At 62.4% G+C, this 54588-nt stretch carries 62 protein-coding genes, 2 tRNA genes and 1 pseudogene (1 of these 65 cut by a window edge); 15 read left to right on the forward strand and 50 right to left on the reverse strand.

Annotated elements, in window-relative coordinates:
- The 6 genes from RUGAMON1_RS10635 to trhA all read right to left on the reverse strand — a co-directional run.
- On the reverse strand, positions 1–786 hold the 5' portion of the coding sequence (locus tag RUGAMON1_RS10635; RefSeq protein ID WP_445230482.1) for a sensor histidine kinase. It extends 294 nt beyond the left edge of the window; only the first 786 of its 1080 coding nucleotides appear in the window; its start codon is at positions 784–786; its stop codon lies off the left edge, out of view.
- 2 nt (positions 787–788) lie between these two features.
- Positions 789–1508 carry a LiaF transmembrane domain-containing protein gene (locus tag RUGAMON1_RS10640; RefSeq protein ID WP_445230483.1) on the reverse strand — a complete coding sequence of 240 codons (720 nt, stop codon included), beginning with the start codon at positions 1506–1508 and terminating at the stop codon, positions 789–791.
- A complete protein-coding gene (locus RUGAMON1_RS10645; protein ID WP_445230484.1) occupies positions 1505–1882 on the reverse strand; it encodes a LiaF transmembrane domain-containing protein in 378 nt (125 codons plus the stop codon). The genes RUGAMON1_RS10640 and RUGAMON1_RS10645 overlap by 4 nt, the downstream gene beginning before the upstream one ends.
- A 106-nt stretch (positions 1883–1988) precedes the next feature.
- Positions 1989–2147 carry a hypothetical protein gene (locus tag RUGAMON1_RS10650; RefSeq protein WP_445230485.1) on the reverse strand — a complete coding sequence of 53 codons (159 nt, stop codon included), beginning with the start codon at positions 2145–2147 and terminating at the stop codon, positions 1989–1991.
- A gap of 168 nt (positions 2148–2315) precedes the next feature.
- Positions 2316–3197, reverse strand: coding sequence for a LysR family transcriptional regulator (locus tag RUGAMON1_RS10655; RefSeq protein WP_116989818.1), 882 nt, complete (start codon positions 3195–3197; stop codon positions 2316–2318).
- 40 nt (positions 3198–3237) lie between these two features.
- Positions 3238–3855 (reverse strand): PAQR family membrane homeostasis protein TrhA, encoded by a 618-nt coding sequence (trhA, locus tag RUGAMON1_RS10660; RefSeq protein ID WP_445230486.1) that lies wholly within the window; start codon positions 3853–3855, stop codon positions 3238–3240.
- A gap of 277 nt (positions 3856–4132) precedes the next feature.
- Between trhA and RUGAMON1_RS10665 the strand changes: the two genes are divergently transcribed.
- From RUGAMON1_RS10665 to RUGAMON1_RS10685, 5 genes are all read left to right on the forward strand, one after another.
- The gene (locus RUGAMON1_RS10665) at positions 4133–4528 is read left to right on the forward strand and encodes a BlaI/MecI/CopY family transcriptional regulator (protein WP_445230487.1); all 396 of its coding nucleotides are present in this window, start codon (positions 4133–4135) and stop codon (positions 4526–4528) included.
- The gene (locus tag RUGAMON1_RS10670; protein ID WP_445230488.1) at positions 4525–6138 is read left to right on the forward strand and encodes a peptidoglycan DD-metalloendopeptidase family protein; all 1614 of its coding nucleotides are present in this window, start codon (positions 4525–4527) and stop codon (positions 6136–6138) included. The genes RUGAMON1_RS10665 and RUGAMON1_RS10670 overlap by 4 nt, the downstream gene beginning before the upstream one ends.
- Positions 6139–6224: 86 nt before the next feature.
- The gene (locus RUGAMON1_RS10675; protein ID WP_445230489.1) at positions 6225–8354 is read left to right on the forward strand and encodes a TonB-dependent receptor plug domain-containing protein; all 2130 of its coding nucleotides are present in this window, start codon (positions 6225–6227) and stop codon (positions 8352–8354) included.
- Between the two features lie 17 nt (positions 8355–8371).
- Positions 8372–9487, forward strand: a complete 1116-nt coding sequence (locus RUGAMON1_RS10680; protein ID WP_445230490.1) for an acyltransferase family protein — start codon at positions 8372–8374, stop codon at positions 9485–9487.
- 62 nt (positions 9488–9549) lie between these two features.
- Positions 9550–10671: a patatin-like phospholipase family protein gene (locus tag RUGAMON1_RS10685; RefSeq protein WP_445230491.1), complete on the forward strand. Its 1122-nt coding sequence runs from the start codon at positions 9550–9552 to the stop codon at positions 10669–10671.
- Here RUGAMON1_RS10685 and RUGAMON1_RS10690 read toward each other — a convergent pair whose 3' ends face one another.
- Positions 10672–12360, reverse strand: coding sequence for an FAD-dependent oxidoreductase (locus RUGAMON1_RS10690; protein ID WP_445230492.1), 1689 nt, complete (start codon positions 12358–12360; stop codon positions 10672–10674).
- Between the two features lie 76 nt (positions 12361–12436).
- Positions 12437–12784: a hypothetical protein gene (locus RUGAMON1_RS10695; protein WP_445230493.1), complete on the reverse strand. Its 348-nt coding sequence runs from the start codon at positions 12782–12784 to the stop codon at positions 12437–12439.
- 195 nt (positions 12785–12979) lie between these two features.
- On the opposite strand from RUGAMON1_RS10695, the gene RUGAMON1_RS10700 reads away from it, so the two are divergent.
- Positions 12980–14017 carry a type II asparaginase gene (locus RUGAMON1_RS10700; RefSeq protein ID WP_445230494.1) on the forward strand — a complete coding sequence of 346 codons (1038 nt, stop codon included), beginning with the start codon at positions 12980–12982 and terminating at the stop codon, positions 14015–14017.
- Here the strand turns inward: RUGAMON1_RS10700 and RUGAMON1_RS10705 are convergent.
- Positions 14011–14646: a flavin reductase family protein gene (locus RUGAMON1_RS10705; protein WP_445230495.1), complete on the reverse strand. Its 636-nt coding sequence runs from the start codon at positions 14644–14646 to the stop codon at positions 14011–14013. The two genes, RUGAMON1_RS10700 and RUGAMON1_RS10705, sit on opposite strands and share 7 nt — an antisense overlap.
- 86 nt (positions 14647–14732) lie before the next feature.
- On the opposite strand from RUGAMON1_RS10705, the gene RUGAMON1_RS10710 reads away from it, so the two are divergent.
- Together RUGAMON1_RS10710 and RUGAMON1_RS10715 are read left to right on the forward strand one after the other, a co-directional pair.
- Complete coding sequence (locus RUGAMON1_RS10710; RefSeq protein ID WP_445230496.1) at positions 14733–15461, forward strand: substrate-binding periplasmic protein; 729 nt, start codon at positions 14733–14735, stop codon at positions 15459–15461.
- Positions 15462–15542: 81 nt separating this feature from the next.
- The gene (locus tag RUGAMON1_RS10715; protein WP_445230497.1) at positions 15543–15980 is read left to right on the forward strand and encodes a GNAT family N-acetyltransferase; all 438 of its coding nucleotides are present in this window, start codon (positions 15543–15545) and stop codon (positions 15978–15980) included.
- Here RUGAMON1_RS10715 and RUGAMON1_RS10720 read toward each other — a convergent pair.
- Complete coding sequence (locus tag RUGAMON1_RS10720) at positions 15977–16468, reverse strand: septal ring lytic transglycosylase RlpA family protein (RefSeq protein ID WP_445230498.1); 492 nt, start codon at positions 16466–16468, stop codon at positions 15977–15979. The two genes, RUGAMON1_RS10715 and RUGAMON1_RS10720, sit on opposite strands and share 4 nt — an antisense overlap.
- A gap of 125 nt (positions 16469–16593) precedes the next feature.
- Between RUGAMON1_RS10720 and RUGAMON1_RS10725 the strand changes: the two genes are divergently transcribed.
- Positions 16594–18027, forward strand: a complete 1434-nt coding sequence (locus tag RUGAMON1_RS10725; RefSeq protein ID WP_445230499.1) for an aldehyde dehydrogenase family protein — start codon at positions 16594–16596, stop codon at positions 18025–18027.
- Between the two features lie 169 nt (positions 18028–18196).
- Positions 18197–20128, forward strand: coding sequence for a CocE/NonD family hydrolase (locus RUGAMON1_RS10730; RefSeq protein WP_445230500.1), 1932 nt, complete (start codon positions 18197–18199; stop codon positions 20126–20128).
- Positions 20129–20246: 118 nt separating this feature from the next.
- On the opposite strand, the pseudogene RUGAMON1_RS10735 reads toward RUGAMON1_RS10730, so the two are convergent.
- The 26 genes and pseudogenes from RUGAMON1_RS10735 to RUGAMON1_RS10860 all read right to left on the reverse strand — a co-directional run bounded on the left by RUGAMON1_RS10735 (position 20247) and on the right by RUGAMON1_RS10860 (position 39728).
- Positions 20247–20660: pseudogene (locus RUGAMON1_RS10735) on the reverse strand (DUF6691 family protein).
- Complete coding sequence (locus RUGAMON1_RS10740; protein ID WP_445230501.1) at positions 20657–21085, reverse strand: YeeE/YedE family protein; 429 nt, start codon at positions 21083–21085, stop codon at positions 20657–20659. Before RUGAMON1_RS10740 ends, RUGAMON1_RS10735 begins: the two are co-directional and overlap by 4 nt.
- Positions 21086–21146: 61 nt before the next feature.
- Positions 21147–21851, reverse strand: a complete 705-nt coding sequence (locus RUGAMON1_RS10745) for a hypothetical protein (RefSeq protein WP_445230502.1) — start codon at positions 21849–21851, stop codon at positions 21147–21149.
- Between the two features lie 52 nt (positions 21852–21903).
- On the reverse strand, positions 21904–22296 hold the full coding sequence (locus tag RUGAMON1_RS10750) for a DUF1353 domain-containing protein (protein WP_445230503.1): 393 nt from the start codon (positions 22294–22296) through the stop codon (positions 21904–21906).
- Positions 22293–22760, reverse strand: coding sequence for a glycoside hydrolase family 73 protein (locus RUGAMON1_RS10755; RefSeq protein WP_445230504.1), 468 nt, complete (start codon positions 22758–22760; stop codon positions 22293–22295). Before RUGAMON1_RS10755 ends, RUGAMON1_RS10750 begins: the two co-directional genes overlap by 4 nt.
- Positions 22757–22978 carry a hypothetical protein gene (locus RUGAMON1_RS10760; protein WP_445230505.1) on the reverse strand — a complete coding sequence of 74 codons (222 nt, stop codon included), beginning with the start codon at positions 22976–22978 and terminating at the stop codon, positions 22757–22759. Before RUGAMON1_RS10760 ends, RUGAMON1_RS10755 begins: the two co-directional genes overlap by 4 nt.
- Before the next feature lie 64 nt (positions 22979–23042).
- The gene (locus RUGAMON1_RS10765; protein WP_445230506.1) at positions 23043–23390 is read right to left on the reverse strand and encodes a hypothetical protein; all 348 of its coding nucleotides are present in this window, start codon (positions 23388–23390) and stop codon (positions 23043–23045) included.
- A gap of 108 nt (positions 23391–23498) precedes the next feature.
- On the reverse strand, positions 23499–23753 hold the full coding sequence (locus tag RUGAMON1_RS10770) for a hypothetical protein (protein WP_445230507.1): 255 nt from the start codon (positions 23751–23753) through the stop codon (positions 23499–23501).
- Between the two features lie 14 nt (positions 23754–23767).
- Positions 23768–25483, reverse strand: a complete 1716-nt coding sequence (locus RUGAMON1_RS10775) for a hypothetical protein (RefSeq protein ID WP_445230508.1) — start codon at positions 25481–25483, stop codon at positions 23768–23770.
- Positions 25484–25491: 8 nt separating this feature from the next.
- Positions 25492–25806, reverse strand: coding sequence for a hypothetical protein (locus tag RUGAMON1_RS10780; protein WP_445230509.1), 315 nt, complete (start codon positions 25804–25806; stop codon positions 25492–25494).
- A 9-nt stretch (positions 25807–25815) separates the two neighbouring features.
- Positions 25816–26655: a hypothetical protein gene (locus RUGAMON1_RS10785; RefSeq protein ID WP_445230510.1), complete on the reverse strand. Its 840-nt coding sequence runs from the start codon at positions 26653–26655 to the stop codon at positions 25816–25818.
- A gap of 64 nt (positions 26656–26719) precedes the next feature.
- Positions 26720–27298 carry a UCP028438 family phage-derived protein gene (locus RUGAMON1_RS10790; protein WP_445230511.1) on the reverse strand — a complete coding sequence of 193 codons (579 nt, stop codon included), beginning with the start codon at positions 27296–27298 and terminating at the stop codon, positions 26720–26722.
- The gene (locus tag RUGAMON1_RS10795) at positions 27298–28416 is read right to left on the reverse strand and encodes a baseplate J/gp47 family protein (RefSeq protein WP_445230512.1); all 1119 of its coding nucleotides are present in this window, start codon (positions 28414–28416) and stop codon (positions 27298–27300) included. The genes RUGAMON1_RS10790 and RUGAMON1_RS10795 overlap by 1 nt, the downstream gene beginning before the upstream one ends.
- A gap of 3 nt (positions 28417–28419) precedes the next feature.
- Positions 28420–28785, reverse strand: a complete 366-nt coding sequence (locus RUGAMON1_RS10800; RefSeq protein WP_445230513.1) for a phage tail protein — start codon at positions 28783–28785, stop codon at positions 28420–28422.
- The gene (locus tag RUGAMON1_RS10805; protein WP_445230514.1) at positions 28782–29456 is read right to left on the reverse strand and encodes a phage baseplate assembly protein V; all 675 of its coding nucleotides are present in this window, start codon (positions 29454–29456) and stop codon (positions 28782–28784) included. Before RUGAMON1_RS10805 ends, RUGAMON1_RS10800 begins: the two co-directional genes overlap by 4 nt.
- 14 nt (positions 29457–29470) lie before the next feature.
- Positions 29471–30577 (reverse strand): phage late control D family protein, encoded by a 1107-nt coding sequence (locus RUGAMON1_RS10810; RefSeq protein WP_445230515.1) that lies wholly within the window; start codon positions 30575–30577, stop codon positions 29471–29473.
- Positions 30574–31545 carry a LysM peptidoglycan-binding domain-containing protein gene (locus tag RUGAMON1_RS10815; protein WP_445230516.1) on the reverse strand — a complete coding sequence of 324 codons (972 nt, stop codon included), beginning with the start codon at positions 31543–31545 and terminating at the stop codon, positions 30574–30576. Before RUGAMON1_RS10815 ends, RUGAMON1_RS10810 begins: the two co-directional genes overlap by 4 nt.
- A gap of 5 nt (positions 31546–31550) precedes the next feature.
- Positions 31551–33515, reverse strand: coding sequence for a phage tail tape measure protein (locus RUGAMON1_RS10820; RefSeq protein ID WP_445230517.1), 1965 nt, complete (start codon positions 33513–33515; stop codon positions 31551–31553).
- 22 nt (positions 33516–33537) lie between these two features.
- On the reverse strand, positions 33538–33672 hold the full coding sequence (locus tag RUGAMON1_RS10825) for a hypothetical protein (RefSeq protein WP_268878369.1): 135 nt from the start codon (positions 33670–33672) through the stop codon (positions 33538–33540).
- A 35-nt stretch (positions 33673–33707) separates the two neighbouring features.
- Complete coding sequence (locus RUGAMON1_RS10830) at positions 33708–34067, reverse strand: hypothetical protein (RefSeq protein ID WP_445230518.1); 360 nt, start codon at positions 34065–34067, stop codon at positions 33708–33710.
- 116 nt (positions 34068–34183) lie between these two features.
- Positions 34184–34621, reverse strand: coding sequence for a hypothetical protein (locus RUGAMON1_RS10835; protein WP_008447387.1), 438 nt, complete (start codon positions 34619–34621; stop codon positions 34184–34186).
- Positions 34622–34679: 58 nt separating this feature from the next.
- The gene (locus tag RUGAMON1_RS10840; protein ID WP_445230519.1) at positions 34680–36548 is read right to left on the reverse strand and encodes a phage tail sheath C-terminal domain-containing protein; all 1869 of its coding nucleotides are present in this window, start codon (positions 36546–36548) and stop codon (positions 34680–34682) included.
- Positions 36549–36619: 71 nt separating this feature from the next.
- Positions 36620–37459 carry a hypothetical protein gene (locus tag RUGAMON1_RS10845; protein ID WP_445230520.1) on the reverse strand — a complete coding sequence of 280 codons (840 nt, stop codon included), beginning with the start codon at positions 37457–37459 and terminating at the stop codon, positions 36620–36622.
- A 155-nt stretch (positions 37460–37614) separates the two neighbouring features.
- Positions 37615–38217: a DNA-binding protein gene (locus RUGAMON1_RS10850; RefSeq protein ID WP_445230521.1), complete on the reverse strand. Its 603-nt coding sequence runs from the start codon at positions 38215–38217 to the stop codon at positions 37615–37617.
- A gap of 13 nt (positions 38218–38230) precedes the next feature.
- Positions 38231–38854, reverse strand: coding sequence for a hypothetical protein (locus RUGAMON1_RS10855; RefSeq protein WP_445230522.1), 624 nt, complete (start codon positions 38852–38854; stop codon positions 38231–38233).
- Entirely contained in the window at positions 38778–39728 is a 951-nt protein-coding gene (locus RUGAMON1_RS10860; protein WP_445230523.1) for a DUF1376 domain-containing protein, read from the reverse strand. The genes RUGAMON1_RS10855 and RUGAMON1_RS10860 overlap by 77 nt, the downstream gene beginning before the upstream one ends.
- Before the next feature lie 89 nt (positions 39729–39817).
- On the opposite strand from RUGAMON1_RS10860, the gene RUGAMON1_RS10865 reads away from it, so the two are divergent.
- Positions 39818–40516 (forward strand): XRE family transcriptional regulator, encoded by a 699-nt coding sequence (locus tag RUGAMON1_RS10865; protein WP_445230524.1) that lies wholly within the window; start codon positions 39818–39820, stop codon positions 40514–40516.
- Between the two features lie 85 nt (positions 40517–40601).
- Here the strand turns inward: RUGAMON1_RS10865 and RUGAMON1_RS10870 are convergent, their stop codons facing one another.
- From RUGAMON1_RS10870 to RUGAMON1_RS10880, 3 genes are all read right to left on the reverse strand, one after another.
- A complete protein-coding gene (locus tag RUGAMON1_RS10870) occupies positions 40602–41351 on the reverse strand; it encodes a hypothetical protein (RefSeq protein WP_445230525.1) in 750 nt (249 codons plus the stop codon).
- Positions 41352–41465: 114 nt separating this feature from the next.
- Positions 41466–41747 carry a hypothetical protein gene (locus RUGAMON1_RS10875; RefSeq protein ID WP_445230526.1) on the reverse strand — a complete coding sequence of 94 codons (282 nt, stop codon included), beginning with the start codon at positions 41745–41747 and terminating at the stop codon, positions 41466–41468.
- 96 nt (positions 41748–41843) lie between these two features.
- Positions 41844–42086, reverse strand: coding sequence for a hypothetical protein (locus RUGAMON1_RS10880; protein WP_445230527.1), 243 nt, complete (start codon positions 42084–42086; stop codon positions 41844–41846).
- Between the two features lie 249 nt (positions 42087–42335).
- On the opposite strand from RUGAMON1_RS10880, the gene RUGAMON1_RS10885 reads away from it, so the two are divergent.
- Entirely contained in the window at positions 42336–43379 is a 1044-nt protein-coding gene (locus RUGAMON1_RS10885; RefSeq protein ID WP_445230528.1) for a hypothetical protein, read from the forward strand.
- Positions 43380–43381: 2 nt separating this feature from the next.
- On the forward strand, positions 43382–43891 hold the full coding sequence (locus RUGAMON1_RS10890) for a hypothetical protein (RefSeq protein WP_445230529.1): 510 nt from the start codon (positions 43382–43384) through the stop codon (positions 43889–43891).
- Between the two features lie 131 nt (positions 43892–44022).
- Here the strand turns inward: RUGAMON1_RS10890 and RUGAMON1_RS10895 are convergent, their stop codons facing one another.
- The 3 genes from RUGAMON1_RS10895 to RUGAMON1_RS10905 form a co-directional block, all read right to left on the reverse strand.
- Positions 44023–44979 carry a hypothetical protein gene (locus RUGAMON1_RS10895; RefSeq protein WP_445230530.1) on the reverse strand — a complete coding sequence of 319 codons (957 nt, stop codon included), beginning with the start codon at positions 44977–44979 and terminating at the stop codon, positions 44023–44025.
- Between the two features lie 76 nt (positions 44980–45055).
- Positions 45056–45658, reverse strand: coding sequence for a hypothetical protein (locus RUGAMON1_RS10900; RefSeq protein ID WP_445230531.1), 603 nt, complete (start codon positions 45656–45658; stop codon positions 45056–45058).
- The gene (locus tag RUGAMON1_RS10905; protein ID WP_445230532.1) at positions 45658–46728 is read right to left on the reverse strand and encodes a ParA family protein; all 1071 of its coding nucleotides are present in this window, start codon (positions 46726–46728) and stop codon (positions 45658–45660) included. Before RUGAMON1_RS10905 ends, RUGAMON1_RS10900 begins: the two co-directional genes overlap by 1 nt.
- Before the next feature lie 300 nt (positions 46729–47028).
- Here RUGAMON1_RS10905 and RUGAMON1_RS10910 point away from each other — a divergent pair, with 300 nt between their 5' ends.
- The gene (locus RUGAMON1_RS10910) at positions 47029–47580 is read left to right on the forward strand and encodes a tyrosine-type recombinase/integrase (protein WP_445230533.1); all 552 of its coding nucleotides are present in this window, start codon (positions 47029–47031) and stop codon (positions 47578–47580) included.
- An 81-nt stretch (positions 47581–47661) separates the two neighbouring features.
- On the opposite strand, the gene RUGAMON1_RS10915 is transcribed toward RUGAMON1_RS10910, so the two are convergent.
- The 6 genes from RUGAMON1_RS10915 to RUGAMON1_RS10940 all read right to left on the reverse strand — a co-directional run bounded on the left by RUGAMON1_RS10915 (position 47662) and on the right by RUGAMON1_RS10940 (position 53033).
- Positions 47662–47738 (reverse strand) — tRNA-Arg (locus tag RUGAMON1_RS10915).
- Between the two features lie 72 nt (positions 47739–47810).
- A tRNA-Pro gene (locus tag RUGAMON1_RS10920) sits at positions 47811–47887 on the reverse strand.
- A 71-nt stretch (positions 47888–47958) separates the two neighbouring features.
- On the reverse strand, positions 47959–49308 hold the full coding sequence (gene glmM, locus RUGAMON1_RS10925) for a phosphoglucosamine mutase (protein ID WP_445230534.1): 1350 nt from the start codon (positions 49306–49308) through the stop codon (positions 47959–47961).
- A 12-nt stretch (positions 49309–49320) separates the two neighbouring features.
- The gene (gene folP / locus RUGAMON1_RS10930) at positions 49321–50172 is read right to left on the reverse strand and encodes a dihydropteroate synthase (RefSeq protein WP_445230535.1); all 852 of its coding nucleotides are present in this window, start codon (positions 50170–50172) and stop codon (positions 49321–49323) included.
- A 73-nt stretch (positions 50173–50245) separates the two neighbouring features.
- Positions 50246–52129, reverse strand: a complete 1884-nt coding sequence (gene ftsH / locus RUGAMON1_RS10935) for an ATP-dependent zinc metalloprotease FtsH (protein ID WP_217943709.1) — start codon at positions 52127–52129, stop codon at positions 50246–50248.
- Between the two features lie 202 nt (positions 52130–52331).
- On the reverse strand, positions 52332–53033 hold the full coding sequence (locus RUGAMON1_RS10940) for an RlmE family RNA methyltransferase (RefSeq protein WP_445230536.1): 702 nt from the start codon (positions 53031–53033) through the stop codon (positions 52332–52334).
- Between the two features lie 43 nt (positions 53034–53076).
- Between RUGAMON1_RS10940 and RUGAMON1_RS10945 the strand changes: the two genes are divergently transcribed.
- Positions 53077–53547, forward strand: a complete 471-nt coding sequence (locus RUGAMON1_RS10945) for a YhbY family RNA-binding protein (protein WP_116989794.1) — start codon at positions 53077–53079, stop codon at positions 53545–53547.
- A gap of 79 nt (positions 53548–53626) precedes the next feature.
- On the opposite strand, the gene RUGAMON1_RS10950 is transcribed toward RUGAMON1_RS10945, so the two are convergent.
- Together RUGAMON1_RS10950 and greA are read right to left on the reverse strand one after the other, a co-directional pair.
- Positions 53627–54109, reverse strand: a complete 483-nt coding sequence (locus tag RUGAMON1_RS10950; RefSeq protein ID WP_445230537.1) for a DUF4149 domain-containing protein — start codon at positions 54107–54109, stop codon at positions 53627–53629.
- A complete protein-coding gene (gene greA, locus RUGAMON1_RS10955) occupies positions 54109–54585 on the reverse strand; it encodes a transcription elongation factor GreA (protein WP_445230538.1) in 477 nt (158 codons plus the stop codon). Before greA ends, RUGAMON1_RS10950 begins: the two co-directional genes overlap by 1 nt.
- Between the last annotated feature and the right edge of the window lie 3 nt (positions 54586–54588).

A 54588-nucleotide genomic window follows, 5' to 3' on the forward strand; every position in this document is an offset into this window, starting at 1 on the left:
GATGATCATCGGCGGCACCAGGCAGGCGGCCGCTTCGTCTTCGACCAGCTCCTCCACCCGCAGGCGGTCGCCGAAGCGCACCTGCTCGATCGCCAGGAAGTGGCGTATCAGCCGCATCTCCTCGCCCAGCGCGACTTTTTTATGCGCCTCCATGCCCAGGCTCTGGCGAAAGAAGCTGGCCAGTTCCAGCGTCATGCGGCGCGCCGCCTTCGGGTCCTGCGAAGTCAGCGCGCTGATCGAATTGAGGCTGTTGAACAGGAAGTGCGGATCGATCTGCGTGCGCAGCATGCGCAGCTCGGCCTCCTGCGCCATCAGCAGCGATTCCAGCTCGCGCTGCTCGGCGCTCTTGGCGCGCACGAATTCGATCACCAGGTAGTGCAGCGCCGCCGCGAAGCCGTACAGCAGGATGCCCAGGCCGACGATCAGCGCCGACAGCTGCGGGCTGAAGGCGATGCCGGCCCACGAGACATCGAGCATCAGGCAGGCGCCGTTCCAGGCCCGGCCCACCGTCAGCCACAGGAAGCCCGACACCACCGCCGCCACCGTCAGCACCAGCGCGGTGGCGGCGGGCCTGCTGCCGCCCAGCGGATAGGCGCGGCACAGGTAGTAGGACGAATAACCCGCCGCGAACGCGTACAACAGGTTCAGCGGAATCGCGAACATCATGGCGTTGGCGGCCGGCGCGTCGTTCGCCAGCGAGATCACGCCGCCCAGCGCGATCCCCAGGAACAGCCACACCAGCAGGTAGATGGTGATGCCGCGCCGGCTGGAGGAAATCTCCTGCATGCCTAGTTACGCACTTCCAGGCCGCCCATGATGGCGTAGCCGCGGATGATCAAACGCTTGTCCGGCGTGGCGGGAGGCACGGTCTTTTCTTCGAAGCCGCCCATGATGGGCGTGCCTTGCAGGACCACGGTCCAGTCGATCGGCACCTTGATGGTGATCCCGCCGAACATCGCGAACACATTCAGCACCGCCTCGCCGTTGATCGAGCTTTGGCGCAAGTCCAGGTCGCAGCCGCCCATCACCGTGGTGATCTCGCCGCCGCGGAAATCCGGCGACGTAATGCGGCGCTTGAAGCCGCCCATGACGGCCGTGATGTTGATGACGGCGTCGTTGCTGCTCGTGTCCTGCAGGTCGCCGCGCTGCTCGAACAGCCAGCGCTTGTTGGGAGAGCGGAACACCACCGACAGGCCGGCGGCGATCAGCAGCACCGGCCACAGCGAGCGCCAGCTGATCGAAATGAAGCCGGTTTCCTTCAGCAGGATCATGCCGCCGACCAGTATCAGCGCGCCGCCGACGACGGCGCCGGACGGCGACCGGGTTTGCAGCACCTTGAGGATGCCGAAGAAAATCAGCGCGGTGGGCCACAGGTGCAGCGTGAATTCCAGGTCCAGCCAGCCGAGGTTATCGAGCAGGAAGATCATGCCGACCGCCACCACGAACAGGCCGACGACCATCTGCGAGGCCGGATTCCTTTGACGTTTTTCGTTGAACTTGTCTCTCATTTCGGCTCCTTGGTCGCTGCGAAGATATTGTCCAGCAAAGGCCGCAACAACATGCCGACGCCGGTGGCCACCACCAGCGCGGGCCAGGTTTCGCCGAAGCCCAGGCCCCAGATGTGGTTGAACGATACGTACCACCATCCGGCGAAGAAGATCTCCCACAGGCCGCTGAGCAAATAGCGCGGCGTGGTCGGCGGGATGATTTTGGTGAGGCCGGAAACGACCAGCAGCCAGGGCCACCAGCGCCAGAAGTTCATCGGGTTGAAATCCAGTTCGATAATATCGGCGCGGTCCAGCAGCAGCACGCAGCCGAAGATGATCAAGCCGGTACCCCAGACGATTTGCTGGCGCCAGCGGTAAGCGGTGTGAATACTCATGTCAGTCCCCCAAGTCGGTATGGATATAACAATACCGGGGAACGGCTGGCGGGGAAACCGCTATTCGGCGAATGGCGGAAAAGGGACGGTGAACGGCGAAAAGGGATCAGGAGCGGCCGTTGCCGACCTTGGCTTCGAACATCAGCATGCCCCAGCCCAGTTGGCGCCGGATCTCTTCCGGCGTAGGCGGCGGCTTGACTTCATGCGAACGGCGCTCCAGGTAGGCGCGCACCAGAAACTTCGATGGATGAGTAGTCTGCGACATGATGGCCTCCCGGCAGCGACGCATTATTGTTGGTGCCGGTACTCGAGGCTACCGGCTCACCTGCTGCCCGATTCCTCACCGGGTTGGATCCGGGAGTTGCATCAAGCACGCAGGACCAGTGTAGCGCCGCACCGGAGGGCTATCTGTACGGCGCCGCACACTGGCTACTCAGAGCTTCTGCTGCAAGAACTCGAGGAAGCAGCTGATGCGCTGGGCCAGCTGCGTGTTGCGATAGTAGACCGCATGGATCTGCTGGCAGTAGCCGGTGTTGGCGTCGACCAGGATGGGCACCAGGCGGCCCGCTTCGATGTCGGCGCGGGTCATGAAGTCGGCCAGGCAGACCACGCCCTGTCCGGTCAGCGCCAGCTGGCGCAGCGTCTCGCCGCTGGAGGCGGCGATCGACGGCGTGATCGGCAGGCTGTTGCCGGCCGCATGGCGCAGCGGCCAGTTGTTGCCCTGCTCGTACTGGGCGAAGCCGATCAGCGAATGGCGCGCCAGGTCCTGCGGCGTTTCCGGCGTGCCGTGGCGGCGCAGGTAGTCCGGGCTGGCCAGCACGTGCAGCGGGCTCGATGTGAGCGCGCGCGCGTGCAAGGTCGAATCGGTCAGCGTGCCGATGCGGATGGCGATGTCGGTGCGGTGTTCGATCAGATCGGTGATCTGGTCGTTGCTGCTCAATTCCAGCTTGATCTCCGGGTACATGGCGCGGAACTCGGCCATGTGCGGCACCACGCAATGCAGCATGAACGGCGACGCGGCGTCCACGCACAGGCGCCCGGCCGGCTTCTGGCGGCGGATGCGGATCGACTCCTCGGCTTCTTCCATGGCGCCGAGGATGGCGCGCGCGCGTTCGAGGAACAGGTGTCCCTCTTCGGTCAGTTCCATGCGGCGCGTGGTGCGCGTCAGCAGCGACGTCGCCAGCTTGTCCTCCAGCCGCGACAGCGCGCGGCTGACGCCGGACGTGGTCTGGCCGAGGTGGACCGAGGCGGCACTGAGGGTGCCGCTGTCGATCACGGTGATAAACGTTTTCAGGTCGTCGGAATTAATATCCACTGGTGCTCTACTCTCGAAATCCAACAGTTGTACAGGTGCTTCACGCTACATACAGCAAGACCGCGCCGAAATGGCAGGCGCTGCCGCCCAGCACAAACAAGTGCCAGACGCCGTGGCCATAGCGCCATTTGTGGTCGGTGACAAAGAAGGCGATGCCCACCGTGTACACCACGCCACCGGCCGCCAGCCAGGCGAAGCCGCTCCAGCCCAGCGCGTCGATCAGCGGGCTGGCGCCGATCACGCCCACCCACCCCATCGCCACGTAAATGAGCAGCGACAGGACGCGCGCGCCCTTGGCAAACCAGATTTCCTGCAAAATGCCGATCAGTGCCAGGCCCCAGACCACGCCGAACAGCGACCAGCCCCACGCTCCCCGCAGGCTGACCAGCGTGAACGGCGTGTAGCTGCCGGCGATGAGCAGGTAGATGGCGCAGTAGTCCATCTGCCGCAGCACATCTTTGGCGCGGCCGCGCAGGCTGTGATACAGCGTCGACGTCAGGTACAAGCCCAGCAAGGTGACGGCATAAATGCTGAAGCTGACCACCTTCCAGACGTCGCCGGTGCGCGCCGCCAGCACAATCAGCAAGGTGCCGCCGATTGCCGCGAGCGCGGCGCCCACGGTGTGAGTGATGCTGTTGAAGCGCTCTCCGTAATACATATGTGTTTCCAATACAGTGAGGCAGCGGCGGAAGGCTGCGGCCCCAAGCATTGTATAGCGCATTGCATAACGGTGTTGCCGGCTTCAAGCGAAGACCCACGCCACGCTACCTTGCGGACTGTCCGGCACGACCGTACAGAATTAGCAATTAGCAAAAACTTAATCGTAACATATAGAGAATTAATATAAAGCAATGTTACAAATTTTTAGACAACAGATTGACTGGCTTGCGACATGTGTCGCATAATGATCCTATCTGTCGCAAAGAGGCCTCACCATGTCCACGTCCCTCCCTATCCCGTCCGTCAGCGAGCTGACCTTGCTCAAGGCACTATGGAAACAGCAACCGCTGAGCGCGCGCGAACTGCATGACGCCGTCGCCGAAGAGCTCGGCTGGTCGTTCTCATCCACCCGCAAGACGCTGGACCGCATGCTCGACAAGCAGATGCTGGCCCAGCACGCGGCGCACGGCGTCAACGTCTACAGCGCGCGGCTGGAAAAAGTCGGCACGCTGGCCGCCTTCGCCCGCGATTTCGGCACCCGTGTGATGGAAATGGCGGCGCCGCTGCCGGTCACCATGTTCACCGGCAGCAAGCTGGTGGACCAGGCCGAACTGGCGCAGCTGGAGCAGATGCTCCAGGACTGGCCGTCCGACGAGGCCGGCAAGCCATGATGCTGGCCTATGTGATGCTGTTCAAATGGATGCTCGCCAGCGTCAGCTGCCTGCTGGCCGGCGCGCTGGTGTGGGCGCTGCTGGCGCTCGCGCTGCGCCGCTGGCCGGCCTTGCTGCCGCGGCGAGCGCTGTGGCTGGCGGCGCAAGCGGTGACGGCCGGCGCCGCGCTGCTGGCGTTGGTGCCGCACAGCCCGCAGCACAGCCTGGCGCCGACGGTGACGCTGAGCGCGGCCGAATCGTCGGCCATCCGCGCCGGCTTGCCGGCGCTGACGGGCGCCGTGCAGGATCGCGCATCCGCCGCCGATTCGACCGAACCGGACGCCGCCGGCGGCGATCTCGACCTGCCGCCGCTCACCCTGCTCCTGCCCGCCCTGTGGACCTTGGCGTACGCGGCCGGCCTGGCGTGGATGCTGGCCCGCCGGCTGCGCGCGCGTCGCGTCTGGCGCGGCTTGCTGGCCAGCGCCCAGCGCCTGTCGCCGCAGGACCTGCTGGCGCACGGCGCCTTCGACGGCGCCCAGTTGGCGGACATCGCCCGCCATCGCCTGACCGTGATGGAAACCGACGCCGCCATTTCGCCGATGCTGGTCGGCGTGCGGCGCCCGGTGCTGCTGCTGCCGCGCCACCTGCGCGGTTTCAGCGCCGAGCAGCAGCACATGGTCATCGCCCACGAGCTGCACCACTGGCGCGCACGCGATCCGCTGTGCCTCGGGGTGGCGGCCTTGCTGCAAACGGTGTTCTGGTTCAATCCGGCGCTGCGCTGGATGAACGCGAAAATGGAATGGGCGCTGGAACTGATCTGCGACCAGCGCGTGCTGGCGGGCCGCCCGCAACAGCAGCGCAAACAGTACGCCGCCGCCCTGCTGCTGCAATGGAAAGCGCAAACGGCCGCCATGCCGACCGGCGGCGTGGCCTTCGGCGGCATCGATGGCGCCACCGCCGCCGCGCGTATCCGCCAGATGCAGCAGGCGGCGCTGCCGGTGCTCAGCAGCGCGGTCGCCTGGAGCGTCGCCGCGTCGATGGCCGCCGTGCTGGCCGGCGGCGCCATGCTGCAACCGGCGCTGGCCTTCAACGCCGCCCAGCAGCACGACGCCGCGCCCCCGGTGACAGCGCCGGTCGGGCATCCCGCCGAGACTGCGGCAGCCTCCGAGGCTGCGGCCACCGACGCCGCCTGGCGCTACCCGCTGGACAAGATGCGCGTCACCGGCGTGTTCGGCGTGCGCCGCACCGTGCTGGTGACGCCGCACAAAGGCATCGACATCGCCGCGCCGGCCGGCACGCCGGTGCATGCGGTGGCCGGCGGCGTGGTCGTCAGCGCCGGCGTGCTGACCGAGAACGCCGGCCGCTACGGAAAAACCGTGGTCCTGCAGCACGGCGCGCAACGCAGCCTGTACGCCCACCTGACCAGCATGAACGTCAAAGCCGGCGCCACGGTGGAAGCCGGGCAGCAGATCGGCACCGTCGGCGAAACCGGTTTCGCCACCGGCCCGCACCTGCACTTCGAAGTCCGGCAGGGCGAGGAATTCATCAACCCGGCCACCAGGCTGGCCAACCTGGACGCCTATACCACCAAACGCGCCTTGCGCCTGCGCCAGCAGCAGCAAGGCTACTAAGCCCACGCCACCGATGTCCGCCAGCCGCAGCCTCCACGCTGCGGCAGGGGGGACTGTCGCCCGCGTTTTTGAAGACAAGGAAGAATATGCAGCTACACCATATCGCCAGCGGCCTGCTGCTGGTCGCCGCCAGCGCGCATGCGGCCGACAGCGAGCCCGAGCCACCCCAGGTAAAAATCAGCGGCCAGCGCGCCGACCAGCGCCAGCGCGAGACCACCGCCAGCATCGTCGTCAACCACGAGGAGATCATGCGCCAGGGCGACCAGACGCTGGCCGACGTGCTGAAACGCCTGCCCGGCGTCAGCATCACCGGCGTGCCCGGACGGGGCGGCACGATCAGCATGCGCGGCCTGGGCAACGGCTACACGCAGATCATGCTGAACGGCGAGCCGGTGGCGGCGGGCTTCTCGCTGGACGCCATCGAACCCGAGACGATCGAACGCATCGAGATCATGCGCAGCGCCACGGCGGAATTCAGCAACCAGGCGATCGCCGGCGCGATCAACATCATCCTGAAGAAGACCGTCAAACGCGGCCAGCGCGCGCTCGGCGCCAGCCTCGCGCGCCAGGCGGGCGTCGATACGCCCGCGCTGTCGGCGACGTTGTCGGACCAGGACGGCCGCCTGGCCTACAGCCTGGCCGCGACGCTCACCCACAAGCGCAGCGAAGCGCCGTTCACCGATCTGGAAGAACGCCGCGACGCCGCCGGCGCCATCCTCGAACAGCGCCGCACGCAAAAGACCGAATCCGGCCATACCGACGCCCTCACCCTCACGCCGCGCCTGAACTGGACGCTGAGCGGCGGCGACACGCTGAGCTGGACCGGCTTCGCCAATCTGCGCCGCGTCGACAACGTCCACGGCGAGAACGAAACGGCGCTCATCGGCCCGCACAGCGAGTACCCGCGCAGCGTCGCCAACTTCGTCGCCAATTTCGCCATGCTGCGCAGCGACCTGAATTGGACCCACCTGCTGGAGAGCGGCGCCAAACTGGAGACCAAACTGGGCGCGAGCAGCAACCGCCGCAGCGGCACCTTCGACTTCAACGGCATGGACAGCGGCGGCAAGCCATCGGGCCGCCACCACGTCGACTCCGGCCCTTCGGAAACCAGCATCACGATCAGCGGCACCTATCGCCACCCGGTCGGCGAGCGCCATGCGATCGCGCTGGGCTGGGACGCCAGCCGCGCCGCACGCAGCGAAGACCGCAACGAAACCCTGTTCGACGCCAGCGGTGCGCAGACCGGCGGCAGCAACGCCGACTACCGCGCCAACGTCAACCGCCTGGCCTTGTTCGCGCAGGACGAATGGCAGGTCACACCGCGCTATTCCCTGTACCTGGGCCTGCGCCACGAACGCCTGAGCACCGCCAGCCGCGCGGAAGCGGCCAACGCGCCGGACGCGCTGGACCTGCGCTCGCAGGTGTGGAGTCCTTCGCTGCAATCGCGCTACGAGTTGCAGAACAAGGATGTGCTGCGCTTGGCCATCAGCCGCACCTACAAGGCGCCGCCGCTGGTCAAGCTGGTGCCGCGCCGCTACACCAACGACAACAACAATAACGAAACCAATCCCGATGAACAGGGCAACCCCAATCTGCGGCCGGAGCTGGCCTGGGGTCTGGACGCGGCCTACGAACACTATCTCGGCGCGGGAGCGCTGCTCAGCGCCAGCACCTATGTGCGGCGCATCCGCGACGTGACCTTGACCCGCTTGTTCCAGCAGGACGGCCAGTGGGTCGAAGCGCCCTTCAACAACGGCAACGCCAGCGTGCGCGGGATCGAGCTGGAAGCCAAGCTGCCCTTGTCGCCCAAGCTGGACCTGCGCGCCAACCTCGCCCGCAACTGGTCGCGGGTGGACAGCGTGCCGGGACCGGACAACCGCATCGAAAACCAGGTGCCGTTCACAGCCAACCTGGGCGCCGACTATCGGCTACCCAACGCGGCGTGGACCGTCGGCGGGAACCTGAACTACCAGGCAGGCGGGCCGGTGCGGCAATCGGCGCTGGTGCAAATGAACACCAGCCCGAAACGCGAACTGGATTTGTATGGGCAGTGGAAGATGGATGCGAAGACGCAGTTGCGCATCTCGGCCGGCAACCTGCTGCGCCAGCAGTCCAGCGAATCGCACGAATACGTCAATGAAAACGGCCGCCGCTATCGCATCTCGCAAACGCCGACCAGCGCCACGCTGCGCATCCTGCTGGAACGTCAACTTTGAACGGAGCCATACAAACAATGAGAAACAACCATATCGACGCCCTGCGCGGCGTCGCCATCCTGTGCGTGCTGGTGCTGCACTTTACGCTGGCCTACGGATTGAAAAACAGTCCGCTGGGCGACATCCTGCCTGCCTGGCTCCTGCGCGCGGCGTTTCAGGGGAACTTCGGCGTGACGATGTTCTTCACCGTGTCCGGCTACCTGATTACGTCGACATCGCTGCGGCGCTGGGGCAGCCTGTCGCAGATCGATATCCGTACATTCTATTTATACCGTTTCGCGCGCATCATGCCTTGCCTGCTACTGGCGTTGGCGATCATCGTGGCGGTGGGCAGCTTCGACGTGCCGTTCTTCTCCAACTCGGACGGCGACCTGGATCGGCCGGCCAGCTACTTCTTCATCGCCGCCGGCTCGGTGCTGACGTTCTGGCACAACCAGCTGATGCAAACCGCCGGCTACTTCAACTACTGCCTCAACGTGTACTGGTCGCTGTCGGTCGAGGAGATGTTCTACCTGCTGCTGCCCTTGTCTTGCCTGCTGTTGCGCCGCAACTGGCTGATTGTGCTGCTGTGCTGCGCGGCCATCGTCGCCGGGCCGGTTTATCGCAGCCAGCATACCGACAACGAGATCTATTTCATGTACGGCTACCTGGCCTGCTTCGACGCCATCACCATCGGCTGCCTGACGGCGCTGCTGGCGCAGCGCGAGGTGCCGAACGCGCGCCAGGGACGCGTGCTGCGTATCGCGGCCGGCGTCGCGCTGGCGGCGCTGTACCTGCGCGGTATCGAAGGCCACGAGGTGTTCGGCTTCACGCTGGTTGCGCTGGCGAGCGGGGTTTTCCTGCTGGGCAGTTCGGCGCAAGCGCCGGTGGCGCAACGCACGCCGCGCTGGTCGCTGTTGGGCTGGTTCGGCCAGCACAGCTACGAGATCTACCTGTTCCATATCATCGTCCTGGCGGGCATGCGCAATGTGGTGGTGGACAAGACGCACCTGAGCTACGGCGCCAGGCTGCCCTGGCTGCTGCTGTTCCTGTGCCTGACGGCGCTGGCCGCCGCCTTGGTCGCCCGCTACGTCTCCGAACCGGCCAACGCCGCCCTGCGGCGCAGATCACCTGGTGAACGTTACGCGCGATGAAATAGACGGCGGCCGTCGTCAGTTTCCATTCGCGCGGCGCCTGCTGTGGTATGGTTCGGTTTATGACGCAAGCACAAATTCAACCTTGGCAACAATCGTATAAACCGTATAAACGCTGCATGGTGCTGGGCGGGGGCGGTTTCCGTTTCGGCATTTACATCGGCATGTACGCCGCACTGCGGCAGGCCGGCCGCGCTCCCGACGTGCTGCTGGCCAGCTGCGGCGGCGCGATCGCAGCCACCATCATCCACAACCTGCCCGACCCGGAAGCGCAGCGCGCCTGGCTGTCGTCGCCGGAGATGTACCAGTTCTGGTGCAGCCTGAAATCGACCCGGCGCGCCGACTTGATGGGCAGCTTGATGCGCGCCGCCAAGCGCAAGCTGTCGACCGCCAGGGCGCCGGTGATCCCCGACCTGTTCGGCGACTACCTGTTCGAGATTCCGCCGCAGCTGCCCTTCCCGCCCGCCACCGGCACGCCGGAGGTGGATGTGGCCATCATCGGCGGCAAGCTGCTGTTCGACGAATCGGCAGTCGGCCAGCCGCGCGCTGGACGCAAGCTGTTTGCGCAAACGGTGTTCTGCGGCGAACATGCGGCCGCGCTGCTGCACAACATGCAGTCGCCGCTGAGCGACGCCCGCTGGGGCCAGCACGCGGTCGCGCAGGACCTGCTGGTCGACGGCAGCGTGCCGCTGACCGACGCCGCCCGCATCTCAATCGCCGACATGATCTACTTCCGCTGCCAGCGGCATCGCGGCCAGGAATACATCGGCGGCGTGCTGGATCTGTTCCCGGTGGAGATCGCGCGCCGGCTGGGCGCCGAGGTGGTCATGGAATTCAAGGAGGCGTTCGACCAGGTGTTTGCGATCCCCGCCTGGCGCTCGGTGCTGGGCATCGACGGCAACGCGCGCCTGCGCTACGCCAACACCCACCTGGCCGACATGCGCATCGATACCTCGGACGTGTCGGTGGTGCTGGCCAAGCAGCAGCTGCAGCAAAAGCTCGACTGGCGCCGCAACCGCATCGAGCTGGCGATGCCGCCGACCTACGACACCTTCGTCCAGCACATGAACGACCAGTGGCAGTACGGCTACGACCGCGCGCAGGAGGCGCTGGCGCATGCGCCGGGCAAGCACCCGCCGATCCGCCGCGCCACCCGCTACAGCAAGCCGCTGCGCAGCGTGTGATCAGTCCGAGGCCAGCACCTGGTGCAGCGACTGCACCGCCGCCGAGCCTTCGCCCACCGCCGCCGCCACCCGCTTGACCGATCCGCTGCGCACATCGCCGACGGCGAAGATGCGCGGCCGGCTGGTTTCCAGGAAGTGCGGGTTGCGCTCCAGCGGCCAGGCCGCCGCCGGCACCTGCGGTCCGGTCAGCACGAAATGCTTGTCGTCCAGCGCCACGCAATCGCCCAGCCAGGCGGTGTTCGGCTCGGCGCCCAGGAACAGGAACAGATGGCGCGCCGGCGCGGTCTTCACTTCGCCGCCGGCCGTCTGCCAGCAGATGTGTTCCAGCTTGTCTTCGCCCTGCAGCTCGACGATCTGCTTACGCGTGTGCAGCGTGATGTTGGGCGCGGCCTCGATCCGCTGGATCAGGTAGCGCGACATGCTGGCGGCCAGGCCGTCGGCGCGCACCACGATGTGCACGTGCTTGGCGTGCGCGGCCAGGAACACCGCCGCCTGACCGGCCGAGTTGCCGCCGCCGACGATCACCACTTCCTCGTTGGCGCAGAAGGTGGCCTCCATGAACGAGGCGCTGTAGTAGACGCCCCGGCCTTCGAAGCGCTCCAGTCCCGGCAAGTCCGGCTTGCGGTAGCGCGCGCCGGTGGCGACGACGATGGAGCGCGCGCGCAGCCGTTCGCCGCTGTCGATGGCGATCTCGAAATCCGCGCCCTCGCAATCGACCGAGCTGACGCGCACCGGCACCGCCACTTCGGCGCCGAACTTGCGCGCCTGCGACAGCCCGCGTCCGGCCAGCGCCTGGCCGGAGACGCCGGTCGGGAAGCCGAAATAGTTTTCGATCTTGGAGCTGGAGCCGGCCTGGCCGCCCGGCGCCTTGGAGTCGAGCACCGCCACGCTCAGGCCCTCCGAGGCCGCATACACGGCGGCCGCCAGTCCGGCCGGGCCGGCGCCGACCACCACCAGGTCGAAGGTGCGGCCGTCGATGTTGTCGGAACTGAGGCCGATGCCGTCGGCCACCTGGCGCAGGGTCGGCTGACGCAGCACTTCGCCGGACGGCGTGACGACGGCCGGAATATCGGCCTCGGTGACGCCGAAGCGCTCCATCAGCGCCGCCGTTTCGGTGTGCAGTTCGGTGTCGAAGTAGGCGGTGGGCTGGCCGTTGCGGGTCAGGAAGTGGCGCAGCACCAGCGTCGCCTGCGAATGGCGGGCGCCGAACACCACCACGCCGCCGGTCTGGTCCTGCATGTAGGCCACGCGCCGCAGGATGTAGGCGCGCATGATGGTTTCGCTCAGCGCCGCTTCCGAGATCACCAGCGTGCGCAGGGATTCCTCGCTGATGACGATCATTTCGCTGTCGGCGGTCGCGCGTGCGCTGGCCACGGCCGCGCGGCCGGCCAACGTGCCCATCTCGCCGGTGAACATGCCGGGACCGTGGGTGCTGAGGGTGGCCGTGCCGAGCGCCGAGGCGCGCTCGATCTCCAGCCCGCCGGTGATGATGACGTACATCGAAATGTGGCGGTCGCCCTGCTTGAACAGGATGTCGCCGGCCTTGAAGTTTTGCCGCTCGCCGTAGCGGCTGAGCACCTCGCACTCCGCCGCGCTCAGCGTCGGCAGGATCTGGTGCAGGCGGTTGGCGATATCGGTCGATACCGCGATCGGGAGCTCACCCTTGCCTCCCGCGGTTCTTGGTTCCATACCCATGCGTGTCCTCAGTCAGTAGCCGCCCATGATAGCGCCAATCGGCACACATTGCGCAGCGCGGCAGACCGGGTTAGCGGCACAGCTGGTTCCAGTTTTGCTCAAACTCGGCCGGCGACACGTCCTGCGCCAGCAGGGTCAGGTCGCGCGCCACCGAGATGTAGCGCTGGTAGCCGATGTAGGCGCCGAACGCGTCCTTGGCGTTGAACTCGCCGCAGGTGGCGCCGCCCTTGCCGACCACCTGGTTGCGGAATACCGCCGACGACGGTTCGCGCACCTTTTCCTTCACATACTTCTCGCCCAAACTGGTCAGCGTCGTGGCTTCTTCTTGCCGCTTCTCCGCCGCGCTCTTGCCGCAGGCGGCCAACACGGCCATCAGCGCCAGCACCGCGACCCTGCGCGTGGTGTTAGCAAAATTCATAATATTTCTCTTTTTTAATTTTCTTACAGCAATTATCTATGCAAACATGATCTCACACCACCCATAACGCGGCAACGGTGCGCATTGTTGACAGCCGGGCTATTTGTTACTATCTCTAGCTTTATAACTAGATCAGGAAATCACATGGCCCACCCAACCCCCGCAAGATTCCTCCAGACATTATTCGCCTGTGCAATGTTGCTTAGTGCCTATGCCGGGGCAGCCGAAAAAGCGGCTACACCGCTGGCCCATGTGACCATCCTTGCCACCGGCGGCACCATTGCGGGCAGCGGCGCCACCAGCACCACCACGGTCGGCTACACGGCAGCGACGGTGGGCGTCGAACGCCTGATCGCCGCCGTGCCGGAGCTGGCCAAGGTGGCCCAGGTCAAGGGTGAGCAAGTGTTCCAGATCGCCAGCGAAAACATGAGCAACGAGCATTGGCTGACCCTGGCCAAGCGCGTCAACGTGCTGCTGGCCCAGCCTGATGTGGACGGCATCGTCATCACCCACGGCACCGACACGCTGGAAGAGACCGCCTACTTCCTGGACCTGGTCGTCAAGAGCAAGAAGCCGGTGGTGCTGGTCGGCGCCATGCGTCCGGGCACCGCGCTGTCGGCCGACGGCCCGATCAACCTGTACAACGCCGTGCTGCTGGCCGCCAGCCAGGAAGCCGTCGGCAAGGGCGTGCTGGTCGCAATGAACGACCAGATCCACGGCGCCCGTGACGTCACCAAGACCAACACCTCGACCCCGGACAGCTTCAAGACGCCGGAACTGGGCATGCTGGGCTACTTCCAGGGCAACAAGCCTTATTTCTACCATGCGTCGACCCGCAAGCACACGGTCGACACCGAGTTTGACATCAGCAAGCTGGACGCGCTGCCGCAGGTCGACATCGTCTACGGCTACGCCAACGTCGGCCCGGTCGCGCTGAATGCGCTGGTGGCCGCTGGCGCCAAGGGCATCATCCACGCCGGCGTCGGCGACGGCAGCCTGGCTTCCAAAGTTCTGCCTGCGCTGACTGCGGCCCGCAAGCAAGGCGTGCTGATCGTGCGCTCGGCCCGCGTCGGCCAGGGCATCGTGGCCCGCAACGGCGAAGCCAACGACGATGAACTGGACTTCGTGGTGTCCGATACGCTGAACGCGCAAAAGGCGCGCATCCTGCTGATGCTGGCGCTGACCAAGACCAGCGACAGCAAGGAAATCCAGCGCATGTTCTACACCTACTGATCCGCCTTGGGATAGTCTGGCCGCCGCATGTGGAACAGGCTGTCCCGCTTGATCTCGAAATAATCGGCCGGGCCGCCGCCACGCAAGATGGTCTGCGAGCCCGCCGTGTCGTACACGCCATCGCGCAGCGAGCTCTGCGCGATGTGCACCCCCACCACTTCCCCCATGATCAGCCAGCCGTCGGTCGGCGCGCCGGACGCGTCCTGCAGGCGGATGATCTGCGTGCATTTGCATTCGAAGGCCACCGGGCTTTCCGCCACGCGCGGCACGCCGACGATGGTCGACGGCGCCGGCGTCAGGCCGGCCAGCGCGAACTCGTCCACTTCCGGCGGCGCCGGGGCGCAGCTGGCGTTCATCGCCTCGGCCAATGGCCGCGTGGCCAGGTTCCACACGAACTCACCGGTCTGCTCGATGTTGCGCAGCGTGTCCTTGCGGCCTTGGCTGGAAAAACCGATCAGCGGCGGCTTGTAGTTGAAAGCGTTAAAGAAACTGTAGGGCGCCAGGTTCAACGCACCATCGGCGCCGCGCGAGGAGATCCAGCCGATCGGGCGCGGTCCGACGATGGCGTTGAAGGGATCATGCGGCAGGCCGTGGCCCAGCGCGGGTTGATAGAAATAACGGTCTTCCATGGTGGCTCCAGGTGACGCTCGCGCGCCGGTGGAACATTTTCGCACACGGACACGGCCCCTGCCCGGGCTACCGGTATGATAGCCGTATGAGATTGATTACCTTATTTTTCACCGCCCTGTTGCTGGCGGCGCCAGCGCGCGCCAGGGAGTTGGTCTACGTGGTTTCCATGGGCAGCGCGATGCCGATGACGGATTTCCGCGATGGCGTGCTGGTGGGCGGTTTGCTCAAGGAGTTCGGCGACGCGCTGGCGCGCGAGCTGCACCTGACGCCGCGCTACCTGACCGTGCCGCGCAAACGGGTGGAGGCGCCGCTGGCCGCCGGCCAGGCCGACATCCTGTGCGACCTGCGGCCGGAATGGCTGGACGGCAAGGACTGGCTGTGGTCGGAGGCGATTTTCACCAACAATGAGATCGTCACCACCCGCATCGACACGGCGGCCGTGCGCCGCGTAAGCGAGCTGCGCCGGCAGCGCATCGGCACCATCCTCGGCTACCGCTATGCCCACTTGGAACAGCCGCTGGGCGAGGAATTCATCCGCGACGACGCCGCTAGCGACGACCTCAACCTGTCCAAGCTGTTGCGCAAGCGCTTTGTCTATATGCTGACCAATTCCCTGTATTTCGATTACCAGCGCAAGGTGCACCCGGAGCGGGCCCTGCTCAATCCGGTGGCGTTCAAGGTAACGTCCTTCGACACCTACTGCGCCCTGCCGAAGGGAGGCAAGCTGACCTTGCCGGCGCTGGACAAAGCGATCCAGGCGCTGAAGCGGCGCGGCGAGATCCAGGCCATGCTCGAACGCTTTCGCCCCGGCTGAAGCAACAATTTATACAAATCTTTGCTTGTATTCCTATCGTGCGCGCCCTAGGCTAAGGGATTCCCTTAGCCTGAAGCACTTATGCCCCTGGAATTACAATTCGTCCCGCTCAAGTCAGCGATCCCGGCCAAAGTGCTGCACGACTACCGCCAGGACGCCAACTGGCCGTCCACCCCGGAATTGCCGCATGACCCGCGCGGCAGGATCGTATGGGTCAGCGTGGAAACGAAAGGCAAGCAAATCGCCATCGCCAGGCTGGAGTTGGCGCCGCCCGAATTCTGCGCCGTCAGCGAGCTCATCGTCCGCAGCAAATTCCGGTCGCAGGGCGTGGGGCGCTGGTTCATGCATCGCATCGAACAATATTGCAACAGCTTGGGCGTACGCCGCCTGATGCTGGAGGCAGCCAAAGGCAGCGAAAAATTCTACGAGTCCCTGTCCTTCCACACCGATCCCTACATACCGACGTTGCTGAAAAAAGACGTGAATCCGCTGCTGCCGAAGATGTTCGTGGCGCGTTAGTGCGATTTCTCGGGCGGGGCCGATGCGGCCTCGTTCTTGGGTGGCAGCTTGAGCGGCGTGACGGCCACCGGCGCCACACCTTCCTCCTTCATGTCCAGCTTGTCGGCGGTCTTCGGGGTGACGTCGATGATACGGCCGTCCACATACGGGCCGCGATCCTTGACCACCACGACCTCGCTCTTGTTGTTGTCCAGGTTGGTGACCTTGGCAACCGTGCCCACCGGCAGCGTCTTGCTGGCGGCGGCATTGCTGTCGGGCTTCATGGTTTCGCCGTTCGCCATTTTCTTGCCGCGGAAACGGTGGCCGTAGTAGGACGCCTTGCCCTTGCGGGTCTTTCCTGAGCGGTCCAGATGACGACTGGATGGCGCGACTTTCGCCGCCTTTTCCTTTTCCACCTGAGCCTGCTTTGCGGGCGGCGCGGCCTGAGCGTTTGCGGCCAACAGCAGCCACAACGCCGGTATCGGCAGCAATGTGCGCAGCGTCTTCATAGGCCGCATTGTAAGCCGTTTTAGCGGCACACCACGCCCGATAGATCATACTAATCAAGCACTTGCTTGCTGTAAAAATTGCAGCAATAATGATCCTCCAATAGATAAGAACAGGGACAGCGGCGATGATTGAAGCGGACGTGCAACAGATCGGCAAGGCATTCGACGCCCAGCAGGCCACCGCGCTGCGCTGGCGGGAATCGACCGCGGCCGAGCGCATCGCCCGCGTCAAGCGCCTGCGCGACGCGCTGATGGCGCAGCGCGAGGCATTCTACGAAGCCTTCCAGCGCGACTACCGCAAGTCCCCGGCCGAGGTGGAAGCGTCCGAATTGCTGCCGGTGATGGAGGAAATCCGCCAGGTGCTCGGCGCCCTCAAGCGCTGGATGAAGCCGCGCCGCCACTGGCCCACCACCACCATGCTGGGCACCTACGCCTCGGTGCAATACCAGCCGCGCGGACGGGTGCTGATCATCGCGCCGTGGAACTATCCGCTCAGCTTGTGTTTCGGTCCGCTGGTGTCGGCGCTGGCCGCCGGCAACACGGCGATCATCAAGCCATCCGAGATGACGCCGGCCGTGTCCGCCCTGATGGCGCGCATCGTCGCCGAGGTGTTCAAGGCCGACGAGGTGGCGCTGTTCGAAGGCAGCCAGCCGACCTCGCACGCCCTGCTCCAGCTGCCCTTCGATCATATTTTCTTCACCGGTTCGCCGTCGGTGGGCAAGCTGGTGATGGCCGCCGCCGCCCGGCACCTGGCCAGCGTGACGCTGGAACTGGGCGGCAAATCGCCCACCATCGTCGACGAAACCGCCAGCCTGAAGCTGGCGGCGGAAACGCTGATGTGGGGGAAATTCCTCAACAACGGCCAGACCTGCGTGGCGCCCGATCATGTGTACGTGCACGCCAGCGTCAAGGCCGAGTTTGTCGCCGCCTGCCGCCATGTGCTGCAACAGCGCTACGGCGCCGACGCGGCGGCGCAAAAGCGCAGCCCCGACCTGACGCGCGTGGTCAACCAGCGCCACACGCAGCGGCTGGCCGGGCTGCTGGCGGACGCGGTGCAACGCGGCGCGGTGGTGCACACCGGCGGCGAGGTCGACGAAGCGCAATGCTATATCGCGCCGACGCTGATCGAGCAGATTCCGGCCGGCGCGGCGATCCTGTCGGAAGAAATCTTCGGCCCGCTGCTGCCCATCATCGAATACCGCGAACTCGACCAGGTGATCGCCGCCATCAACGCCGCGCCCAAGCCGCTGGCCTTGTACGTGTGGAGCACGCGCCAGGCCAACATCGACCAGATGCTCAAGCAAACCAGCTCGGGCGGGGCTTGCGTCAATCACTGCGTCGCGCATTTTGCGCACGGCAATCTGCCTTTTGGCGGCGTCAACAATTCCGGCATGGGCAGCGCGCACGGCGAGTATGGATTCAAGACTTTCTCGCACGAACGCGCGGTGCTGCGCGCATCGCCGCTGATGCTCATCAAACTGTTCTTCCCGCCCTACACCCAAGGCCGCTTGCGCCTGATAAGGCTGGTGGTCGACTCGCTGAAGCTGCCAATGCTGTGAACGCTGGGTTGTTAACAAATTCTGTGGATAAGGCTGTTAACAAGCGTCAAACCAGGTAGCCAAGTGACTGTTTAGAAAGGGAAAACTTTCGCTGCGCAAATTTGTCGCAGCCAAAGTTATCCACTGGCATTACACTGGGCGGGTTTGACTTCTCATTCACAAGGAATTCATGAAACCACGTCTTACTGCCCTTGCTCTTGCCCTGATACTGGGCGGCCTTTCCTGCCACGCTGGCGCCGCCGATGCCGCCGCCGCGCCGAAATACAGCCTGCGCGAACACTACACCAAGTACGAATTCCGCATCCCGATGCGCGACGGCGTGCGCCTGTTCACGGCGGTCTACGTGCCCAAGGCCGCCGGCAAGAGCTATCCCTTCCTGGTCCAGCGCACGCCGTACAGCGCGGGCGTGCAATCGGGCGGCGAGCTGCACTACGGCGTGGACTTCTACCCCGAACACATCGGCCCCTCGCAAGACTTCGAGGACAGCGGCTACATCTTCGTCAAGCAGGACGTGCGCGGCCGCTACATGTCCGAAGGAAAATGGATCGAGATGACGCCGCACGTCAATCCCAACCGCGCCAAAGGCCAGGGCAACGAAAGCGAGGACATGCACGACACCGTCGAGTGGCTGCTGAAGAATGTCGCCAACAACAACGGCAAGGTCGGCATCCTGGGCACTTCCTACCCCGGCTTCTACACGTCGGCCAGCATCATCGATTCGCATCCGGCGATCAAGGCGGCCTCGCCGCAGGCGCCGGTGACCGACCTGTACATGAACGACGATTCCTATCACGGCGGCGCCTTCATGCTGGCAGCCAATTTCGATTTCTACTCGGCCTTCGTGGAAGCGGAAAACCCGACGCCGCTGCCGAAGACCTGGGATCATTTCGACTACGGCACCGCCGACGGCTACGAGTTCTTCCTGTCGCACCTGACGCTGTCCAACATCACCGCCACCATGACGCCGAAGCAGCGCGCGCTGCTGTTGCCGACCATCGAGCACTCGACCTACGACGAGTTCTGGAAGACCCGCAACATCGCGCCGCACCTGAAGAACATCAAGGCCGCCGTGCTGACCGTGGGCGGCTGGTACGACGCCGAAGACCTGCAAGGCCCGCTGACCACCTACAGCAGCATCAAACGCAACAATCCCGGCATCTACAACGGCCTGGTGATGGGTCCGTGGTCGCACGGCGCCTGGGGCCGCGCCGACGGCAAGAGCCTGGGCTACGTCAAATTCGACGCCAAGACCGGCGAACAGTTCCGCAGCAACATCCTCTACCCCTTCTTCGAGCAGCACCTGAAAGGCGTGGCCAACAAGAATGTGTCGGAAGTATATGCCTTCGAGACCGGCAGCAATGTGTGGCGCAACTACGCCGCCTGGCCGCCGAAGCAGGCCCAGCCGCGCACACTGTTCCTTGGGCCGAACGGCACGCTGAACTGGAAGCAGCCGGCCGCCGGCGATGCCTACGACGAATATGTGGCCGATCCGCGCAAGCCGGTGCCGTTCACGGCCTATCCGGCGCAGGGTGCGCCCAAGGAATATATGGTCGGCGACCAGCGCTTCGCCTCGTCGCGGCCGGACGTGCTGACCTACCGCAGCGAAGTATTGGAAGAAGACATCACGCTGGCCGGCCCGGTCAAGCCCAGGCTGTTCGTTTCCACCACCGGCACCGATGCCGACTGGGTGGTCAAGCTGATCGACGTCTATCCGGCCGCCTACCCGGGCGCGAGCGAGGACGACGAGCACGGCCCGGACGTGCCGAAACCGAGCTTGACGATGGCAGGCTATCAACAACTGGTGCGCGGCGACCCGCTGCGCGGCAAATTCCGCAACAGCTTCGAGAAGCCGGAACCGTTCACGCCGGGCAAGGTGGAAGCGGTCAACTACGCCATGAGCGACGTCAACCACACCTTCCGGCGCGGCCACCGCATCATGGTGCAGATCCAGAGCTCATGGTTCCCGCTGGTGGACTTGAATCCGCAGACCTTCGTCGACATTCCGAAAGCCAAGCCGGAGGACTTCCAGAAGGCGACGCAACGCGTATATCACACGCCGACCATGTATTCCGGCGTCGAAGTGCAGGTATTGGGCAAGTAAGCAGGCCGGTTGTTAACAAATTCTGTGGATAAGCTTGTTAACAAGCCCGGCCGCCCTTGGCTAAGTGCTTGTTTCGGATAGGAAAAAAGGCGCTGCGCAAAATTGTCGCAGCGCCGACTTATCCACCGCGACGGCGTTCGAGCAGTTCAAAGATCCCCATCCCGGCCAGCATCGCCAAAACGAAGACTATCGCCTTCGGCAAGCCCATGCCGAGGACGACCAATGCCGGTCCGGGGCAAAACCCCGCGATTCCTCAGCCTGCGCCAAATAATATCGATCCGAGTACCAGGCGGCGGTCAATTTTGGTAGCCGTCGGCAATTTTATTTCAGCGCCCAGCAATGTGGCTTTGCGACGTCCGATATAAGCAAAGGCAAGAAATCCCACCGCTATGGCACCGCCCATCACGAATATCAGCGATGGATCCCAGTTTCCCGCCAAATCCAGGAAACCCAGCACTTTGGCCGGATTCGCCATGCCGGAAACAATCAGCCCCAAGCCGAACAGCAATCCGCACAGAAAAGAGATAATCATAATATATGCCGTATTAAATAAACGCTGACAAAACCTGCAGCCATGAAGATGGCAGTCGCCGCAATTGAGCGCGGGGAAAGCCGGGATATTCCGCATACGCCGTGTCCGCTGGTGCAGCCAGATCCGTAGCGCGTCCCCACGCCGACCAGCAAGCCCGCGACGATCAATATGCCATAATCCGCATCGATTTGCGCATGCGGCCAGGCGTAAAACAGGCCATACGTTAAAGGCGCCAATATCAAGCCGGCGACAAACGTCACACGCCAGAGAATATCGCCTTGCACGGGCCGCAACAGGCCGCCAATAATTCCGCTAATGCCGGCGATCCGGCCATTCAACAAAATCAGCAGCGCCGCCGCCACGCCGATCAGGACGCCGCCAAGCAGAGCGCTCCAGGGTGTGAAGTTCAGACTATCGATGACCATTCGAAGCTCCTCAGGCTACGCGCCAGAATCCGGCGCAAACAAGCTAATTGTTAGCATAATTCTACTCCCCCAGCAGGTCCAGCGACTCCAGCCATGCGGCTTTCCAAGGGCGCAGGTCCGGTTGCGTGGCGAACGCTTTTTTCAAATGCGACATCGGCACGCGATATACGTCGTTCAATCCGAGCGCTAACGTGACCGGATTCCACAGGTAAGTATTTTTTCCGGCGCGGGAGTTTTTTCTTACCCTTGCGCCGTCATCGCCGAATATGCCGATACCGCTGAGCAGGGATTTCTCAAGATCCAGCTTGGCCATACCGCCGAATATACGCACTACCTCGTCCTTGGTGATTCCCTTCAGAATCTCCTTGGGTGGCGGCGCGACGACCTCCTCTTTAGGATTTAGTATTTCTTCCAATAGAGCGGCGACATCCCTTTGAAAGAAGCGCAATGCACTTAAAGGCATGGTAATGCCTGGCGGCTTGAGTTTGAAAGAAATCCGGTCCGAATCCCGCGTCATGCGCATTAATACATCGTCGCTGCCGGCAATCAGCCGTTGCGTATCGTCGACAAAGAATATCGGCGCCGGATATCGGGTAATTCCCTCGGCAAACAGGCCGGCGTATTCCTCAGAATAATCCAACCAGACATACGGCGTTAAACCTGCTTCCAGCAAGCGCGCCAGGTTCCATGGCGCGCCGGTCTGTTCACTTAACCATAAACAGGTTTCTTCGGTGGTGGCATTGTTGGGCAGTGTGCCGGATGTCATTTTCTTCTTTCAGAATTTACGGATGCCGCAGTGTACCAATAATACGCGCGGTTTAAGCGGGGCCGTCCGCCCGCCATGACGGCGCGCCGCCGATTTTGACGCCCAGGTAAATCCCCAGGCGGCGCCAGGCCGGTATGCCATCCGCTTCCGACGCTTCGCGCAGCACGCGGTTGGCAGTGGCTTCGTCGCAGACCTCGTGGTGATGGTAGAGCCAGTCGTGGATCACGGCCGCCTTGTGCGAGGTGTCGCCGAACAGCAAATACAGCAGCGGCAGCCGGGGCACGCTGGCGTAGTCGGTCAAGAAGCCGGACTCGACTTCGATCACCCGATCCAGGAGGGCCGAGGAATAACGGAACGGCGCCATCACGCGCCAGGTGCCGCGTCCGCCGGCGGCCAGGTCGTCGACGCACTCGGTGATCAGCGGGGTGAGGAAGGCGGATTTCATGGCGCCTCCGGGCGGTCGAGAACAGCCAGCTGACGGCTGCGCATGACGGCGATCAACTTGTCGGCGTATTGTGGATCGGTGGCATAACCGGCGGCGGCCACCGCGCGTGCGAACGCCTCGCCGCCGCGGCAGGAAAACGCCGGTTTGTAGCGCGGATTGGCCAGCAGGAAGGCGGCGTGGTCGTCGATGCAACCTTGCCAATCCGGATACTTGCGCCAGCGTGCCGGCTGCATCCGCCACTGGCCCTTGAGGAATTCGCGGGTGGGCATCAGCAGCACGTCGCCGCGCCAGGCCGGGTCCGCCTTGACGCCGAACAGGTTGCGGGCCTGCAGCGCCAGTTGCGACGCGCCCCAGCCGGATTCCAGTGCCGCTTCGGCCAGCGCGAAACTGGCCGGCACCCGGGTGCGGACGGCCGACGCGCGGGCGGCGGGGCCGATGGCGGCGATGAAGTCGGCGGGAGTCATGGCCACTCCCCTTCCGACTCCGGAGTAATCTTGCCGGTTTTCCATTCCTTCCACATGTGCCAGCATTTGTGGACGATCATCAAGACGACATAGGTCAAGGTGGCCAGGTGCACCAGTTCCGGCAGCGAGATGCCGATGTATTCGGCGCCGACGACGGCGATGGGCGGCGCGGTCTTGGCCAGCATGGCGGCGCCGGTTTCGATGGTTTCGTGTGTCATGCGCATGTTCTCCAGGCATAAAAAAAGCCACCCGAAGGTGGCTGTGGTGTTGAACGTTGCAGGGCTATTGCGGGATGCCGGCCAGGATCTGCTGCACCCGCTCCGGCGATGCCAGGATGCCGCCGCCGGGACCGGGCGAGGCCGGCTTGGCCAGGTAGGCGAGGATGTCGCGCACCGAGGCCAGGTTGGGGTCGGTCGGCTTGTCGAGCTGCACCGACAGCTGATACATGGCCCAGAACTCGGCGACCATCGGGTCTTTCGAGGACTTGATGGCGATGCGCTCGGCGGGGGTAAAGGCCATGTACAAGGTCATCGGCGTGAGCAAGGGCAGCGCCGTCGATGGGGCGAAGATTGGCGCGCCATCGGCCAGCTTGCAGCTCCAGCCGACGTCCACCGGCGAATCGTCGTCCAATTGGTACTCCAATGCACCTTCTACGGTCGAAGCAATCGTCACGCTGGGGACTGCGGCATAGCCACGTCCAATAACCGTGCCATTTTTTACGAAAATCTGTTTCATGATTTATGCACCTTCCAGAACGGATACGACGACGCCGATGTTACCTGCATTGGTAATGGTGACAAGCTGACCGGCACCAACAAAATGGCTGACCGAGCCATTTAGCCCGGTTGACAGATATAACACTGAGGCGCCATTTATCAACACACTGCCAACGCCGCTCGAATAAGCGGCCGTAATCATCAATTTTGCATCGGCCGGTGCGGTGTAGGTCATGTTGGTCGATGGACCAACGACGCCGAGAATTCCTGTTGCCATATTCGTTACTCCTATTAATTAATTTGACGGCGAGACTGCGGCGGTTGAGTGCCCGACAAAATCGCCTGATTACCAACGACCGCCATCCGCTGACCAGGCGGCGAACCGGCGTTGGCATCCACGCTGTAGGGCTGGCTAAAGCCCAAGCGCAGCGTTGCGTTGCCCGTGATCTGAACCGGAACCGCGCCGCCTTGGGCAGCGCTGGCAGTGGCCACACCGATAGGCGTTTGCGCCTGTCGGTACACGAAGTGCCCTTCCACGACTATCTGTGTCGATTGGAAACCAGCAATCAGAAAAGACATAATATTGGCGACCTGATTGGGGAAAGTCACAGGCAGAAGGCGAACCCCAACTGCGTTAGCGACACCGCCGGCAATGCTGGACGTGGCGAAGGTTGTAATAGCCGGGCCGACTGCCGAGTTCACATACTTCATATACGAAAGAGTAGTCCCAAGACCGCTATAGAAAACCACGCTGTCACTGCCGCAGGACAAGACAACAGGCGCGACGCCATTGACTCCGGTCGACAGCGTACCCGCTACCATACTGATCAAAACTGCACCAGCAGGCGTCAGGACATGGCCGGATACACCCGATGCCGAGCTATTGCCGGTGTAGGCCAAAAACACATTCCCGGACGATAGCAAAGCTGGCTTCGCAAGCTGCGTCGACCATCCGGGATTGGAATCTATCGTGGTATTCGTGCTTCCCAACTGCAGTCCGGCAGCAGTGAATACGTACACGTAAGGATTAAGATTGCCGGAAATTTCCACCGCCATCCAGTTGCCATTGGCCAGCGCCACAGCCTGCAACTGACCATAGCCCGAAACCTGACTGCGCCCGTTGATGGTAGTGCCCTGCTGAATGCCTGCCGCATTGAACGTGGCATAGCGCGCGACAACCGGCCCGCCACTCCCTGACGAAAACGCGACACCAAAGCCCCCGCCGGTGAGCTGCACAATATTTGTCGTGAACGAAGCCGGGCCGCCGCCCAGCTGAGCAGCGAGGGCGGCTGGGGCTTGCACAGCAACACCGCTTGGAGTGAACACGCCCATGAATGGCACCTGAGAGGTGCCCCCAAACAGATCCGCGACCATTACAAAGTTACCGTTCTGCAGGCCAAGAAGTGCCATGACTTCGTAAGAGCCGGTACCGATCTGGCCGCCGCTGCCGAAACGTGTCGCCGCAGTCGTGACGTTGCCGGCATTGTCGTAAATCGTGAAGTAGGTGTTGTAACCGCTTGCCTGGCTAGAGGTCGCGATCACAAAACCGCCACCAACCAGCGTGCAAAGGCCGATAAAGCCGCCACTTGAATTAGGCTGTCCGTAGGTGAGCGGCACCAGCGTGGCACCGGATGGATCTGTGATCATAAAGATCGAGTTATATGGGGCAGTCGCGCTACCCCATGCATGTACAACATTGCCGTTAGCCAGTACCGCCGATTTGGCGGCAGCGGGAGGCGCCACTTGTTGCGACGCCGACGTCAACGCTGTGGTATTCACAACGCCCGTCAGACCACCGGTGAGGCCGGTCTGGGAAAACACCGGCCGCAATGCAGCCCCAGAACCAAGCTTGGCCGGGTCAGCGGCCCAGTACGCCAGACCATCGGCCCCCTGGGTGATGATGTCACCCTGCTGCACCGCCTCGCCGGCGATCAATGTGGTGACGATGGCCGGCGTGGCCGAAGCCCCACCGGAGCCACCGGTATTACCTGATAAAAAACGTCCCATGATTGCTCCTATCGTCCGTGCACGCGCCAGCTCACCGTGGCCGCGCTGTTAAAAATCGTCACTACTTCGCCGGTCGCCATGGCGTAGCCCGTCAACTCCAGCTTGCCGCCTGCCGGGATCACCAGGTCCGGCGGTTCGATATAGTCCGCATTGGGAATCGGCGACGGCGCGACCGCCGCCGCCGAGATGCCAACGCGCACTGTCACCGCGTTAATCTGATCGCGATTCACGGCGATCAGATTGACCGTCATGTCGCCAGGCATGGTGCCCAGCGTGATATAGGTCGCCGCCGGGGGCGACGCTTTTGCTACATAGCTTGCCATGTTGTCCTCTTAGAGTTGGCCGTAAAAATACATGTCAGAAACCTGCACCTTGTTGTTATTGCTGATCACCGACAACAGCGACGTGTTGACGCTGCTGATCGCCGCCGCCACGAACGCCGAGCTGGCCGCCTTCTGGCTGCTGTCGCCCGGCGCCGGCGTCGGCACCGTCGGCGTGCCGGTGAAGGCCGGGCTGTTGAGCGGCGCGGCCTGCGGTAGCGCCAAGGTCAGGAACGGCGCCCCCGCCACCGGCGCGATGTTCGGCGCTGGCACCGTGGTCATGCCGTAGTCCACCTGCACGCTGTAGGCGCCGATCCAGCCGGCGTCGGCCGTCGGCGTGACTTGCGAGCCGGTGTTGGCCATCGCGCCGGCCTTGACCTGCAGCGCGCACTTGCCGCAACGGATGGTCATGCTCGACGTGCCCAGGCCGCCCGGCCCGCTGTAGGGAATCGCCGGATTGCTGGCGTTATAAAACGGCAGCACCAGCGCCCCCGCGTCGACTTCCTGGAACTGCACCTGCACCAGGTAGTTGATCGACTTGCCGGCCGTGCCCGGCGCCGGCACCGGCAGCTCGACCGGGTCGGCCAGGATGCCCTGCTTCAGCACCTGGCGCGCATCCGCGCCCAGCGACGAATACGGCGTGGCGTCGACCGCCGCCATTTGATACACCTGGCCGGCGGCAATCGCCGCCGTCAGGCCCGTGCCCGGCGTGCAGGTCAGGCCTTGCAACACCGGCGCCGTGCCCAGCACGGCTTGGGCGAGTTTGGCGAGACCGATCATGGCGAACTTGTTGCCATTCAAAATGTCGGTCTCGATCAGTTCCTCGCCGTTATAAACAGTTGCGCGATCCATGTTGCTCCTGAAAGAAAAAAGGCCGCGGGTAGCGGCCTTGTGAATAAAAACTACGCAGCGGCCCTTACAGCAGCTGCACCCAGACCGTCACGTTGTGCGGCCGCACCGCATCGATGGCGGCGTAAATGTCAGCATCGGCGATGCCGTACTGCGGCGTCCCCGACAGCGGCCGGTACACCTTGACGAAGCACTCGTACGGCGTGGTGCTCAAGGTGCCGTAGCGGCCGTTGCCGTAGAAGCCGGTGGGCTGGCCATACGCGCCATAGTCCTGCGGTCGCCCAGCCTCGATCAGGATCGGCGTGCGGCCGGTGATGTCCTGGCACAGCTTGATCACACCGGCGCGCGTGCCGCGCTCGCGGAAGATGTTGGCCTGGATCGCGGTGCGGTAGCTCTGGTCGGTCTGGTACGGCTGGCGCTGCAAACCGAGGCCGAAGAAGTCGCCGGCGATCATGTCCAGCCAGCCGTCGCTGGCGGTCAACAGCCGGCTTTGCTGTTTGACGTAGGCCAGCAGCGCATACACGAAGGACCAGCTTGCCGCCCAGCCGGACAGCAAGGCATCGAGCACCGGCGTGCTGTCGCTGAACCAGGTCGGCAGCGTGGCCTTCAGGCGGGCGACGATGTCGCCGTTGTCCCCGGCCGCCATCAGGACACCGTCACGGTCGAGAACCTCAGCACCTGGCGCGCCGTCACCGCGACGTCGGCGCCGCCGCCGTTGAGCTGCATCGCCGTCACGTTGGTCACGCCGGGCGAGGCGTCGTACGCCACCTGCGCCAGCCGGGTGTAGGTCAGCGTCTGGCCCAGCGCCAGCGCGTTGATGTAGTTCTGGATCGCGGCCTGCACCTGGCCGCGCGTGGCGACGGTGTCGTAGCCGGCGGCCAGCGTCACCGCCAGAGAGACGGCGACCGGCACGATCACCGGCGTGTACACGCCAAAGCGCGTGGTGATCGCCCGCACCGCTTCGATGGCGCCGCTGACGGCGTTGAGGAAGGCCGCCGACGGCGCGCCGGAACCGTCATCCACCACCACGTAGAAGTAGCCGAGATCGGTGGTGCCGTTGTACTGCTGGTTCTCGGTGATGGTGTAGACCGCGCCCGGCTGCACCGAGCTGATCGCGTAGCCGATCGCGGCCCGGGTGGCGCGCGACAGCGAGGCGATGTAGACCACGAAGCGGGCCCGCAGCGCGGCGTCGGTCTCGGCATCGGCGCCGCCGGAGAACGACAGCGCGTTGCTGACGGTGTCGACATACGTCACCGCCTGCGACAGCACGCTGACCTGGCCGGCGCCGGCGTTGCCCGCCGCCTCGGCGACGTTGGCGCGCACCGGCACCGTCAGGCTGGGCACGCCGGCCGCCAGCACATAGCCGTCCGCCGTCCAGGCCGGATGGCCGCTGTCGGCCGCGACGGTGTAGCCGCGGCTGCCGTCGGCGGTGCGCACCTGGGTGCTGAACGGGATCAGCGCCTGGCTGGTCGGCGTGAAGCGGGCGAAGGTGACGGCGCCCACCGCCGGCAGGGCCGGCAGCCGCGCCAGGCCGTAGTCGGCGATCCAGCTGTCGAGGTCGGCGTCGCTGGCGGTCGCGGCGCGCATGGTCGACAGCAGCTGCACCGCGATGGCCTGCAGCCACAGGCCAAGCGCGGCGTTGGTTTCCACCAGCGCGCGCAGCATGGAGCCGACGGTGAAGTCGATCAGGCTGGAGGTCTTGGCCTGGATCGCGGCCACCTGGTCGGCAACCAGCGTGGAGAAGGTTTTGGTTGTGATAGTCATGGCTTACCTGTTGATGTTGAATGCCAGATTGACCGGCTGCCGGACCTCGGCATCGACGTACTGGATGCGCACGCTGATGCCCTGGTCGATGGGGCTGATCAGGATGACCGGATCAGGCTGGTGTGAGACGATGGCCTCGTTAAACAATTGCTCGCGGATCAGCGCGCGCAGGCGGCCGGCGTCCAGCGTCTTGCCGATTTCCTGCGAGGCGCCGGCGCCGTAGTCCAGGTGCCAGAGGTAGTCGCCGGCGTTGGTCAGCAGGCGCCGCAGGATACGCTGCTGGCCTTCCAGCGTGCCGCCGCTCAATGCCAGGTCGCCGGTGACGGACAGCGCCAGGTCGCCGCCGATGTAGTGGGAGAGATCGCTCAAAGCGGTGCTCCCGTCATCGCCGGGCCGGACTGCACGCCGGGATGGGTATGGGTGCGCAGGCTGACGCCGGCGCCCTTGACGTCGCCGGCCACGGTGAGCTTGCCGTCGACGCTGGCGTCCGCGCTGACGGCCAGCTTGCCGGTGATCGACGCATCGGCGCCGACCGCCAGCTTGCCGCTGATGGTGGCGTCGCCGCTGAGCTTGAACGCGCCGCTGTGGTTCCAGCTCGACGCCGCCGAGGTGATGCTGCCGTCGCCGTTCAAGGTGATGCTGGCGCCGTGACCGTCGCTGAACAAGGCGGCGCCGCTGTTGAGCAGCTTGAACTGCGCGCCGTTCTTGTGCACGGCCCACAGTTCGCCGCTGGGCGTCGGCAGCGGCCGCGCCTGGTCGCTGTAGAAGCGGCCGACGATCAGGCCGGCGTCCATGCTGGCCTCCTGGAATTCCAGCTGCACCGTGTCGCCCGAGGTCGGCGGGCTGAACAGGCCCCAGCCGTTGCCGCTCCAGGCGCTGGTGATCGGCAGCCAGCCGATCTCCACGCCCTCCGGCTGCAGCAGCACCTTGGCGCTGTAGGTGTTGGGGTCGTAGCTGGTGACGGTGCCGATGCGCGTGCGGGCCAGGCCCTGCCCGGCCGTCTGCGACACCAGGCGGATGCTGTTGATGAGTGTGTTCATGCGTGCTCCTCCGGCTAAGTATTGGTGTTAGGGATTTGGTTCTTGGCTTCGACCGACATGCTGAAGCCGCCGTCGACCGAATAGCGGCGCGTGACCGAGGCCGTGAAGTAAGCCTGGTCGAAGGCGCTGCCGGTGTCGCTCACCTGGATCAGGCTGGTGGGCATCAGCAGCACATCGCCCGGCAGCTCGGCTTTCAAGCTCATTTCGTGCGCCGACAATTCCTGCAAGATCGCCCTGGCCTTGGCCTGAGCCTGGCTAGCGTCGAGGTTGGGAAAAGTGCGCACGTATTCCTGAGCCTCGCCGTCGAACGGCACGGCCGCGCCATCGCTCACGCGCTTGCGTTCGGCCACTTCGCTGACGGCCTGGTTGGTCTTGCAGTGAAAGGACAGCACCTTGACGCGCAAGTCCTTGGCCAGCGACAGATTGCGCTGGAAGCCCAGCTGCATGGCGTTGGACTCGGCCACGCCGCCCGCCTGCCAGCGCAGCACGTAGGGATCGGCGCTCTTGGCGGTGCGCGGCTCGAAGTACAGGGTGCGGCCGCGCACGTACACCTGGTAGCCTTCGTACTGCGCCAGCCTGGTGACGATGTCCCAGTAGCTGACGTTGGACGCCACCAGCGCCTTGACGATCTGGTAGTAGCCGCCGGCCGCCACCGTGGTCGGCGTCACCACCGCCGTCAGGCCCTGCGCCTTGGCGATCTGGCCGACAACATCGGACGCCACCAGCGTGCCGCTGCTGAACACCTTGGTGCGTTTGAAGTCGATCAGCCTGGAGCTCAGGTCGCGCCCCGCCAGCACCATGGTGCCGGCGTCGAGGTCGACGTCCAGCGTGTCGGCGTAGCCGATCAAAAAGCTGGTCAAATCTGACTTGGCGACCTGGCCGGGATCGGCCGGGAAGCCCAGCAGGAACTCCAGCTCCAGCTGTTCCTGGCGCGACCAGAAATCGATGCCGCGCCCGGCCGGCTGGGCCGCGATGGACAGCGTCAGCCGGAAGGTGTCGGCCACGAAGAAGGCGTTGTTGTTCACCTCGAAGCCGATCACGCCGTCCAGCGCGGCACCGTTGGCATAGACCATGCCGCGCGGCCGGTTGGCCGCGCTTGTTGGCTGTGCTTGATTGATCATGGGCCGGCTACTCCTCCGTTGTCCGGCGGCGTGGCCGGTATCGCCAGCGTCCGCACGCCCGTCACCTGGGGATCGGTGACTTTGTTGGCTTGGGCGATGGCGATCCACTTGGTGGCGTCGCCGTAGACTTTGGCGGCCAGCCGGTACAGGCTGTCGCCGCCGACCACCACTTTCTGCAGCGACGTCACCGCCCCCGAGGCGCGCGTCAGGTTGGCTTCGATGCGGCCGACCACGGCCTGCAACTGGTGCAGGTCCGGCAGCTTGACGGCCGCGTCCAGCTGCTTGGTCAGCCTGGCGGCCTGCTGCGCGACCGGGTTGTTGGGCAGGATGCCGCCCAGCGTGGTGACGGTCTGCAGCGCCGCGCCGGCCTCGGCGATCATGCCCTTGACCTGGGTGGCCACGCCGCGCACCGGTTCCAGCACGCCGTTGATGGTCTTGCTGCCGGCCTGGACGAAATCGGACACCGACTTGATGCTGTCGTTCATCGTCTTCATCAAGCCGGTCAATTTCAGATCGCCGACCTTGGCCGCGATGGCGCCGGCCTTGGCGGCGTCGGCGCTGATGGCGGCGTTCAGGTCGGCGGCCTTGGCCGACGGCCGCGCGCGGGTGCTGTCCTCGACCACGTCCAGCTCCAGCGCGTAGCGCACGCGGTAGCGCTGCTCCACCACGTACTTGAAGCTCTTGACGACGACGCGGTATTTGTATTCGAAAAAGCTGAGCTGCTGCTGGCTGCCTTCCACCCGCATCAGGTCGATGGCGCGGGCGCGTTGCAACGCGCTGGCGCCGAGGAACAGGCCGGACCACTGGATCGGATCGTCCTCGGCGCCCATCGCCTGCACCACGCGCACGCCGCCCGGCAACTGGTGCACCACCAGCTTCTGGCTGCCGCCGAGCGGAATGCTTTCGGGGATTTCAAAGTCCTGGAAAGTCTCGCTTCCCAGGGTCAGGGTAAATGCTGTGTTTGCCATGGTGTCTATCCTGCGTAGGCGACCGACGCGAGATTCATCGTGCCGTCGAAGTTGTTGGAGCCGGTAGGCGGCCCGGCCATCCGCGCCCCCGCCTCCTGGAGGACGCGGGTGGCGATGCCACGATAGTCGAGCTTGTTTTCGACCTTGAACACCGGTGTCGGCGCCGGCGGTGGCACCGGGTTGATGGCAACGCGCGGCGCGACGGCCGGCAGACTGCGCGGGGCGACGGCCGGCAAGCTGCGCGGCGCGACGAGCGATAGGCTGCGCGGCGCGACGGGAGGCAGGCTGCGCGGCGCGACGAGCGACAGGCTGTGCGGCGCGACGGCCGGCAGGCTGCGCGGCGCGGCAACCACGCCCGCCGCAGCCGCGCCAGCAGGAAGGGCCGGCGCATTGGGCTTGGGCGCATCCTTGTGGAACCAGTACCAGGCGCCAGCGATCACAGCACCCAGCGCGACGATGGCGGCAATCGCCGCACCTACCGGCGTCAGCAGTGCCATTACCGCTTCGCCCGCCGCCATCAGGGCCGGGACTATCAACCGCAGCCGCGGGCCGATCCAGTTGATGGCCTTACCCAGCCAGGAAAAATTGCCCCCCAAAGAGAGCACCGTGCCGCCTATCTTCAGCGCCCCGGCCAGCACGGCGAAGGCACCGACCGCGATCTGAGTGAGTACCGGGAAGCGCCCCAGCCAGTTGCCCAGCTTGTCCATGGCCTTGGCGAAGAACAGCAAGGCGCTGGTGACTTTGGGCAGGTACACGCTGCCGATCACGGTCAGCAAGTTCTTCCATGCCTGCGCCGCCGCCAGCTCCGCGCCCTTCGGCGATTTCAGGTATTGCTGGTAAGCGCTGCCGTAGTTGCTGGCCTTCTCATACGTCTTGGCCTGGGTTTGCAAGCGCGGCTGGTTGACGATCTGGTCGCCGATAAAGCTCGCGGTATGCTCGTCAAAGTTTTTCGACAGCAGCGACACCATTTTGACGTCGTCGATCTTGCCGTACTTCTTGCGGATCGCCGGCGCCAGCACCTCGGCGATGAATTTGTCGGGACGGTGCTCCACCAGCGCGACATTGGCGGCGCTCAGGCCGGCCTGGCCGCCCTTGTTGTCCTGGTTGCCCTTGGCGGGCGCTTGCAACAGGCCCAGCTGGGACAGGAAGCCCTTGGCCTTGCCATCCATGCCGCCGCCCACCAGCGTCGCGTAGGCGCCTTGCGCATGGGCGCCCGCCGTCTCGCCGGACTCCTGCGCCATGTAGGCGGAGAATTGGCCGTACAGATACTCCTTGTCGTAATGCTGATACGCCTGCTTGCCGGCCTTGGCGGCGGCCACGAATTCGGCGCCGTTGACCTTGCCGCCGGTGGCGAAATTCACCTTCGACTGCAAATCCAGCTCGCTGCGCATCACCGCCGGGGCGCCGGTGACAGGCGTGCCGCGCAAGGCCAGCGCCTTGGCGGCATTCGCCGTCAGCCCCTCGACGTCCTTGCCACCATTGGCGAGCTTGGCCGCGAAGGAGTATTGGGCGAAGTCCTCCGACAGCGCCAGCGATTTCGGCAAATCGCCGAAGGCATCGTTCAGATCGCGTATGCGGGAGATGTTGTCGGCGATGCCGGTGCCCAGCGTCTTGTGCGACAACTCGGCCGCCTTGGCATACACGGCGGCGTTGTTCTGCGCGCCCAGGTTGAGCGTCTCGAAATCCGACTGCGCCTGCGCGGCTTCCGCCGCCGCCTCGTATGGCGACTTGAACGCGCCGAACATCTTGTCGGCGACCCCGGCCATTGCTTCGCCGGTCTTTTTCTTCTTGTCCTTGTCGTCGTCCTTGCCCTTCAGCTTGGCCAGTATCTCCTCCAGCGCGGACAGGTTTTTCTGCGCCCTGCCCGCGCCATCTTCAACCAGCTGCAGCGCCTTCGCGATATCCAGCAAGCCCTTGCTGGCGCCATTGGCCAGCTTTAGTTTCAACATCATTTGGTATGGTTTTGCCATGGGAACTCCTGTAAACCGCGCCCTATTTCCTGGGCATCCAGCGCATCGCGGCGAAATCGAATTCGCCGCCCTCTTGCTCACCCAGGGCAATCGCCCAGGCAGTGCCGACTTCTTCCGGCAGGCTCAGCGCCACATCGAACGGAACCCCGTTCTTCACCAGGTACACCACCGTGGCGAATACGGGGTTCCGTGCTAGTTTTTTATGGCGCCCCCGGACACGGCGGCGTCGGCCTGCTCCGCCACGTGGCCCATGACGGCGCTGATGCCGTCCTCGCCCAGGCGCGAGATCAGCGCTTCCAGCTCGCGCTTGGTCGATGGCGGCGGCTGGTCGTCGCCGTCGATCTGCGTCACCCACAGCAGCGGCATGACCATGCCCATGTAGACCTCGTTGCGCGCCGAGGCGCCGACCGTTTCGACGATCTGGTACTGGCGCAGCACGTTCGGTTTTTTCAGGCCGATGCGCAGGCCGCCCGCAACGACGGTGGCGACCGCGTTGGCGGCCTTGACGATGTCGTCCGACACAGTCTCGATGGAAATATTTGGTTTGTTCATGGCAGTTCCTGTTCAGTTTGGTTTTGCCCCGCACGGCGAGGCGGGGGTCTGACCCCGTGCGGGGTCAGACCCCTCAGTGGCACGGCACGCCTGTCGCTCAGGCATGGGGCTGGGGCTTACTGGACTTTCAAACGGCGCGAGGCCATGAATTCCAGTTTCATCTTGACGGTCTTGTCGCCTTCGCGCGCGCCCAGCTCGGTCAGCTTGTAGACCACTTTTTCATAGCGGTACTGCGAGACGCCGCCGTTGGGCTCCTGGATGGTTTCCTGGATGAAGCCGTACGGCACGTTCATGCCGTTGTAGTAGTTGGCTTCGGCCTGGGCCCAGAAGTCGTCCAGCGTGCTGTCGAAGCGGTCGATTTCGAACGAGCCCTTCCAGCCGTTGTGCGTGACCGTGTGGCGCGCTTCGCCGTCCAGGCCGGTGCGTTTCTCCTCGGTGGTGACGGGTTGGGCGTCGAACTTCATGATCGCCGTGGTGGGAATGTTCAGGTTGCCGGTGGCCGTCGTGATGACGACGCGGATGTCCTTGCCCAGGGTTTGATTTGCTGCCGACATATGTCGCTCCAAATAAAAAAGCCGCCCTCAGGCGGCATGGATGAAAATGAAAACCGCCTTAGTTGGCGGCCACGGTACTGGTGCGGGCGACCTGCACCGACTGGCCGCCCTCCATATTGATCAGGAACTTCTCGACCACCGACAGGTACTGCACCTTGGCGTCCATCTGCATGTAGCCGGTGGCGATGCGCGGAACCAGGTTGTTGCTCAGGTCGCAGATGGTGGAGAAGTCCGCCACCTGGCCCTGCTGCCGCATATTGGCCAAGAAGGCGTCCACCGTGGCCTTGGCCTGCAGACGGGTCGGATCGTCGGCGCGGCTCGACTGCAGGCGGCCGACGAACTTGCCCATGCCGGTGTTGAGCGTGTAGGCGATGTAGTTGGTCATGCGGGTGTAGTTGTCGCCGTTGGTCACCGGGTTGGACGAGGTGTTGTGGCCGAAGCGCGTACCGAAGTAAGCGCCGCCCGGCACCGGGTTGGCGATCACGTCGATGCCCGCCTGGCCCAGCACCTGCAGCTCGGCCGCCGAGTAGGCGCGGTTCTGCAGGCTGCGCTGGGTGGCGACGATGCCGTACAAGGCCTTGTTCAGGCTGGACTGCTCCGGCGACAGGTTGGCCAGCAGGCCCGCCACGAACGCCTGCGGCGAGATGACGCGGGTGATCGAATTGACCGGATCGCTCCAGTAGACCCAGTCGCCCAGCAGCAGCTTGAACGCATAGCTATCGATGTTGGCCGCCGCCTTGGCCGCCGCCGCCGCCGCCGGGTTGTCGCCCTGCGGCGTCACGCCGACCATGTAGATGCCTTCGGACAGGCCGAACGCGGCCTGCGCCGCGAAGGTGCTGAGGTCGTCGCAATCGGTCAGCATGGCCACCGCCGCGCCGGAACTGCGCAGGCTGTACATGCCGGTGCGGCTGCCCAGGTCCGAGCCGAGCAGCAGCGCGCCGGTGATGTTGCTGGCGCCGTCGGCGCCGCCGGCGAAGTTCGAGCTGGCATACGCCGGCACGCCGACCGCCGCGCCGGCCACCGCCGACACCAGCACCGACGCCGGACGCGCCACGCTGTTGCCGTTGTTGATGGCCGCCGCCATATTGACCCACAGCGCATTGCCGGCGCCGGGGATGTTGTCGAACACCTCGGGTGCGAAGCCGGACAGCGCCAGCGTCACCTTCGTAGTGCCGGTCTGGCTGCCGGCGGCGATGGTGGCCTGCAGGCTGTTGCCCAGCGAGCCGGTGTACTTGCCGCTCAGCGTCAGCGCCGGGGTGCCGGCCACGCCGCCGGTCAGCACGGCGCCGGACGCGGTGGCGCCCGCCACGGTGGTGGCCACGGTCAGCGTATTGCCGGCCACGCCGGGAATCAGCGCCGCCAGGTTCAGCGTGTTGGCATTGAGCGCAAAGGTGAACTTGTCGATGTTGACGTCCAGCGAAGCCTGCAGGAAGGCCAGCAGCGTCGCCAGCGTCGCGCTCAGCGAGGCGCCGATGTTGACCTGGTTGCCGACCGCGCCGCTGGCGACGAAGGTCACCACGGTGCCGGCCAGCGTCAGCGTGGTGGCGGCCACCGGATTGGCGGTGAACGCCACCGAGCCGGTCGCCGCGATGCCGGCCGACTGAATGGCGGCGGTGGCGGCCGTGTCGGTGCCGTCGGTCACGCGCACGCAGCGCATGCTGGCGGCGCCCTGCTGGACCGCGGCCGCCAGGGCGGTGCCCATGTCGTACTTACGGTTTTGCAGCGAGCCGTGGATGCGCGCATAGTCGGCGGTGCTGCCGACCGGGGACGCGGAATTGACCGGGCCCCACTGGGCGGTGCCGACAATGCCGAGCACATTGGTCGGCACGCCATTCAGCAGTGACACGCTGGGCGGCACTATCTGTACGTAGAGATCTGGAACGATCAGCGCCGTCGTGTTGATGGCGCCTTGCTGTGATACCGGCATGTAAGCCTCCTAAAAATAAAAAAAGCCCGCACGGGGCGGGCAAGAAAGCAGATGGCGTATGGCTGATGGCGTTACGAATACAGCGTCGTCGCGCCGGCCTGGCCACCTGTTGCGAACTGCATCGCGACGCCGAACTGCTCGGCGACGATCTGGGTTGCGCTGGCACTATCCGTGATGGCGTACTCCACGGCATAGAGAATATCGCGACGGAAAATGGTGGCATTTTCCATCGCATCGTTTTGCACGCTGCGCTTGTAGCGCAAGGTGCCGCAGGTGCCGTCCGCCAGCGGCACGCGGCCGGCGCCGGCCAGCGCCACGTCGATGACGGCGGCCAGCGGATCGCGCGCGGCGGCGCTGTTGGCCCAGACCGAAATCTGGAACACTTTTTCCTGCCGGCGCAGCACCCGCATATTGCTGCCGCCGACGCCGACCCGCGCCACCAGCTTGCGCACGCCAGACACGCTGACGACGGCGCCAACATTGCTGGCCGGGCGCAGCGCGTTGAGCAGCGCGGCCAGGCCGGTGGCGACGGCGGTCGGCGTATCGCCGGCGCGCACCGCGTAGACCACCGGCTGGCCGTCCGCCAGCACGGCGGCGTTCTGCCCCGCCGCCGGCGTGCCCGCCACCGTCACCGTGCCGGCGCCAACCGTCAGGCTCAGCGTCGGCGCCGCAATGGCTTGCTCCATCCAGTCGCTGCTGGCCGATTGCGTGACGCGTTCGGTGGCGGTCGGGAATACCGACACGTGGGCTTTGCCGGCGGTCAGGTCGGTATTGAGCGTGGCGGCGTTGGGCCAGCCGGCGTAGATCACGGCGGCAACGCCGGTGACGGAGGCAGCGCCGATACCGTTGGGATAAACGGCGGCGCTGATCGCCGCCACCAGCGCTTGGGCGACATCAGTTTGATCGGCCATGGGGTTCACCAGAAAAGAAAGGGAGGAAGCGGCGAGATGAAAAAACTGCCGCAGAAATGCAAAAACCCGCACTAGGCGGGTTTTTGACGTACTTCTTGAACTTATCAAAGTGAGACCCATTCTCCGCGTGTTTTGCGGAACGGTCAAGCACTTTTTTAAAAATCGATCATTTTTGTTTGTTGCAGCAGTTCGCCGACGGCGATCCACGCCTTGTGCTCGGCGCCGCTGACGGCCGGCAGGCGGCCCTTGGCCGGCGCGCCCTTCAACCAACGCACCAGCTTGGCGTTGTGCGCGCTGGCGGTATCGCGATGCACGCCGCACTGGTCGGCCAGGTCGGCCAGGTTGTGCTTGACGCCGAAGCAGCGCTCGATGATGCCGCGACGCAGCAGGTAGTGCGACAGCAGGCCCGACATCTCGCCCAGCGCGCGCTCGGTCAGGAACAGGATGGCGTCGACCCACACCTTGTTCGGCTTGGAGCCGGCGCAGCAGTTGCGGCCGCAATCGCAAGGCACGGCGGGCGGCGCCACGCGCGCGATCAGGATGTGCATCAGCATGGGATCGAGACGGTCGAGCTCGGCCCGTATCATGCCGGCCTGGGCTGCGCCGTCGAGGCCGCCCAGGCCCTTCCCTTCCCTGGTCGGTCCGGAGGCCATGCGCGCCATCATGGACTTGTCGTACTGCTGGCCGGAGAAATTAAATGCGAAAACCAGCGCGGCGTGCGCGCTGCCGAACAGTGCTTCTTCTTCGATAACTAACATAGGTCTGTGCTCCTTAAGTGTTGCTGGTATTGGTTGGGTGGTTCTTCAACAGCGCCTTGATTTCCTGCAGCCGCATGCGGGCGGTGTGCACATCGGTCAGCGCCTGGCCCGGCGCCGGCAGCGCGGGCACCGGGCGCGGTACGTCGGCCAGTTCGTGCTCGTGCGCCAGCTTGGCGGTCAGGATGCGGGTCCAGCGGGCGCGGGCGTTCTGCCAGGCCAGCGATCGCAGATCGGCAAAGGTGAATTCGACGGCGGCCCAGTACAGCGCCTTGCACGGCCAGTGGTCGTCGCCGAAAGCGCGGCGGCTGACCTGGCACTGGGCCTCGGCATACATGGACTCGACATCGGCCGGCGGCCGGCACAGCTGCAGGAACTCCGGCAGCGTCGGCGGCCAGGGCCGGGACAGGCAGGCCGCCACGCCGCGCCGCACTTCGCCCACCGACAGCCCGGCCAGCTTGCTGCGCCAGTTCTCCTTGACGCCGCGCACGTCAGTGCCGCGCCACAGGTCGGCCAGGCGGCTGCCGTACAGCAGTTCGAATTCCGCGAACAGGCGCTCCACGCTATCCGACGAGACGGGCCTGGCCGTCGATGGTGTGCTGCTCGCCGGCGCCGCCGTGGCGGCCCGTAAGTTGGTCAAGTACGCGCTGGCGTTCTGCATGGGTTCCTCCGAAAAGTGGTTGGGCGGGTTTGCCGGGATTGCGCATCAGGTCGCTCAACACCGGCAGGAAATAGGCGGCGCTGAAATGTTCGCCGGGATGGGCGCGCAGCTTCTGCGCCACCACGGCGACGATGAATTCATCGTCCAGCCGCTGCAGCACCGGCGCCCAGCCCGGCTTGGCGAACAGGCCCGGCGCGGCGGCAATGCCGAGCTGGCGCAACCGCCGACACAGCTCGCCGATGCGGGACATGGCCGGCGGCGGAGCAGCGTCGCCCGGTGCTTGAGCTTGTAAACTTTTCCCTGTCTCTGTCCCTGTCTCTGTCTCTTGGAAGGCCGGTCCCGGGGGACAAGTGCGGGACAGCGGCGCTCCGTCATCGGCCAGGAATGCTTCCAGCGTGGGGAACGGCAAGTCCTGGCCATGGCGCTGGTTGTGCTTCTTGATGCGCGCGCACTCGGTCTTCCAGCGCTGGGCGCGCTTGGCCTGCCAGGCTTCGTTGGCCTTTTCCGCCACGATGGGGTGATACAGGCGGCCGTCCGCGCACTTGATCCAGCCGTGCAGCGCACCGGCGCGCAGCTTGCACCACTCCCGGACGACGCGGCCATAGCCAGCCAGTTGCGCCAGTACCACGTCGTCGTCGGGAATGCTGGCGGCGGGGATCTGGTGCCAAGCCGCGCACCACAGCAGCACGGCGGCGCGGAACTCGTCGCCGCTGACGATGGCCGAGATATCGCTGTCGCGCAGCCGCAGCACATCGAGCGGCATGAAGGTGAAATCGCGCAGGTCGCAGTCGCCCGGCGTCAGCGGCATGGGCAGGTGGTTGGAGCGTGGGAAATTGGAAATATTTTTATTCATGCACACAGAATATACGCGAATGGATAGGCAATCAATACCCGAATGAATAAATTATTGCGTATTTTTATTCATGCACGTATAGTTCGTGCATGGATATCGCAAGCAGACTCGACGAAGCTATGAAAGAGGCTGGGTTCACCACCCAGAGCGCCCTCGCGCGCGCCTCCGGCGTACCGCAGCCGACGATCAACCGCATACTCAAGGGCGTGGGCAAGAAAGGCCCGGAGACGCAGACGCTGGCCCAGCTGGCGGCAACCTGCAATGTCAGGTTCGAATGGCTACATGAGGGCCGCGAGCCGCGGGCGCGCAGCAGCGGCGGCGTCGAGCAGGAGTATCGGCAGGTGGTGGTGGCGGATGTGGGCGATCCAGATTTTTACGAAATTCGCAAAGTGCAACTTCAGCTATCGGCAGGTATGACGGGCTTTCAAACTGTTCCAGAGATTTACGACGGTAGCAAATTAAGCGTTTCCAAGAACTGGGCCGACCGCCACGGCTACATCCCGGAGCGGCTGATCGCCATCGCCGTCAAGGGCGAGAGCATGGAGCCCAATCTGTACGCGGGCGACCTGGTGATCATCAACACCGCCGACACGGCGATGGAGGATGGCGTGGTGTTTGCGGTCAACTACGAAGGCCAGGCCGTGGTCAAGCGCCTGACGCGCGACCGCGGCGACTGGTGGCTGACCTCGGACAACCAGGACCAGCAACGCCATCGCCGCAAGAGCTGCCGCGAGGGCGAGTGCATCATCATCGGACGTGTGGTGCGGCGGGAGACGGACCGGATTTAGGGTCCGAAGCCGAGGCAATTCGCGCCCCTGCGCATGGACGCAGCTTGCTATCGGCCGCGGGAGGATGGCCCTGACAGCCCGATGCTCAGTACCAAACTCGGTAAGACCGGCCGCTGACGATGAAATACACTTCGATAGGTTGTGCAGCGGCACGCATGTTGGCATCAAGCGATTGAACGGCGTCCCGAACTACTCTTTGCGCCTCGCCTAACACCCAAGGGGCTTCGCTTATGTCTACGGTTACCACAAGCCGCTCCGGCTTTCCTTCAAGACGTTTTGTAAAGTATGTCCCAAATTTATCTCTAATCCCGCTTTTTACACGATCAATAACATCCTTCATTCTTGCTTGATGTTCCATACCGGGATACAACATTGGCGCGTTGACACCGCTGGAAACTCCAGATACTCGAAAGTTATCTCCGACTATTCCGTTGCCGACATAATCTGGGCTGTCGGCGTTTGCCTTATTTGCAGGTGGCCCCGGCCGCAGTCTGACGGAGAATGATCGCTCAAACCACACTGCTTTTGCTGTCACAAACTCGGATAATTTATTAACAAGATTTTTGTCCAATACCCCATGTTGACGAAGAAAATTCGCCACTATAGCTGCGGTTTCGCCAGGGGAAACTGACGGATTAACTATGGCACGTACCAAAACTGTGACCTCCAGTTTGACTTTGTCAGAGTGTGGTCTCGCATTTTCCTTTGCGAGCTCGAGAGCGGAGATCTTTGCTTTGAGTTCTGCTTCATTCTCCTGAGACTTTTTAGCGGTCTGTTTTTTTTGGGCTTTATTGACCGCCTTCCTAGCACTTTCAATTCCTGGGGTATTTTCCAATACCTCCGTCGTACCGCCCAAGCTGCCGCGAACTGCATCCTCATTCCAGGTATTTGACCAATTCGCGATTCTGGCTGCGTCAAATTTTCCCTGAGAAACATTATAGAGATCTCGTCAAGCCTTCTCCCAAGCCGTCAGCCGCTCAAGCGCTTCCTCAAGAGCACGCTTGTTGGCGGCTGTTTCTGCACGATCAAAATCAGGGTCGGCAGCACGCTGGATTTCATATTCTTTCGGCAAATATCCTGTCAAATGAACGTGTCGCAGTAAAGCGTTATGCGCTTCCCTATCACGCTCGTCGAGCGCCTGCTTTTGTTGCAAAGGGCTCCCGGCTACCGCAAAATCTGGTTTTTTTTTGATAGACGCTGAAGGATTTTTTGCAAATCGAAAACTAGACATGTTGACCCTAAACGTTATCGAAAACTCGAGTTAAGCATCAGTCCGCACCGCGATTTTTCACATCGCTCTTTGCCTAGTTTGATCGCCTATGTCAGATTAGTAAAGATTATCATAAGTATATTTTTTACTTGCAAAATAGAAGTCGCCGCTGCTTCCATCGAATGGATACTCGTGAAGCGCTGGGGCAAGAAGGTAAATAGCGTAGCGTCGTTTTTTAAAACCACTATGATCATAGGTTTGTGATTTTAAAAACAATCTGGCCTGCCCAGCAGGAATCGAACCTGCGACCCTCAGCTTAGAAGCCTGCCCAGCTATTGGCATATTTTTCAAATTAATCAATGACTTGTACGCAATATCCTGTCCTATTCAACTCGTAGAGCGTGTCTTTTAAGTGCTTGATTCATATAGCATCACCACTTCTCAATAGTACGGACGCGCTGTTGAAATATTCGCGAGTTCGCCTTTTCGGAGTGGCCTAACAGTTCAGCTCAAGAGACCGGTCGCTGTCCAAGATGTGAAGTGATAGTTGGATAGAATTGCAAAATATCAAGAACGTATAATGGTCTTTTTACTCCGGTGGAAGTGCATATGATTCAAGACGTCAGTATCTGGTTGTATGACATATCCAAGTGCGGATACTACTCCTGGAGAGGGCCGGCAGGTCGGGCGCCAATGTTCTGTGGAACAGCGGAAACCTTCGCGAAAATCGCCGCCTGGGCGGACGGTAAGCTTCTTGGGCAAACAGCAACGTTCGGCACAAACGAGGGCGATGAACTTGCAGAGGCATACCTTCTCGACATCCACCACGGCGCGCATGGCGACTTTTTGGTCGGTATCTGGAACCGGTTGCCCGGGAATCGGCACCATGTTTCTTCCGTCGGCATCGGTGACGTTGTGGGTGCCGTTTCAGCCGAAGTTACCGAAATTGACAGAAATAGAATTCCGGGCTTTGCGACCTACTTTTGGGTAATGCCTGCGGAACGAAGGGTCGCGACCATCGGCCTGAAGCATCAAAGTCATGGCCGTGTAAATTTCATCAACTACTGTGGCAGCTTTCTGAAGTTCATCAATCCGGAGCACGTCATCCTCAGCGCGCCTGCAGCTGATGGGTCATTCACCATTCAAGGCTACCGCCAAAGTGCACTGCATGACGCGCTGCCGGGCGGCGTGCGGCCGACATTTGGCGTAGAATCGTTAACTAGCGGAGGAGATTTACAGTTTCTCCGGGATAATGTGGGCTCGATTTCGAAGGTCTTCTGCAAGACCTTGTTGACTACTGCGGAACCCGGACAACGGGACTGGTGGCAAACTCTTCTGGACGTCACACGCATCGGTAAAGCGCCGCCGGTAAACATCGAAGAAGCGCAGATTAAGGTCGAGCTGCCGGTCAGCCTGACTCTTCCCGAACTTGAATCCACTATCGCAGAGTGGGAAGACGATCTTCAGGATGGCGGGGGTCGGCTGCAAGATTTAGGTTTTAAAGTTGCTGATGAGATCAAGTGGCTGAGCAAATCAAATGCTCGTGACAGTGAGCGGCTTGATGTTCAATGGATTGACGATGAATTGGTCAACCTTGAAGCACTACTCGGCCAACTTCAAGTGCACCGAGCGAGAATTCTTAGGTTGGGATAAATATGCTCTTGTTCAACATAGTGATGGTGACGGTGACGGGGTGGTTGGGATTTCACTTCGGCGCCAGCATTACTTTGATTGATCAGTGGCCATATTTTGAGGCGCTGCGCACGACTACATCTATTGTTTTTGGGGTCATGGGTGCACTGCTTGCCATTGTATACCCTGAAGCTTTAAAAAAAGGACTACGAAACGAATCGCTTCAAGGCAACGAAGAGAACTTATCGAGGGTGCTTTTTCCGTGTGCAAATTCCGCGATCTTGCTGATTACACTGGTGACACTCGCACCTTTATTTGCTTGGGTAAAAGCGCTGGACTTGAAGGCCGGTAGCGACGCGGCGGCGCAAGTTCAGCAAACGGCGTTTGGCCTCTTCTGCGTCTTAACCTATTGGCAAGTTCGCATCCTGCAAATGGTGTTGTTCCCACTGGATATGTTGTTCACCAACTCGCGCAAAGTTACTGCAACCGAACGCTTACGAAGAGCGATTCACACTAATGGCAGAGGGAACTAGCATACTACGGAAGCTTGTTACGTGTTCGTTTCCTCGCAGAATTGCCCCTCCCCGATTGACCCACCTTCCACTGCCTGGCAAATGCCGCCACGCGGTCATATGCCCCTTCGTACCAGAGATCGCATTGCGCTTTATTCAGGCAACACTTCTGCCAGATGAACCCTTATTTGAATCTGCTCAGCGATTTCTTCCGGAGTGTGGGAGTTTGCATCGACGTAGCCGTCGAGCGAAAAAATACCTTCTACATTGCCCTGACCAGCACGCACGAGCATGATTCTATCGATCCTATCGAATAGCAGCTGGCGTATGGCTCGGAATTCGACACCACACCATTTTTTTACATCATATTCCGCGCAAATAAACACAACGACTAGCCTCGCCCTTTTTCCATAGATATCCTGCAGAAGCAGATCGGCATTTGGCCGCGCGATCTGCGCGACATAATTGTTATCGTAAAAATATGTGTCTGACCCTAATTTTTTTTCTAACTCGGCGGCTATCTGTTTCACAAGAGGTCGAACTTCGCCGGGAAAAGAGAATGCCACTTCAAACTTATGTGTCTTCAGATCAATTGGGTTCTTCGTTCGGCCCGTGTTGCTGTGCTGGCTTGATCCACTCTCTTTCACCAAGTCTGCAAACGGTGCACTTTCTAAATCAGCCAAGTGCTTCAAGTATTGAACAAGGGCTCCACGCAAATTTTCCAAAAATGTCGGAATGTGCTCGCGAGCCAATTGGTCCCGAACTTCATCGGCGTTACCGGTAGCTCGCTTGTCTTTTGCAGCGTTGGCTATCTGCTTCAGCATGTCGTGCTGAGCTTGTGCTGAGGTCAATAAGCCCAGGTGCATTAACACTTCTGAAGCTGACAGTTGGCGCGCAGTCATTCCAGCCACGGGGTCGTAGAACAGCCGTTTCCCACAAACGGTCGCCGACTTCCCCCACTTTAGCTCCCGCGTAAAATGTTCATGATTGGGCATAACATTGGAGATCGTCAGTTGCGCTGAAACTTTGTCAAACTCAACACGGTCTAAGTACTGGCCAAGGTCCGCCGCGACCTGAACTCTTAACTGCTTAAGTATCCACCAGTCCATATAATATCTAAAAATTAATTTATCAAAAATTCAGCAAATGCACTAAATCAGAGCTGCTTGGGACCTGTGCCGGCTGCTACGCCCAGCCAGTACTGCATCCGTGACGGTGGGTTAATTCATGCTCGAGCAATGCATCGGTCGTTGACGCAAAAAATTCTAAACAGGCCAGCACATCTATAACGTATTGAGCGTCAAGTTGACCGGCTACCGTCAGTCCCGCGACACTAGTGGGCGTCGCAAATCCGTGAGCAAACGAGTGCCTGACTTCCATGATCCCCTTAAAAAACATCTGAGTATCGTTCTGAGATGCGAAACGCGGCCGCCAAATCCATGACGAATATGGATCCATTCCTGTAATATTAAGAATGAGTTCGCGCGCCTTCTCCCAACTCGGGGTGTTCAACTCGCTGGTCAGTTTTTCGACAAGGGATTCAAATTGGACAATCAAGGTCCAAGCTCGACGGTGTGCTTGGACACGGGTTTTGCCAACGAACTCAGTCATCACATGCTCGAGATAACCTTCCCAACAACCTACCGCTTGTGCGACCGAGGCGCGCAGTAGTGTTTGGTCGGTGAAGTCTTGCGTGATTCCAGCAGGCCCTGCGCCCCCGACCAATGAGAGCAATACCCGAGCACCGTTTAGTGCCCCTCTAAATTTCCCCAGCGCTGCCGAATCCATTAAATCCTCTGTACGAGTTTTTTAATCGCCTTCTGATATTTATCAATTGCAGTTTGATTCACCTGAACGGTCTTCCCATCAATCATGTGGTGACCCGACTGCAGTCGAGATAATGGACATCCTTCACTGGATGCGACAACCGCAACTGAATGATAATCGGGCATTTGTTCAAACAGATGGGCTGCATCACTATGGGGAACAAAGATTTTTTTTGACGACGCTAGCGCGCTATCGACCACAACTCTAATAGGCTCACTCTTCGCCTGAAACGCCGAACTAGGCGCCGACTTATACATTGTCACCCTGTTGTTAACAAAAGTATGAATTTTAGGCAAATCCACCATCCCCTCTACCGCTTTTGCCGTAAAGCTCAGTCGAGCGTAACCCCGCAATTCATTGTCGGCTACTCCGTACAGCAACGCAAAGATATTCTCGATCCCACGACGAGAGCTATCATCGGCAGTAAATGGCACAATCAGATTTTCGCAAGCGCACAAGGCAATTTGGGTATAGACCGAGAAGCTTGGATTGCAATCGACGAATGTTGTCACAACTGCCCCGCCTGCAAGCTCCTCGAATGATCGGACAAGATCCCCAAGCCAACGCATTACCCGAGACCAAGCGTCCATAGGCAGTAACAGCTGAGACGCTTGCCGGATAGCTTCGGACAGCAACTCTAGTAGGTTGTCGCCAGGAACCAAATATAAGTTCGGAGGCAGCTTCGTATTGAAATCACCGGGGCGCGTAATAAACGGTCGCACGTCAGTAAGGGGGACGAAGGGAGAATTTAAACGTGCCTCGAGATAACCACCGACTGAAAGCCTAGGCTTTTGTGAGTAGAGGCTATCAATGTATGTTCCTGCATCTGATCGGTCGCCATAGAGCATTTCCGTAAGATTTGCTTGTGGGCAAAGATCCATCGCGAGCACAAGCTCACTCGGATTTGCAATAGCATATTCACAAGCCAATGAGAACGTTAGAAAGCTTTTTCCAACCCCCCCTTTATTGTTCCAAAGTGCATACCTAGGCATTGCTGTCCTTACAGAAGAAATCACTAATGCCCAGATCATACATGCTAAAGAATACAAACAGTCAGCAAAAACAGATGGCTCGTAGCTTTATCAACGTATCCAATACTAGCAGGATGTGAGGTGCCCCTCGATTGCGTCGAATAAGCTCACCGCCCTGGACGAGGCCCATTCATATCAATTTCGCGAGGCCACTTATGCGCGCTACATCATCGTAGCGTCCGTGCCTGCCGCTTTGTCAGCTCCTTCTCCATCACGTCGAACTCACACAGCCATCCGTTTAAGGGCGAAGTGCGCCTCAGCGGAGAGGAGTCCCGCACGCGCTACATAGAGGATTGGGAGTTGATCGAGGTACTGGCGCTGCCGAGTAAGCGTAAGAAGGGCAGCGTGCTGATGATGCAGGCTTACATCCGCCTCAAGCTCTTGACCGGCATGGCCCGCAGCGATCTGCTGCGCCTGGAACCGGACGTCCATTTCAAGGATGACGGAATCCACATCACGCGCCACAAGACTGCCGGCAAGACAGGCAAGTCTACGATCTACGAGTGGAACGACGACCTGCGAGCTGCCGTCGCGGCCGCCATCGCGGTGCGCTCGGCCGCCAGTTCGGCGCTGTTGTTCTGCACCCGAGACGGCAGCAGCTACATTGACGAAGTGAAAGAAACCGCATCAGGCTGGGATTCCATGTGGCAGCGGTTTATGGTGCGGATCATGCAAGAAACGAAGCTTGAAGACCGCTTCACGGAACACGATCTACGCGCCAAGTGCGCCAGCGATGCCGAGTCACTAGAGCATGCGCGCGCCCTGCTCTCCCACGTCGACAGCCGTGTTACCGACCGCATCTATCGTCGCAAACCAGAGCGGGTTCAACCGGCGAAAATCACGTTTGAATAGTACAGCGACGCTTGAATAGTACAATGCCTATTTATTAGGCGTTGCAAACAGATTATAACTCATTGATTATAAATAAAAATTTGGCCTGCCCAGCAGGAATCGAACCTGCGACCCTCAGCTTAGAAGGCTGATGCTCTATCCAACTGAGCTATGGGCAGATATGTCGCAACGAGAATACGTCGCGGAAATGAAAAACGGGCTGTCTTTCGACAACCCGTTTTAAAAGTTCTTGGTCGGAGTACAAGGATTCGAACCTTGGACCCCCTGGTCCCAAACCAGGTGCGCTACCGGGCTGCGCCACACTCCGAAGACAGTATTCTAACGCTTGGCTCCCGCCACGTCAATGAGAGGCCAAGCAATTATTACACTGCTGAAATTTTACGCAGCCAGCTGGGTTTCCACTTTGTCCGCAATGCGGCGCGCCATCGACTGCGCATCGCTGGCGTTACGTGCTTCGACCATCACGCGTATCAAAGGTTCCGTGCCGGAGGCGCGGATCAGCACGCGGCCGCTATCGCCCAGCTCGCGCTCGACCAGTTCCTTTTCCGCGACCATGGCCGCGTTCTTGGTCCAGTCGAAACCTGGCGAGACGCGCACGTTGACCAGCGTCTGCGGGAAGATCACCAGCTCGCCTGCGCACTGCTCCAGCGATTTGCCGGCGCGCTTCAGCGCCGACAGCACTTGCAGCGCCGAGATGATGCCGTCGCCGGTGGTGTGCTTGTCCAGGCACAGCAGGTGGCCGGAGCCCTCGCCGCCCAGCAACCAGCCCTTGTCCTTCATCACTTCCAGCACATAGCGGTCGCCGACCTTGGCGCGCGCGAAGCCGATGCCCTTTTCCTTCAGCGCCACCTCGACCGCCATATTGGTCATCAAGGTGCCGACCGCGCCGGCCACCGGGCCGGTCGCCAGGCGATCCATGACCATCAGGTACAGCAGCTCGTCGCCGTTGTACAGGCGGCCGTTGGCGTCGCACATGATCAGGCGGTCGGCGTCGCCGTCCAGCGCGATGCCGAGGTCGGCGCCATGGGCGCGCACGGCGGCGGCCATGGCTTCCGGCGCGGTGGCGCCGTGATCCAGGTTGATGTTGAAGCCGTCCGGCTTGTTGCCGATGGCGATCACTTCAGCTCCCAGTTCGTGGAACACGTGCGGGGCGATGTTGTAGGCGGCGCCGTGCGCGCAATCGACCACCATCTTCAGTCCGCGCAGATCCAGCTCGTTCGGGAAGGTGCTCTTGCAGAATTCGATGTAGCGGCCGTGGGCGTCGTCCAGGCGCTTGGCGCGGCCCAGTTTTTCCGACGCCACGCAGTCCATCGGCACCTCCAGCGCGGCTTCGATTTCCAGCTCCACCGCATCCGGCAGCTTGGTGCCCTTGTCGGAGAAGAATTTGATGCCGTTGTCCTGGAACGGGTTGTGCGAGGCCGAAATGACCACGCCGGCCGACAGGCGCAGCGCGCGCGTCAGGTAAGCGATGGCCGGGGTCGGCATCGGACCAGCCAGCATGACGTCGACGCCGGCGGCCGAGAAGCCCGCCTCCAGCGCCGCTTCCAGCATGTAGCCGGAGATGCGGGTGTCCTTGCCGATCAGGACGGTCGGACGCACCGTGCCGCTGCGCGCGCCAGCCAGCACCTTGCCGGCCGCATAGCCGAGACGCATGACGAAGTCCGGCGTGATCGGCGATACGCCCACCAGGCCGCGGATGCCATCAGTTCCAAAATATTTACGTGACATTGTGTATTCTCTTTATCGTTGTAGGTTAATTCCTGCCTGCCATACTTTTAACGCATCCACCGTTTCCGCCACATCGTGCACGCGCACGATCAGCGCGCCCTGCGCCACCGCCGCCAAGGCGCCGCCGACGCTGCCAGCCATGCGTTGCTCGACCGGCTTGCCGGTCACCGCACCCACCATCGATTTGCGCGACAGGCCGGCCAGCATCGGCATGTCCAGTTCGGCGATCAGCTGTCCGGTGGCTTTCAACAAGGCGTAATTATGCTCCACAGTCTTGCCAAATCCAAAACCTGGATCGATGCATAGTCGACGCGGATCAATGCCGGCAGCGGTCAGCGCCTCGATGCGCTCGCGCAGGAAGGCGGTGACTTCGGCCACCACATCGCTGTAACTGGGCGCCAATTGCATATGCTGGGGGTCGCTTTGCATGTGCATGATACACAAGCCGCAGTCGCTGTCACGCACCGCAGCGATGGCGCCGGGCGCGCGGAAGCCGTTGATGTCGTTGATCATGTCGACCCCGGCGATGATGGCCTCGCGCATCACCTCCGGCTTGTAGGTATCGACCGAGATGGCCGGGCCGAGATCGCGCAGCGCGTACAGCACCGGCATCACGCGCTGCAACTCCTGCTCCAGCGGCAGCGGCGGCGCGCCGGGACGGCTGGACTCGCCGCCGACGTCGATGATGTCGACGCCGTCCAGGATCATCTGCTCGGCATGGGAGATGGCGAACTCCAGCGACTGGTGCTGGCCGCCGTCGGAGAACGAATCGGGGGTGACGTTGAGGATGCCCATCACGCGGGCGCGGACGCGCTCGCCCCGCCACGGATAGTTGAAACGGCCGAACTGTAATGTAGATCGCATGGATAACCGGAAGAAAAATAAAAAAAGGGCGAGGATCGCTCCCCACCCCTCTGTCTTGCTACTCAGCCACGACTCAGGCTGGAGCGGTCACGCTAGGCGATACGCCCGAGCCGCCGTCGCTAGGCGGATGCTTGCGGATGGTCACGCCGGCTTTCGGCGCGCGTGGCTCCAGGCCGGCCATGATGTCGTTGATCTGGTCGGCATCAATGGTTTCCCATTCCATCAGCGCCTTGGTCATCACTTCGACCTTTTCGCGGTTCTCTTCCAGCAGCTTGCGCGCCAGCTTGTATTGCGTGTCGAGGATGCTGCGGATCTCGGCGTCGACCATTTGCTGGGTCGCTTCGGAAATCGTCTTCGATGCGCCGCCGAAGAAGCCGTCGTTCTGGCTGTCTTCGTAGACCATCACGCCCATCGCGTCGGACATGCCGAAGCGGGTCACCATCGAGCGGGCCAGCTTGGTGGCGCGCGAGAAGTCGTTCGAGGCGCCGGTCGACATCTGGCCGACGAAAATCTCTTCGGCGATGCGGCCGCCGAACAGGATGGAAATTTCTTCCAGCATCTTGTCCTTGTAGCCCGAAATATTATCGTGCTCAGGCAGCTGCCAGGTCAGGCCCAGGGCCCAGCCGCGCGGCATGATGGTCACTTTGTGGACCGGATCGGCCTTCGGCAGCAGCTTGGCGACCACGGCGTGGCCGGACTCGTGATACGCGGTGTTGCGGCGCTCTTCCTCGCGGATGACCATCGACTTGCGTTCCGGACCCATGAAGATCTTGTCCTTCGCATCTTCGAAGTCGATCATGTCGACCAGGCGCTTGCTGCGGCGCGCGGCGAACAGTGCCGCCTCGTTGACCAGGTTGGCCAGGTCGGCGCCCGAGAAACCAGGCGTGCCGCGGGCCAGGATGTCGGCCTTGACGTCGGTGCCGATAGGCACTTTGCGCATGTGCACGTTCAGGATCTGTTCGCGGCCGCGGATGTCCGGCAGGCCGACCGAGACTTGACGGTCGAAACGGCCCGGACGCAGCAGCGCCTTGTCCAGCACGTCGGCGCGGTTGGTGGCGGCCACCACGATCACGCCGGACGAGGCTTCGAAGCCGTCCATTTCCACCAGCAGCTGATTCAGCGTCTGTTCGCGTTCGTCGTTACCGCCGCCCATGCCGGCGCCGCGATGGCGGCCGACCGCGTCGATCTCGTCGATGAAGATGATGCAAGGCGAATGCTTCTTGGCGTTCTCGAACATGTCGCGCACGCGGGACGCGCCCACGCCGACGAACATTTCAACGAAGTCCGAACCGGAGATCGAGAAGAACGGCACCTTGGCTTCGCCGGCGATGGCGCGCGCCAGCAGGGTTTTACCCGTGCCCGGAGGACCAACCATCAGCACGCCGCGTGGAATGCGGCCGCCCAGTTTCTGGAATTTGCTCGGATCCTTGAGGAAGTCGACGATCTCGTTGACTTCTTCCTTCGCTTCGTCGCAACCGGCGACGTCGGCAAAGGTGACGGTGTTATTGGTTTCGTCCATCATGCGCGCCTTCGACTTGCCGAAGGAGAAAGCGCCGCCCTTGCCGCCGCCCTGCATCTGACGCATGAAGAAGATCCACACGCCGATCAGCAACAGCATCGGGAACCAGGAAACGAAGATTTGTTGCAGGAACGACTGTTCCTCAGGCGGACGCACGTCGAAGTGCACGCCGTTGTCGCGCAGGTCGCCGACCAGGCCGCGATCGAGGCCGGTGGCGGTGGCGCGCACCTTGGTGTCGTCGCTACGGGTGGCCGTGATGTTGACGCCTTCGATCACCACATCCTTGATACGCTTGGCCTTGACCTCATCCAGCAAATCGGAATAAGCGATGGGTTTGGCGCCAGCGGTCACGCCGTGGCTGTCAAACTGCTTGTACAGCATCAGCAGCAGCAGTACCACGACTACCCAGATGGCTGATTTGGAAAACATGTTATTCACGAAAACTCCTTGGATGCAGGGCGCATCTTTTAACCGATAGCTAGAAACCCGATTTTACTCGCAATAAGCAGGCGGTGCCAGAAGCCCGCCTGGGCGTGCGGCCAAAATTCCAGCCGTAAAACACATTATTTGACCAAAATACCGGTGCGATCAAGTCAAAACTGATCTTCACCGTGTCGATGTGCGGCCCAAGCGCTAAATATCAAGGGCGCTCGAGAGGGAAATCGTCAGTTTCGAGCGGCTGCGCCGACACCATGCCGTCGGTCGGATTCTTCAGGCCGCGCCCCAGCAGGAAAATCTCGGACGATTTGTCGCGGCTGGCTTTCGGCTTTTTCTGCACCACGGTTTTGAATTCGCGGCGGAATTTGAGCACGATATCGTTAAAACCCATGTCTTTAAAACATTTCACCAGCAGCGAGCCGGTCGGTTTTAAATGGGCCTGGGAGAATTCAATTGCCAAATCGATCAGATGTTCCATGCGCGCGGCGTCGGCCGAAGCGATGCCGGACAGGTTGGGCGCCATATCCGATAACACAACGTCAATCTTTTGACCTTTGACATGATCTTCCAGCAACTGCAGCACGTCCGGTTCGCGGAAATCGCCCTGGATGAAATGGAAGTCGGCGATCGGCTCCATCGGCAGCAGATCGAGGCCGATCAGGGTGCCGTTGATGCCCCCGCCCTCCTTGCCGGACAGCTTGCGGCGCACGTATTGCCCCCAGCTGCCGGGAGTGCAGCCGAGGTCGACGATGACCTGGCCGGGCTTGATCAGGTTCTCGTCCTCATCGATCTCCTTGAGCTTGAAAGCGGCGCGGGCGCGGTAGCCCTCTTTTTGCGCTAATTTCACATAAGGGTCGTTAATGTGGTCGTGCAACCAGTTTTTGTTTAATTTCTTCTTCTTCATTCGCGTAGAATACTGCCTTTAAGGGAACCACTAAAAATATATTATGCAAAAACTTACACCTGTTGAGCGCAGCGCTCTGCGCGCCGAAGCGCATGGCCTCAAGCCTATCGTCATGATCGGCGAGGCAGGCCTGACAGCCAACGTCCTCAAGGAAATTGCGCTGGGCCTGGACTCCCACGGCCTGATCAAGGTCCGCGTGTTCGGCGACGATCGTGAAGCCCGCGCCGCCATGTACGACACCATCTGCGAACAGCTCGATGCGTCGCCGGTACAACACATCGGCAAGCTGCTGGTGCTGTACCGTCCGAAGGTGGAAACGGAAAAAGCCCGTTCGACCTCCGGCAAGGGCCTGCGCGAAGTCACCATCGTCAAGCCTAGCCCAAGCGGCACCAAACGTCCGTCTGTGACCAAGGTACTGCTCAAGGGGAATGAACGCGTGACGCAAGGCGGCAATATCAAACGCGCCAAGCCACAGCAGAAGTCGACCAAGAAGAGCGCACTGGGCTCGAAATAACGTGCCTTAGCGGCACCGTTGCACCCCGCACACCGGGGACAGGGGTCTGACCCGCAGGGTCAGACCCCTTCGTTTTGGGTTACTGTTTGACCACCAGCCACGCGGCCAGCAAGCTCTGCACCAGGTAGATGCTGCTGGAAATGCCGTGCAACATGCCGAATTCATTCTTCGCGGCGCCATCCATCACCCCGCCCGGCCCCGCCGCGGCACGCAGAGCGGCCATCATCGGTTGCAGGCCGAAGTGCGACACCAGCGTGCACGCCAACATCGTCGAGACGATCAGCAGCAGCATGCGGCGCGTCTTGGCGGCCGAATTGGCGGCCGAACCGGCGAAGATACCCCCCGTCTCCGCACCCTTGCTGACCCACAGCAGCGCCAGCATCACCAGCGCGCAGGCGATCGACAGCCAGGCCTGGTTCTTGAACAGGCTGGCGGCGATGGTGCCGGCCAGCACCCGGTCGCTCAGCGTGGCGAACAGCGTCGGCGCGGCCAGATAGCCGACTGCCCACAGACTGCCCGCCCACAGCGTCGCGACCAGCAAACGTGTACGCGCGAGCAGCATCAGATGTATCGCACTTCCAGGATTTCGTATTCGCGCGGGCCGGACGGCGCCTGCACTTCCACCACGTCGCCGGCCGACTTGCCGATCAGCGCGCGGGCGATCGGCGAGGTCACCGATACTTTGCTCAGTTTCAGGTCCGCTTCGTCCAGACCGACGATCTGGTAGGTCACTTTCGCGCCCGAATCCAGGTCTTCCAGGTCCACGGTCGAGGCGAACACCACGCGGCCGTCGGCGTCCAGCGTGGTCGGGTCGATGATCTGTGCTGCGCTCAGCTTACCTTCCAGTTCCGCGATGCGGCCTTCGACGAAGGCCTGACGCTCCTTGGCGGCATCGTACTCGGCGTTTTCCGACAGATCGCCATGCGAACGCGCTTCAGCAATCGCGTCGATCACGATACGGCGTTCTTTGGTCTTCAACTGGTGCAACTCTTCTTTCAGGAGTTCTGCGCCGTACTTGGTAAGTGGAACTGAAGTCATGTT

Origin of the sequence: Duganella rhizosphaerae, assembly GCF_040364205.1 — a bacterium.
Taxonomy (GTDB): domain Bacteria; phylum Pseudomonadota; class Gammaproteobacteria; order Burkholderiales; family Burkholderiaceae_D; genus Rugamonas; species Rugamonas rhizosphaerae.

Coding starts and splice junctions, on each gene's coding strand:
- RUGAMON1_RS10640 (WP_445230483.1), bottom strand. CDS start 1,508: ATGAGAGACAAGTTCAACGAAAAACGTCAAAGGAATCCGGCCTCGCAG.
- RUGAMON1_RS10645 (WP_445230484.1), bottom strand. CDS start 1,882: ATGAGTATTCACACCGCTTACCGCTGGCGCCAGCAAATCGTCTGGGGT.
- RUGAMON1_RS10650 (WP_445230485.1), bottom strand. CDS start 2,147: ATGTCGCAGACTACTCATCCATCGAAGTTTCTGGTGCGCGCCTACCTG.
- trhA (WP_445230486.1), bottom strand. CDS start 3,855: ATGTATTACGGAGAGCGCTTCAACAGCATCACTCACACCGTGGGCGCC.
- RUGAMON1_RS10665 (WP_445230487.1), top strand. CDS start 4,133: ATGTCCACGTCCCTCCCTATCCCGTCCGTCAGCGAGCTGACCTTGCTC.
- RUGAMON1_RS10670 (WP_445230488.1), top strand. CDS start 4,525: ATGATGCTGGCCTATGTGATGCTGTTCAAATGGATGCTCGCCAGCGTC.
- RUGAMON1_RS10675 (WP_445230489.1), top strand. CDS start 6,225: ATGCAGCTACACCATATCGCCAGCGGCCTGCTGCTGGTCGCCGCCAGC.
- RUGAMON1_RS10680 (WP_445230490.1), top strand. CDS start 8,372: ATGAGAAACAACCATATCGACGCCCTGCGCGGCGTCGCCATCCTGTGC.
- RUGAMON1_RS10685 (WP_445230491.1), top strand. CDS start 9,550: ATGACGCAAGCACAAATTCAACCTTGGCAACAATCGTATAAACCGTAT.
- RUGAMON1_RS10690 (WP_445230492.1), bottom strand. CDS start 12,360: ATGGAACCAAGAACCGCGGGAGGCAAGGGTGAGCTCCCGATCGCGGTA.
- RUGAMON1_RS10695 (WP_445230493.1), bottom strand. CDS start 12,784: ATGAATTTTGCTAACACCACGCGCAGGGTCGCGGTGCTGGCGCTGATG.
- RUGAMON1_RS10700 (WP_445230494.1), top strand. CDS start 12,980: ATGTTGCTTAGTGCCTATGCCGGGGCAGCCGAAAAAGCGGCTACACCG.
- RUGAMON1_RS10705 (WP_445230495.1), bottom strand. CDS start 14,646: ATGGAAGACCGTTATTTCTATCAACCCGCGCTGGGCCACGGCCTGCCG.
- RUGAMON1_RS10710 (WP_445230496.1), top strand. CDS start 14,733: ATGAGATTGATTACCTTATTTTTCACCGCCCTGTTGCTGGCGGCGCCA.
- RUGAMON1_RS10715 (WP_445230497.1), top strand. CDS start 15,543: ATGCCCCTGGAATTACAATTCGTCCCGCTCAAGTCAGCGATCCCGGCC.
- RUGAMON1_RS10720 (WP_445230498.1), bottom strand. CDS start 16,468: ATGAAGACGCTGCGCACATTGCTGCCGATACCGGCGTTGTGGCTGCTG.
- RUGAMON1_RS10725 (WP_445230499.1), top strand. CDS start 16,594: ATGATTGAAGCGGACGTGCAACAGATCGGCAAGGCATTCGACGCCCAG.
- RUGAMON1_RS10730 (WP_445230500.1), top strand. CDS start 18,197: ATGAAACCACGTCTTACTGCCCTTGCTCTTGCCCTGATACTGGGCGGC.
- RUGAMON1_RS10740 (WP_445230501.1), bottom strand. CDS start 21,085: ATGGTCATCGATAGTCTGAACTTCACACCCTGGAGCGCTCTGCTTGGC.
- RUGAMON1_RS10745 (WP_445230502.1), bottom strand. CDS start 21,851: ATGACATCCGGCACACTGCCCAACAATGCCACCACCGAAGAAACCTGT.
- RUGAMON1_RS10750 (WP_445230503.1), bottom strand. CDS start 22,296: ATGAAATCCGCCTTCCTCACCCCGCTGATCACCGAGTGCGTCGACGAC.
- RUGAMON1_RS10755 (WP_445230504.1), bottom strand. CDS start 22,760: ATGACTCCCGCCGACTTCATCGCCGCCATCGGCCCCGCCGCCCGCGCG.
- RUGAMON1_RS10760 (WP_445230505.1), bottom strand. CDS start 22,978: ATGACACACGAAACCATCGAAACCGGCGCCGCCATGCTGGCCAAGACC.
- RUGAMON1_RS10770 (WP_445230507.1), bottom strand. CDS start 23,753: ATGGCAACAGGAATTCTCGGCGTCGTTGGTCCATCGACCAACATGACC.
- RUGAMON1_RS10775 (WP_445230508.1), bottom strand. CDS start 25,483: ATGGGACGTTTTTTATCAGGTAATACCGGTGGCTCCGGTGGGGCTTCG.
- RUGAMON1_RS10780 (WP_445230509.1), bottom strand. CDS start 25,806: ATGGCAAGCTATGTAGCAAAAGCGTCGCCCCCGGCGGCGACCTATATC.
- RUGAMON1_RS10785 (WP_445230510.1), bottom strand. CDS start 26,655: ATGGATCGCGCAACTGTTTATAACGGCGAGGAACTGATCGAGACCGAC.
- RUGAMON1_RS10790 (WP_445230511.1), bottom strand. CDS start 27,298: ATGGCGGCCGGGGACAACGGCGACATCGTCGCCCGCCTGAAGGCCACG.
- RUGAMON1_RS10795 (WP_445230512.1), bottom strand. CDS start 28,416: ATGACTATCACAACCAAAACCTTCTCCACGCTGGTTGCCGACCAGGTG.
- RUGAMON1_RS10805 (WP_445230514.1), bottom strand. CDS start 29,456: ATGAACACACTCATCAACAGCATCCGCCTGGTGTCGCAGACGGCCGGG.
- RUGAMON1_RS10810 (WP_445230515.1), bottom strand. CDS start 30,577: ATGATCAATCAAGCACAGCCAACAAGCGCGGCCAACCGGCCGCGCGGC.
- RUGAMON1_RS10815 (WP_445230516.1), bottom strand. CDS start 31,545: ATGGCAAACACAGCATTTACCCTGACCCTGGGAAGCGAGACTTTCCAG.
- RUGAMON1_RS10820 (WP_445230517.1), bottom strand. CDS start 33,515: ATGGCAAAACCATACCAAATGATGTTGAAACTAAAGCTGGCCAATGGC.
- RUGAMON1_RS10830 (WP_445230518.1), bottom strand. CDS start 34,067: ATGAACAAACCAAATATTTCCATCGAGACTGTGTCGGACGACATCGTC.
- RUGAMON1_RS10835 (WP_008447387.1), bottom strand. CDS start 34,621: ATGTCGGCAGCAAATCAAACCCTGGGCAAGGACATCCGCGTCGTCATC.
- RUGAMON1_RS10840 (WP_445230519.1), bottom strand. CDS start 36,548: ATGCCGGTATCACAGCAAGGCGCCATCAACACGACGGCGCTGATCGTT.
- RUGAMON1_RS10845 (WP_445230520.1), bottom strand. CDS start 37,459: ATGGCCGATCAAACTGATGTCGCCCAAGCGCTGGTGGCGGCGATCAGC.
- RUGAMON1_RS10850 (WP_445230521.1), bottom strand. CDS start 38,217: ATGTTAGTTATCGAAGAAGAAGCACTGTTCGGCAGCGCGCACGCCGCG.
- RUGAMON1_RS10860 (WP_445230523.1), bottom strand. CDS start 39,728: ATGAATAAAAATATTTCCAATTTCCCACGCTCCAACCACCTGCCCATG.
- RUGAMON1_RS10865 (WP_445230524.1), top strand. CDS start 39,818: ATGGATATCGCAAGCAGACTCGACGAAGCTATGAAAGAGGCTGGGTTC.
- RUGAMON1_RS10875 (WP_445230526.1), bottom strand. CDS start 41,747: ATGTCTAGTTTTCGATTTGCAAAAAATCCTTCAGCGTCTATCAAAAAA.
- RUGAMON1_RS10885 (WP_445230528.1), top strand. CDS start 42,336: ATGATTCAAGACGTCAGTATCTGGTTGTATGACATATCCAAGTGCGGA.
- RUGAMON1_RS10890 (WP_445230529.1), top strand. CDS start 43,382: ATGCTCTTGTTCAACATAGTGATGGTGACGGTGACGGGGTGGTTGGGA.
- RUGAMON1_RS10895 (WP_445230530.1), bottom strand. CDS start 44,979: ATGGACTGGTGGATACTTAAGCAGTTAAGAGTTCAGGTCGCGGCGGAC.
- RUGAMON1_RS10900 (WP_445230531.1), bottom strand. CDS start 45,658: ATGGATTCGGCAGCGCTGGGGAAATTTAGAGGGGCACTAAACGGTGCT.
- RUGAMON1_RS10905 (WP_445230532.1), bottom strand. CDS start 46,728: ATGATCTGGGCATTAGTGATTTCTTCTGTAAGGACAGCAATGCCTAGG.
- glmM (WP_445230534.1), bottom strand. CDS start 49,308: ATGTCACGTAAATATTTTGGAACTGATGGCATCCGCGGCCTGGTGGGC.
- folP (WP_445230535.1), bottom strand. CDS start 50,172: ATGCGATCTACATTACAGTTCGGCCGTTTCAACTATCCGTGGCGGGGC.
- RUGAMON1_RS10940 (WP_445230536.1), bottom strand. CDS start 53,033: ATGAAGAAGAAGAAATTAAACAAAAACTGGTTGCACGACCACATTAAC.
- RUGAMON1_RS10945 (WP_116989794.1), top strand. CDS start 53,077: ATGCAAAAACTTACACCTGTTGAGCGCAGCGCTCTGCGCGCCGAAGCG.
- RUGAMON1_RS10950 (WP_445230537.1), bottom strand. CDS start 54,109: ATGCTGCTCGCGCGTACACGTTTGCTGGTCGCGACGCTGTGGGCGGGC.
- greA (WP_445230538.1), bottom strand. CDS start 54,585: ATGACTTCAGTTCCACTTACCAAGTACGGCGCAGAACTCCTGAAAGAA.